The following is a 47,796-nucleotide window of genomic DNA, read 5'->3' on the forward strand; positions in this document are numbered from 1 at the left end:
CGCGTCGTACAGGCACGACGCGTTGGCAAGAAGCATTTTATCGACACCTATCGCTATGCCCATCAAGTGCCGTTGCGCAACACGGACGATGCCGTGTTAGCCAACTGGCTGGAACTGATCACCACCGATGCCCGTGGCGCCATTGTCTTCAAGAACGCCTGTGCCACCTCGCATGGCATCACCGACCACAACGTCGCCGCTCTGGCTTCCGCCGGCCGAGCGCGTTGGAGAATCGAGAACGAGAACAACAACATCCTCAAGACCAAGGGCTACCATTTCGACCACAACTTCGGTCACGGCAAACAGTTCCTGGCTAACCTGTTCGCCACCCCGATCCTCTTGGCCTTCTTGCTCCATACCGCCTTGGACTGGATGGACTCCCGTTATGCCAAGGTGCGTGCCCTCGTGCCCTCACGCCGCACCTTCTTCGAACACCAGCGCGCCTGGCTACAGTACCTGCCCTTCGATGACTGGGATCACCTCATGCGCTTCATGCTGCAGCGCCTCGCTCCCAACGCCCCAGACACCGGCTGACTTACCCCATCCAACAGTCCTGACTTCGACCATACCCTGCTACAGGATTTGAATTGAGAACTGCTGGAGCGCCAGCATCATCTGATCGCAAGCAACGGCAGAAGGCTATACTGCACGCCCACGCGCAGTTGGCGGGGACAGCGCTGTTCTGTTCGCCTCCCGCCGAGCGAGCTCGCCGATGTCCTTCAACCACGCGATGCATTCGAGTCACCATGGCAGATGATCAGGGCGTCCCGCCAGGCGCGCCGACACCGCACACGCCAATGATGCAGCAGTACCTGCGGATCAAGGCGCAACATCCGGATATCCTGCTTTTTTACCGGATGGGTGATTTCTACGAGCTGTTCTTCGCCGACGCCGAAAAGGCGGCGCGCCTGCTCGACATCACGCTGACGACGCGTGGTCAATCGGCCGGGCAGCCGATCAGGATGGCCGGCGTGCCCTATCACGCGGTCGAGCAGTACCTGGCCAAGCTGGTCAGACTGGGTGAGTCGGTGGCGATCTGCGAGCAGATGGGCGATCCGGCGACGAGCAAGGGCCCGGTCGAGCGCGCCGTCGTGCGCATCGTCACGCCCGGCACCCTGACCGACGCGTCGCTGCTCGACGAAAAGCGGGACACCTTGTTGCTCGCCTTGAGTACGACTCGCCAGCTCGCCGGACTGGCCTGGCTGAATCTGGCGAGCGGCGACTTCCGCCTGTGCGAAGTGGCGCCGGTGAAGCTGGCGGCGACGCTCGAGCGCATCGCGCCGGCCGAGATCATCGTGCCGGAAAGCTTGTCGCTGGCCCTGCCGCCAGATGTTGCGCTGACTCGCCGGGCCGACTGGCATTTCGATGCGGAAACGGGGGGGCGCGAATTGCGCGCGCACTTCGGAACGACTTCGCTCGGCGGTTTCGGCGCTGACGGACTACGGCCGGCGATCGCCGCCGCCGGCGCGCTGCTGCGTTATGCGCAGGCGACGCAGGTGCGCGCCCTGCCGCATGTCCGCGCGCTGATCGTCGAACGCGACGCGACTTTCCTCGGGCTCGATACGGCCACCCGGCGCAACCTCGAACTGACCGAAACGCTGCGCGGACAGCCGGCGCCAACGCTGTGCAGCCTGCTCGACAACTGCGTCACTTCGCCCGGATCGCGCCTGCTGCGACACGCCCTGCATCACCCCTTGCGCGATCCGAGCATTCCTGCCGCGCGACACGCGGCGGTCGCCATGTTGCTCGACGACGGCGGGCGGACGCTGCGTGGACTGCGCCAGACGCTGCGCGGTTTCGCCGACATCGAACGGATCGCCGGCCGCATCGCGCTGTTTGGCGCCCGCCCGCGCGATCTCGCGGCGCTGCGCGACAGCCTGCGGCGTCTCGACGAGCTGCGCGCGCCGCTGGCCGACAATGCGGCAGCGCTGCTCTGCGAGATCCACGCCGATCTGACGCCGCCGACAGCGACGATCGACTTGCTGACACGCGCGCTGCTCACCGAGCCGGCAGCGCTGATTCGTGAAGGCGGCGTCATCGCGCCGGGCTACGACGGCGAACTCGACGAGCTGCGCTCGCTGAACGACAACTGCGGCGCGTTTCTGCTCGAACTCGAAGCACGCGAGCGCGAGCAGACCGGCATCGCCAATCTGAAGGTCGAGTACAACCGCGTGCACGGCTTCTACATCGAGGTATCGAACGCCAATGCGGCGCGCGTTCCCGAGCATTACCGGCGACGGCAGACGCTGAAGAACGTCGAGCGCTACCTGACGGCCGAGCTGAAGGCTTTCGAGGACAAGGCGCTGTCGGCGCAGGAACGGGCGCTGGCGCGCGAGAAGCTGCTTTACGACGAACTGTTGAACACGCTGCAGAACGATCTGCCGCAGTTGCAGCAGATCGCCACGGCTGCGGCGACGCTCGACCTGCTCGCCGGCTTTGCCGAGACCGCGCAGCAGCGCAACTATTGCCGCCCGCTCTTCTCCCCGGAACCCGGGTTGTCGATCGAAGCTGGGCGACATCCGGTGGTCGAAGACCAGTTTGCCGACGGCGAAGGTTTTATCGCCAACGATACCGAGCTCGGCGACGGCCGCCGGCTGCTCCTGATCACTGGTCCGAACATGGGCGGCAAGTCGACCTATATGCGGCAGACGGCGCTGATCGCCCTGCTCGCACATGTCGGAAGCTATGTCCCGGCGACGCGCGCGGTTCTCGGACCGCTCGACCAGATTTTTACGCGCATCGGTGCAGCCGACGATCTCGCCGGCGGGCGCTCGACGTTCATGGTCGAAATGACCGAATCAGCGACGATCCTGCATCATGCGACCGATCGCAGTCTGGTCCTGATGGACGAGGTCGGTCGCGGCACCTCGACCTTCGACGGAATGGCGCTCGCTTTCGCCATCTGCCGCCATCTGCTGGAGAAGAACCGTAGCCTGACGCTGTTCTCGACGCACTACTTCGAGTTGACGTTGCTCGCCAACGAGTATCGCGAGTTGGCCAATGTTCATCTGGACGCAGTCGAGCACGGCGAGCGCATCGTCTTTCTGCACGCGGTCGAAGCGGGCCCGGCGAATCAGAGCTACGGGATTCAGGTCGCTGCGCTGGCCGGCATCCCGCCTGCGGTCGTCAAGGCAGCGCGCCGACAGTTGCGCCAGTTCGAACAGCGCGCCTCGATCAATCCGCTGCAGCCCGATCTCTTCGCCAGCGCGCTGGCCGATGCCGAGGACCGGCGAACGCCGGATCTGCATCCGGCGCTCGAGCGTCTGCGCTGCGTCGACCCCGACCAGTTGACGCCGCGCGAGGCGCTGGCGGCGCTTTACGAGCTGCGTTCGCTGCTCGTCGGCGAATAGCCGGAGCGCACCGACGATGAAGACACTGCTCTGTGCCCTTCTCTGCCTCCTGCTGAGCGGCTTTGCCGCGGCGGAGACCTGGCGTTTTGCCGTCATCGGTGACACGCCTTACGACGACTACGAGACGAGCGAGCTGCCGCGCATGCTCGATGTCATCGCCGCCGAACATCCGAGCTTCATCGTCCATGCCGGCGACCTCAAGGCGAGCACGACGGTCTGCAGCGACGAGCTTTTCCGTTCTCGGCGCGCCCTGCTCGACGCGGCGCGCGTCCCGCTGATCTACGTTCCCGGCGACAACGAATGGACCGACTGCCGATTCGGGCTGGCCGGCGGCTACGACCCGCGCGAGCGCCTGGACAAGCTGCGCGAAATCTTCTTTGCCGAAGCGCGCTCGCTCGGGCAGCCGCCAATGGCGCTCGAGCGGCAAGCCGGGAGCTACCCCGAACACCAGCGCTGGCGACTCGGTCCGGTGCTCTTTCTGACGCTCAACGTACCCGGGCCGAACAGCAACTACGGCAACGCGGTCGAGCCGAGCGCCGAGTTCCTGGCGCGCAATCCACGCCTGATCGAGTGGCTGAGCGAGGGCTTTGCGCGCGCCCGGCAGGGACGCCTGGCCGGCGTGGTCATCGTCATGCAGGCAAATCCCTCGTTTGCGCACGACGCCAAGGGGCTGGCGCACGCCGGCTATCGCCAGTTGCTCGACACGCTGCGGCGCGAAACGGTCGCCTTCCCTGGCCAGGTCCTGCTGATCCACGGCGACACGCACTGGCAGCGCATCGATCAGCCCTTGCGCAATCCGCTCAACGGCCGGCCGATAGCCAACTTCACGCGCCTGGAGACCTTCGGTTACCCGTTCCTGGGCTGGGTGAAAGTGATCATCGACAGCGAGCACGCACGCCTTTTCCGCTTCGAGGTGCGCGCCTACGGCGAACGTTCGAACGTCTGGCAGCGCTATCGCGGCGGACGCTGAACGGCAAACGCAGCGATCACCCGGCGAGCGCCCGCGCCACTTCGAGTACCAGGCGCAGCGCACCGCTGATCAGTAAGGCGACGGCGACCGAGAGTCCGGCGGAAAACACCGCCTGACGCCAACCGATCGTGCGCAGCATGACGGCAAAGCTCGACACGCAGGGAATGTAGAAGGTCAGGAAGACGAGAAAGGTGGCGATCTGCACCCAATCGAGCACGGGCTCGATCTCCATCGTCCCCAGTGCCTGGTACACCATCAGCAACGACAGTTCCTTGCGCAGCACGCCGAACAGGATCGGCACGCCGAGCAGCGCCGGCAGGCCGAGCCACCATTCGGTGATCGGCACGAGGAGCAGGTTGATCCAGCGATCGGCAGCGAAGTGGTTGAGCAAGGCGAGGACAACGCTGCCGGCAACCAGCAGCGGCGTCACGATGGTCACGATGTCGCTCGTCCGTTCCCAGGTCTTGCCCAGCAGGCCGCGCCAGTTGGGCAGCGCATACGGTGGAATCTCCTGGATCAGGCCGACGGCCAGCTTGCGGTAGCGCCGGGCAAGCAGGCGACCGAGCAGCGCGAGAACGGCAAAGGTCAACGCGAAGATCGCGAAGACGCCGGCAGCCCCGAGGTACTTGCCGCCCATGGCGAGAATGATTGCCGAACGCGCCGAACAGGGAACGAAAGCGAGCAGCAACGTCGCCACCAGCCGGTCCTTGCCCTGCGTCGTTGCCGCGACGAGCGAGATGGCCGGTACGTTGCAACCCAGGCCAACGAGAAACGAAGCGGCAACGCTGCCGTGCAGGCCGATGCTGTGAAAGGCGCGGTCGACGACGAAGGCCACCCGATGCATGATGCCCGATTCTTCCAGCACGACAAGGAGCAGGACGAGCGGCAGCATGTACGGGATGGCGATCCCGATCAAGCCGATCAGGCCATCGATCACCGCGCGCGCAATCACCCCGAAGGTTGACTCGGGCTGCCACTGCTGTGCCCATTCCATCAGCGGCGCAGCGGTCCACGAATCGAGCGTCTTGCTCACCTCGAAAACCATCACCAGAACCAGCGCAAACACCCCCAGGCTGCCGAGCAGACCCCAGCGGGGATGCAGAAAAACGCCATCGAGCAGGCGCTGCCAGCGCCCGCTGTTGGCCGCACCGCCGAACTGCGTCACGTTCTCGAACAACACGGCAGCGCGGTGGTGGCGATCGGCGTGCAGTTCTTCCGCCAGCGAACGCGGCAAGTAACGCTCGGCTTCGGCACGTGCGGCAAGCACTTCGGGCAGTAGATGCGGCACGTGACTGACCAGTTCGTCGACAAAGTAGTCGTCGCTGGCGGCCAGGTGCATCAGGAGAAAGGAAGCAGGAACACAAAACGCCGCGTCGACTTCCGGCCGTGCGAGCACCGCACGCAGCGCGTCGAGGCGCTCGGCAATCGGCGCACTGGGCGACTGTGGGCGCGGCGCGTGGCCGCCGCGCGCGGCGTTCAGCGCGGCAGCGAACAGCTCGGCGACGCCCAAGCCCATGTGCGCAGCCGTGGCCACGACGGGCACCCCGAGCAGCTCGGAGAGCGCGCGCGCATTGATGTAGAGGCCCTTCCGGCGCGCTTCGTCAACCCGGTTCAGGGCAATCACCAGCGGCCGGCCGAGTAGACTCAGTTCGAGCGTCAGTTCGAGATCGCGCTGCAAGGCGGTGGCATCGACCACCTGGATCAGGACATCGGGCGCATTGAAGGCGGCACCCGGCTGGGCGGCTTCATGCGCCGCAATCGGCGGCCAACGGTCGCCCCAGAGCAGGTATTTGACGACGACGCTGTCGTGCGGACTGAGCGAGCAGAGTGACTCGACGGCCGGCAGATCGACCAACGAGATTTCTTCAAGGCCGAGCTTGACGACGCATTCGTCGTAGCGATCGCCGTCGCGCAGCAGCCTTTCCTGCTGCGGAGCGGCACTGGAGGCCGCCCGGAAGATACTGCTCTTGCCGGTCAGCATACGCCCGACCAGCGCCACGCGCGGCCGTCGTTCGCCGCGCAGCAGCACTCCCGGCAAGGCAATCGTCGATACGCTTGTGCTCAGTGGATGGCCTCACCCAACGCCGACCGGCATCCGACGCCGGCACGCGAGAGCAGCGCGCGCCAGCGCCAGCCACATCTGACGTGTACGCAAGGCCGGTGCAGGCAGCGCCGCGCCACCCGTCGTGCGGCACGGCAGAGCGGCCCCCGAGGCCGGCGCATCCCGCACCAGCCGCTCACTCGTCGTCGTCGAACTCGTCGTCGTGAATATGGCCGTGCCGAATCTCCTCGGCTGTCGCCGGCCGGACGTTGGTCACCGTGCAGGTGAAGACGAGCGCCATCCCGGCCAGCGGATGGTTGGCATCGAGAATCACCGTATCGTCGGCAATCTCGGTGACACGGTAAACGAGCACATCCTCGTCGTCCTCGTCCTCGTCGGCAAAACCCTCGAACTGCATGCCGACCTGCAAGTCACGCGGGAATTTGTCGCGCGGCTCGACCTGCACCAGCGTCGCATCATATTCGCCGAAGGCATCGTCCGGCTGCATGCTGACCGTCACCGATTCGCCTATCCGCTTCCCCTGCACAGCCTCTTCGATCAGCGGAAAAATGTCGTCGTAACCTCCGTGCAGGTAGATCAGCGGTTCCTGTCCGGCATCGACGAGTTCACCCGCGAGATCGGTCACGCTGTAATCCAGCGTGACGACGGTATTTCTGGCAACTTGCATGTTCATGAACTGAATTCCTTTACCGCGCGCAACATTTCAAGCGCGTGGCCCTTGGCCGTCACGCCGTACAGCGCTAAACGGATGATACCCTTCTTATCAATAAAAAAAGTCGATCGCTGGATGCCATATCTGGGCATACCGTTGACCTCCTTCGCCTGCCAGACATCGTATTCCCGGCATACCTGACCTTCAACATCGGACAGCAGCGAGACCGAAATACCGTGCTTGTCCCTGAACTCGGCGTGCTTCAGGCAATCGTCTCGGCTGACACCCAGCACCCGACAATCGAAGCGCGCAAACTCATCCTCATGGTCCGAAAAGTCGGTTGCCTGCAAGGTACAGCACGGCGCGTCATCTCTCGGGTAAAAGAAGAGAATCACATTGGCCTTACCTTGAAACGCGGCAATATCGATGAGTTCCATGTCCGCATCCGGAAGGACGAACATCGGAGCTGCCTGTCCTGCTTTCAGCATGTGGAGACCTCGAAGACCCTGACCGCCCGCATGCGAGCGGGTCAGGCGGATTCTAACCAAGCTTCCGGCGCGTGACTACAAGAAACAATTTCTGCGCGCGCGCTAGAATGCGTCCGACGGGCAGTCTTGCTTGCCCTGCAGCGTCCGCACCCAGCCACGCGATCGGCTGCTCGGGCGCCCATTCAGTCCCGCCACGGCACACTTGGAGAGCCCATGACCATCTTCCCCCTCAGCCGGCACTCAGTGCCGCTCACCGCCCTTCTTTTCGCCACCTCGCTGCTCGCGGCACCGCCGGATGGCGCGACGACGATCGAGCTCTCGGCCGAGGCAAGCGCCACGGCCGCCAACGATCTGGCGCGCGCGACGGTCTTTGCCGAAGCGAGCGGCAGCGCGCCAGGCGAACTTGCCCGACGTGTCAACGGCCTGCTCGCCGACGCGCTGAAGACGGCGCGCGCTTACCCCAGCGTGCGCACGCAAAGCGGCATGACGCATACCTATCCGGTGCACGGCAAAGCGAGCCGGATCGAGGGCTGGCGGATGCGTTCCGACCTGGCGCTCGAATCGGGCGATACTGCAGCCCTTTCCGAGCTGCTCGGCAAACTCCAGGCGACGATGGGAGTCGCCAGCTTGAGCATGTTGCCCGCTCCGGAAACGCGCAAGAAAGCCGAAAGCCAGGCGATGGTCGATGCCATCGCGGCTTTTCAGGAGCGCGCCGGGGTGGTCGCAGCCGCTCTAGGAAGCAAACACCGGATCAAAAGCCTGACGATCAACAGCAGCGGTCGTCCGCCGATCGCACCGATCATGCGCTCAGCGGTAATGATGGCGGCCGAGGCTGCGCCGATGCCGATCGAGGCCGGCGAAACGCAGATCACGGCGACGGTCAGCGGGCAGATCGAACTGCTCGCGCGCTAGCCTCACTTTGCTTCGCCGCGCGCAAGCGCCCACCGCAACCGCATCGGCAAGCAGCCCGAGCGACACGACACGCCGGCAGTACCCGCTCGCCCATTGCCTACGGCCGGCCGCGCTTTTCGCTCGCCGTCGCCGCCCGCACCTTGTCTGTCGCGCCAACGCGCGTTGGCGCGGCCGCTGCGGCTTCCTTGCCGACGGCCGGCTTGTCCGGGATCTGCACGAAAACCTCGTCCTGCTTGACCATCCCCAGTTCGAAACGCGCCCGCTCCTCGATCGCGTCAAAGCCCTGTTTGAGATCGCGCACTTCGGCAACGAGACCCGCATTGCGCGTCTCCAGCCGCTTGTTGGTCTCTTTCTGCTGCTGCAACTGGCGGTCGACCTCGCGCACGCGCAGCAAGCCGCCCTTGCCTAGCCAGAGCGGGTGCTGCAGCAGCGCAATCAGAACCAGCAAGGCAACGGCAAGCCAGCGCACGGCGGAATCAGGCTGCCCGAGTCAAGCGGCGAGGAGGCGCCATCGACCGGTTCTCGCCAGTCAGCGCGACAGATTGTAGAACGCCTCGCGTCCAGGGTAACCCGCGGTATCGCCGAGATCCTCCTCGATGCGCAGCAACTGGTTGTACTTGGCGATGCGGTCCGACCGCGAGAGCGAGCCGGTCTTGATCTGCAAGGCGTTCATGCCGACCGCGATATCGGCAATGGTACTGTCTTCCGTTTCACCGGAGCGATGCGAGATCACCGCAGCGTAGGCCGCACGCTTGGCCATTTCGATGGCGGCAAAGGTCTCCGAAAGCGTACCGATCTGATTGATCTTGATCAGTATCGAATTGCCGATACCCTGCTTGATGCCTTCTTTGAAAATGCGCGTATTGGTGACGAAAACATCGTCGCCGACGATCTGCACGGTCTTCCCGAGGCGCTTGGTGAGCAGCTTCCAGCCGTCCCAGTCGCTCTCGCTCATGCCGTCCTCGATCGACACGATAGGAAAGCGATCGGCCAGGTTGGCCAGGTAGTCGACCAACTCGTGCGAATTCAGTTGCAGGTTCTCACCGGCGAGATGATAGCGACCGTCGCGATAGAGTTCGGAAGCGGCGCAATCGAGGCCGATCAGCACGTCTTCGCCAGCCGTATAACCGGCGTGTTCGATCGAGTGCATGATCAGTTCGAGCGCCTCGGCGTGGCTTCCAAGATTGGGCGCGAAGCCGCCCTCGTCGCCGACAGCGGTCGAGAAGCCCTTTTTGTGCAAGAGCTTCTTGAGCGCCTGAAAGATCTCGGCGCCGCAGCGCAGCGCCTCTCGAAACGAGGTCTGACTGACCGGCAGGATCATGAACTCCTGAAAATCGAGGCTGTTATTGGCGTGCTGCCCACCGTTGACGATGTTCATCATCGGCACCGGCATCTGCATCGGCCCCGAGCCGCCAAAGTAGCGGTACAAGGGCAGGCCGGACTCCTCGGCAGCGGCTTTGGCGACTGCCATCGACACCGCCAGCATGGCGTTGGCGCCCAGCCGCGACTTGTTTTCGGTCGCGTCCAGATGAATCAGCGTCTGGTCGATGAACGCCTGCTCCTGCGCGTCGAGGCCGATGATCGCTTCGGAAATCTCGGTATTGACGTTCTCGACCGCCTGCAGAACGCCTTTGCCGAGGTAACGCGCAGAATCTCCGTCGCGCAGTTCGATCGCTTCACGCGATCCGGTGGACGCCCCGGAAGGTACAGCCGCACGCCCCATCACGCCGGACTCGAGCAAGACGTCACATTCGACGGTGGGGTTGCCACGCGAATCCAGAACCTCGCGGGCCACGACATCAACGACAGAGCTCATCATCTTCCCCTTGTCTTCAAAGTGTAAAAGTTCAGTCCACAGGCCAACGGACGCTCAGGCGAGTTCCACGAAACCGGCGTCCTTGACCAAGCGGTCGAGGGCAACCAGCGTGCTCAGCAGGCTTTCCATGCGCCGCAACGGCCAACTGTTCGGCCCATCGGACAGCGCCTGCTCCGGTCGCGGATGCGTCTCCATGAACAGGCCGGCAATCCCGACGGCGACTGCTGCGCGCGCCAGGACCGGGATGAACTCGCGCTGACCGCCCGACACCGAGCCCTGCCCACCGGGCAACTGTACCGAATGTGTTGCGTCGAAAACGACCGGGCAGGCCGTTTCGCGCATGATCGCCAGACTGCGCATGTCGGCAACGAGATTGTTGTAGCCGAAAGAGGCGCCACGTTCGCAAACCATGATCCGTGCCTCGCGCCCGCCAGCCGCCTGCGCCTTGGCCACGACATTGCGCATGTCGGCCGGCGCCAGGAACTGGCCCTTCTTGATATTCACCGGCCGGCCGGCAGCCGCCACCGCCTCGATGAAGTCGGTCTGGCGGCAGAGGAAGGCCGGCGTCTGGAGGACGTCGACGACCTCGGCGACCGCCGCAATGTCGTCCTCGCGGTGTACGTCGGTAAGCACCGGAACACCGATCTGGCGTCGCACCTCGGCCAAGATGCGCAGGCCCTCGTCGAGACCCGGCCCGCGCGGCGAACCACCGGAAGTCCGGTTGGCCTTATCGTAGGAAGCCTTGAAGACGTAAGGCACGGCAAGCCGGGCGCAGACCTCGTGCAGGTGGCCAGCGACTTCGATACAGAGATCGAGCGACTCAGCGGTGCACGGGCCGGCAATCAGAAATAGCGGCTGGTCAAGGCCGACGCTGAAGCCGCCCAGCCTCATGCCCGTTCCCGGTGCGCCGCCGCTGCCCGCACGAAAGAGGCGAACAGCGGGTGCGCGCGACGCGGCGACGACGTAAACTCGGGATGAAACTGGCAACCGATGAACCAGGGATGCGCATTCGGCCCCGCCTGCGGCAGTTCGACGATCTCGCACAGATCGCTGGCCAAGGCGCGGCCCGAGACGATCAGCCCGCTCTCTTCCAGGCAGCCGAGCAGCCTGTTGTTGACTTCATAGCGGTGCCGGTGACGCTCGGTGATTTGCGCCTGGCCGTAGATCGAACGTGCCAGCGAGCCCTCGCGCAGGAGGCACACCTGGCCGCCCAAGCGCATCGTCCCGCCGAGGTCGCAAGTCTCGTCTCGGCGTTCGAGGCGTCCGGAGGCGTCCTGCCATTCGGTGATCAGGCCGACCACCGGATGCGCGGTAGCGGGTTCGAACTCGCTGCTGTGCGCATCGCTCAGGCCAGCCACGTGGCGGGCAAACTCGACGACCGCAAGCTGCATTCCCAGGCAGATGCCGAGATACGGAATACGCTTTTCGCGCGCGTGACGAATGGCCTTGATCTTGCCTTCGGTACCCCGCCGGCCGAATCCGCCCGGAACGAGGATGGCGTCCATTCCGTCGAGCACGCCACAGCCGCTTCGTTCGATCTCTTCCGAGTCGATATAGCTGAGCCTGATCCTGCTGCGCGTCGCGATACCGGCGTGCACCAGCGCCTCGCTGAGCGATTTGTACGATTCGGTGAGATCGACGTACTTGCCGACAAAAGCGATGTCGAGTTCGCGCTCGGGATGTTCGAGCGCGTACACGATGTCCTTCCAGAGCGTCAGGTCGGCCGCCTTGGCGAGGATGTTCAGCTTGTGGCAGACAATCCCGTCGAGCATCTGATCGTGCAACATCGCCGGAATCTTGTAGATCGAGTCGGCGTCGCGTGCCTCGATCACCGCCTCGCGCTGCACATTGCAAAAGAGCGCCATCTTCTGCTTGTCGTCTTCCGGAATCGGCCGGTCGGTGCGACAAAGCAGGATATCGGGCTGAATGCCGATCTCGCGCAACTCCTTGACCGAATGCTGCGTCGGCTTGGTCTTCAGTTCGCCTGAGGTGGGGATGTAGGGAACCAGCGTCAGATGCAGATAACAGGCATTCGTACGCCCTTCCTGCAGGCCCATCTGGCGGATTGCTTCGAGAAACGGCAGCGACTCGATATCGCCAACCGTTCCGCCGACTTCGACAATGGCCAGATCCGCACCCTCGGCGCCGCGTCTGATCTGCGCCTTGATCTCGTCGGTAATGTGCGGAATCACCTGCACGGTCTTGCCGAGATATTCGCCGCGCCGCTCCTTCTTGATGACCGAGTCGTAAACCTGCCCAGTCGTGAAGTTGTTGCGCCGCTCCATGCGCACATTAGTAAACCGTTCGTAATGCCCCAGGTCGAGGTCGGTCTCAGCGCCGTCGTGCGTCACGAAGACTTCGCCGTGCTGGAAAGGGCTCATCGTTCCCGGATCGACGTTGATGTACGGATCGAGCTTGATATTGGTGACACGGATGCCGCGTGACTCGAGGATCGCTCCCAGCGATGCAGCCGCGATGCCCTTGCCCAGGGAGGAAACCACGCCGCCGGTGACAAATACGTACTTGGTCATGGAGATGAATGCAGCGGGAAACCAGAATTGTAGCCGAAAATTCCCGCTCGTTCCAAGCACGGGCGGCCTTGGCGACCTGTCGAAGATTGCGCCAGCCGCAAAATGGCGCAATAATTCATTGGTAAGCGGCTCACGCTCCGCCCACTGAGAGCCTGATGGCAACAATTCTGATCGTCGATGACACCCCCGAGAACTTGGCGGTTCTGAGCGGTGTGCTGAGTCCGCAGCACCGCGTGCGTGCGGTCAACTCGGGCCGGCGCGCGCTGCAGGTGGCCAACAGCCAGCCACCGCCTGACCTCATCCTGCTCGATGTGATGATGCCCGAGATGGACGGTTACAGCGTCCTCGCCGAACTGCACGCCAACCCGGCCACTGCCGATATCCCGGTTATTTTCGTCACCGCCTTGGAAAGCAGCGACGACGAGGAGCGCGGTCTGACCCTGGGTGCCGTCGATTACATCACCAAGCCGATCAGGCCGGCGATCGTCGTCGCTCGGGTGCGCACACAACTCGAGCTGAAAGCCGCGCGCGACCTGCTGCAGGACCGCAACCGCGGGCTGGAAGCCGAAGTCGCCCGGCGCATGGCGGAGAATCTGCGCATCCAGGACGTAAGCATTCATGCGCTAGCACGCCTGGCCGAGGTGCGCGACCCCGAAACCGGCAACCATCTGCGCCGCACGCAGGCCTACGTGCTCACGCTGGCCCAGCAACTGAGCACGCACCCGCGCTTTGCAGCCTTTCTGACGCCGCCGAACATCGAGGTCCTGGTCAAGTCGGCGCCGCTGCACGACATCGGCAAAGTCGGCATACCGGACAGCATTCTCCTCAAGCCCGGCAAGTTAACTGCCGATGAATGGGAGATCATGAAAACACACTGCCGCCTTGGCTATCTGGCGATCGAGCAGGCCGAACACGACGCCGACCGTCCGGTCGCCTTCCTCGCCATGGCCAAAGAGATCACTCATCATCATCACGAGCGCTGGGACGGCTCGGGCTACCCGGACGGGCTTGCCGGAGACGCCATTCCGATCTCCGCCCGTTTGATGGCGCTCGCCGACGTTTTCGACGCGCTGATCGCTCAGCGCAGCTACAAAAAGCCATTTCCGGTCGAGGATGCGCTACGCATCATCCGCGACGGGCAAGGCAGTCATTTCGATCCGGACGTAGTGGACGCTTTCTTCGCCCGGGTCGACGAGTTCCTGCGCATCGCCGCCGCCTACGTCGACCCCGAAAGCGCTCCAGCGAGCACGCTCACCCACTGACCAGCGCAAAGCCCATTCCTGACCCCTTGGGAGACCACGATGAAACCGAATCGCACGTACGGGTGGCTACTCGTCCTTCTCCTCAACCTCCTCGTTGGAACGCCGGCGACCGTCGCACAAACGCTTTCGGTAGGTGGCACCGGCTCGTCGGAACCGATCGTTCGCCTGCTTTTCGACGAGTTCCGGAAGGAGGTTCCGGGTGCGACGCTCAACCACTTGTCGCCACCGCTTGGTTCGGGTGGCGCGCTGAAGGCGCTGGCCGCCAACCGTATCGGTGTGGCGTTCATCGGTCGCCCAGTCCAGCCCGAGGAAGCCAGGCGCATCGGGCAAAGCTTCCTGCTGGCGGAAACGCCGTTTGTCGTTGCCTCGCGTGACGCACGACAAAAGGACGGCTTCACGCTCGACCAACTGGCACGCATCTACACCGGTGAGCTGACCACCTGGCGTGATGGTTCGCCAGTACGGCTGATTCTGCGGCCCAGGTTCGAAAGCGATTCGGCGCAGCTCAAGAGTATGTCGCCGGCGATGGAGAAAGCGGTGGACGCGGCAGCCCAACGGCCCGGAATGGTCACCGCCGACAATGACCTCGAAGCGCTCAAACTGATCAACGAAACGCCGGGCTCGCTCGGTTCGACGACCCTCGGCCTGCTCACCAGCGGCAATTCGCGCGCCGTTCCCCTGCCGATCAACGGCGTCGCACCGAGCCTGGCGACGCTGAAGAACGGCTCGTATCCGTGGCGCAAGCCGCTGATTGTCGCTCTGCCGCAACAGCCGGACGCGCTCGCCGAGCGCTTCGCCGCCTTCCTGCGCAGCAGCAAGGCGCGCAACGTCCTGCAACGCCACGACTACCTGCCAGCGACTCAATGAAGGCTGCAGCGCACCAGCCGCTGGTAACGCTGCTCACCCGCCTGACCGGCGTGTTGGCGCTCGCCGTCGCGCTGCTGCCCAACGTCGCCTACCTGCTGCACGTACGCGCCAGCGCCATCCGCCAGGTCGACGAGGCGCTACGCGTTCAAGCGCGTGTCCTCGAAGAGTTCATCGCCGTGCAGCCCGAGCAGTGGGACCTCGTTTCCGACCGCATGCATAGCCTGCTCGAGCGCCACCTGGCGGCCGAAACGCGCTATCAGGTCTTCAACGCTGCCGGCGAACTGCTGATCGAATCGGCCCAGCTCGCCGCCCCGACGATCAGCCGCAGCCACCCGCTGCACGCCTTTGGCGATCCGGTCGGCCACCTCACTTTCGAAAAGCGGATCAGCGGCGAATTGCTCGGCGTCCTGCCGCTGTTCGTCGGCAGCCTGTTGTTGGCCGGGCTGATCTGGTTTCCCCTGCGCCGGCTGCCGCTGCGCGCGCTGGCGCGCGCCGACGAGGCATTGCGCGCACGCGACCAGTATCAACGTGCGCTGCTCGACAACTTCCCGTTTCTCGTCTGGCTGAAGGATACCGAAGGTCGCTTCCTGGCGGTCAACGCACGCTTTGCCGATGCCTTCGACAAGCCTTCGGTCGACTGGTTGCTCGGCAAGACCGACGAGGATGTCGTGCCGCCCGAACTTGCCCGGGCGTACCGCGCGTCCGAACTGGCCGTTCTTGCCGGCGGTCAACCACAGCGAACCGAGGAACTGATCGAGATCGGGGGCGAACGGCGCTGGTTCGAAACGTACCGCTCACCGGTCACACTATCGGGAAGGATAGCGGGAACCGTTGGTTACGCGGTCGACATCACCGAGCGCCAGCGCGCCGCTGCCGAACTCGAGCAACACCGCCACCACTTGGAGGAACTCGTCGCCGAACGGACGATCGAGCTGGCCGACGCCAAGGAGGCCGCCGAAGCCGCCAGCCGCGCGAAGAGCACCTTCCTGGCCAACATGAGCCACGAGATTCGAACGCCGATGAACGCGATCATCGGCCTCACTCACCTGCTACAGGTCGAGGTCACCCATCCCAAGCAGCGCGCCCACTTGGCCAAGGTCAGCGATGCCGCACAACACTTGCTCGGCATCATCAACGACATCCTCGATTTCTCGAAGATCGAGGTGGGCCGGGTGTGCATAGACGAAAGCGACTTCTCGCTGCGCCGCGTCATCGACCATACGCTGAGCATGCTCAGCGAGCGCAGCAGGGCGAAAGGTCTGCAGCTCGACACCGAGATCGATCCGGCGATTCCGCCGCGGCTGCGCGGCGATCCCCTGCGCCTGGGTCAGATCCTGCTCAATTTTGCTGCCAACGCGATCAAGTTCTCGGAGCGCGGACGGATCACGATCCGCGCTCGGCTGATCGAGCAGCGCGCAACGACGTATGTCGTCCGCCTGGAAGTCGAAGACCAGGGAATCGGCCTGACTCCAGCGCAGCAGGAACGTCTGTTCCAGGCTTTCTCGCAGGCCGACGAATCGACCACACGCAAGTTCGGCGGAACCGGTCTCGGCCTGGCCATCTCCAAACGATTGGCCGCGATGATGGGCGGCGAGATTGGCGTCGACAGCAAACCCGATGTCGGCAGCACCTTCTGGATAACCGCCACCCTCGGCCGCGCGCTGGATGCCGATCAGGACGTGGCGCTGGCGGCTCCCGCCCCGGAGCAAGAAGCATCGGCAGCCGACCAGTTGCTTGCGCGCGAGTGCGGAGGCATGCGCGTGCTGCTCGTCGAGGACGATCCAGTGAATCAGGAAGTGGCCGGCGAGCTGCTGCGTGCCGTCGGTCTGCAGGTCGACGTCGTCGGTGACGGCCACCAGGCGCTATTGCGCCTGTGCACCTCCGAACAGCTGATCGGCAACGACTACGCGCTGATCCTGATGGATATGCAGATGCCGGTGATGGATGGCATCGAAGCGACCGAACTGATTCGCCAGTTGCCCGGTCGAGAAACGTTGCCGATCGTGGCGATGACGGCAAATGCCTTCGCCGAGGATCGGCAGCGCTGCCTCGCGGCAGGAATGGACGACCATCTCGCTAAACCGGTAAATCCAAAGAAGCTGTACGAAGCCCTGCTGCGCTGGCTGCCAGCCTCGACCAGCAGTACACCAACGCTGCGTCAAGACGCCGCGCACAGCGTCGGCGAAAAACCGCGCGCATCGGCGCGCCTGCCAGTCATCGCCGGGCTGAACAGCGAAATCGGGCAGCAAACCGTCGGAGGTGACCCGGAGTTCTACTTGCGCCTGCTGCACATGTTCGCCGAGAACCATGGCAGCGATGCGAGCCAGATGCGCAGCCTGCTCGCCGCCGGCGACTTCACCGGGGCTCGGCGCATGGCGCACAGCCTGAAGGGGGTCGCCGCGACGATCGCCGCCGAAAAACTCCTCGCCACCTCGTTCGCCGCGGAAACGGTGCTACACGACGGCGCTCCGAGCGAACAGATGGAAGCAGCGATCCATGCGCTGGAAGCCGAGTTGTTGCCGCTGGTTTCGGCGATCGGCCAGTTCGACGGCAAGCAGGCAGAAACCGCCCCGATCGGAATCGATGGCGAAGACCAGCAAAACGTACGCCGACTCATCGAGGAACTCGACCGTCTGCTTGCCGAAGACGATACCCGGGCGATCGATCTGTGGTGCGATTCGGCGGCCAATCTCGCCCCAACGATCGGACCGCTCGCCAACCGGCTCGCCGACGAGATCAGCAACTTCACCTTCGACAAGGCCTTGTTGACGCTGCGCGAAGCGTTGGCCGGGCGTCCTGCACTGCCCGCGGGAACAGCCGAAGCCGGGTGAGCGAGGTCGCGCGCCGACCGACTCGTCACGCACCCGTCACACACTTGCCCGGCAAGCCGCCCGGCACATCGGTTCGCAGCGTTGCAGTGCACCATCGGATCGGCGTTTGCTTTAGAATCGCGCCCTCGACCCGCAGCCGGCAACCGTGCCAGAGAAGATACGATGAGTCTGCAGAGCAAACCCAACACCGACGATGTGCGCATCCGGGAAATCAAGGAGCTCGTCCCGCCAGCACACGTCTTTCGCGAGTTCCCGGTGGGCGTGCGCGCTGCCCAGACCACCTACAACGCGCGTCAGAGCATTCATCGAATTCTGCACGGTGCGGACAACCGCCTGCTCGTGATCCTTGGCCCCTGCTCGATCCACGATGTCGATTCGGCGCTCGAATACGCCAGACGACTGACCAAGGAAGCGCCCCGCTTCGCCGACGATCTCTTGTTGGTAATGCGCGTCTATTTCGAAAAGCCGCGCACGACGGTCGGCTGGAAGGGCCTGATCAACGACCCGCGGCTGGACAACAGCTTTCGCATCAACGAAGGGCTGCGCCTGGCTCGTGGCTTGCTGCTCGAGATCAACGACCTCGGCCTGCCCTGCGCGACCGAATTCCTCGATACCATCACGCCGCAGTATACGGCCGACCTGATCGCCTGGGGAGCCATCGGCGCACGCACGACCGAATCACAAGTCCATCGCGAACTGGCCTCCGGGCTGTCGTGCCCGGTCGGCTTCAAGAATGGCACCGACGGCAACATCCGCATCGCCATCGACGCCATTCGCGCCGCCCAATCGCCGCACCATTTTCTCTCGGTGACCAAGGCAGGCCATTCGGCAATCGTTTCGACCGCCGGCAACGAGGACTGCCACGTCATCCTGCGTGGTGGCGATCGGCCGAATTGCGACGCAGCCTCGGTCGACGCCGCCTGCCGGCAAATCGCCAGCGCCAACCTGGCCGCACGCCTGATGATCGACTTCTCGCACGCCAACAGCAACAAGCGCTACCAACAGCAGGTGGAGGTGGGGAAGGAGGTGGCCGCACAAATGGCGGCGGGTGACGAGCGAATCATCGGCGTGATGATCGAGTCACACCTGGTCGAGGGCCGTCAGGACTTGATTCCCGGGCAAACACTCGAATTCGGCAAGAGCATCACCGATGCCTGCCTGGGCTGGGACGACTCCGTGATGGTTCTGGAAACGCTGGCGCGCGCCGTGCGTGCGCGCCGCCTGGTCGGCGCAGCGCAATAGGCAGCGGACAACGCACACCACGCGCCTCACACCACGCGAGAGACGGCAACCAAGGCGAACAAAAGCGGAGCCAAGGAAAGGCGCAGCGCCTGCTTCTTCGCAGCCTTACATCGCCGCGGCTAACTGCGTGGTGCCTGTACGGCCAGGAGAACCCCAGGGCCGAGAAGCCCCGCAGCGCGGGCATCCAGGCGGGAGCGCGCTGGCCCGCCACCCGGGCCGTTGCGCTACCACGCCCTCCGCCCCTCCTCCTACCTTAGCTTTATCTCTTTGTAGATGACGTGCTTGCGCGCCTTTGGGTCATACTTCTTGATTTCCATCTTGCCCGGCATCGTCTTCTTGTTCTTGGTCGTCGTGTAGAAATGGCCGGTCCCTGCCGTAGACTCGAGCTTGATCTTGTCGCGCATGCCTGCTCTCCTGATCAGATCTCGCCGCGCGCGCGCAACTCGGCGAGCACGACGTCAATGCCATTCTTGTCAATCGTTCGCAATCCCGCATTCGACACCCGCAGGCGGACCCAGCGGTTCTCGCTCTCAATCCAGAAGCGTCGATACTGCAGATTGGGCAGGAAGCGGCGCTTCGTTCTATTGTTGGCGTGGGAAACATTGTTCCCTACCATCGGGCCTTTGCCCGTCACTTGGCAAACACGCGCCATGATTGTCGCTCCAGTTATCGTTGGGAGTAAAACCCGGCATTTTAGCCGATGGACTTACCCGTTTTCAAGACTTTTGGCGATCACGAACCGGAGGTCCGTACCCCTTGGCGCGACCAGTCGGCCAGCCGGCCACGTTTCTAAACCTGTCGAGCAGGCGAACAGCCCATCGGGAACGCCAACGGCTGGCGCTCAAAGGAGTCCGCGTTCGGCAAAGGAGAGCGGGGTCGCGTGAGCCGCGACGATGAAATGGTCGAGCACCCGTACGTCGACAAGCGCCAACGTCTGCTTGAGTTCGGCCGTCAGCAGTTCGTCGGCGCGCGACTGTTCGGCGACGCCCGACGGGTGGTTGTGCGCCAGCACGACGGCGGCTGCGTTATGCCGCAGCGCGCGCTTGACGACCTCGCGCGGGTAGACGCTGGTCTGTGTCAGCGAGCCACGAAAGAGCTCTTCGGTCGCAATCAGGCGATTCTGTGCGTCCAGCCAGAGCGCCATGAACACCTCGTGCTCCAGGCCGGCCAGATGCAGGCGCAGGTAGTCGCGCACAGCGCCGGGCGTCGCCAGTGTCGCGCTCCGCTTGAGTTCCTCGCCCAGGGCACGCCTAGCCATCTCGAGCACAGCCTGTAGCTGCGCGTACTTGGCCGGTCCCATTCCGGGCACCGCCGAGAACTCCTCCCGGCTGGCAGCGAACAGACGGTTCAGGCTGCCGAAGCGGCTGATCAGTTCGCGTCCAAGATCAACCGCCGTTTTTCCCCGGCTGCCAACACGCAGGAAAATCGCCAGCAGCTCGGCGTCGGACAGCGCCCCTGCCCCCTGCGCCAGCAGGCGTTCGCGTGGTCGTTCGTCTTCCGGCCAGTCAGTAATCGCCATAACGCTTCCTCGCCTCCCCTTGCCCGTGCCAACATTGTAATCCGGCGCGCCGATCTCCAGAGAAAACCACTACCTACGCAGCAAGCTTGACTGTGATTGGAGCGACGCCTAAGATTCCGAGGTTTTTGTCCCCGGGTGCCGTGTCGTGAGAATGGAGCAGTTCTATGGTCTGATCGGACCCGACATGAGTGCGGTCGACGCGGTCATTCGCGAGAGCCTGTACTCCGATGTCGCGCTCGTCCGACAGGTTGCCGAATACATCGTGCAAGGTGGCGGCAAGCGATTGCGCCCTGCCCTCGTCCTGCTCGCGGCAGGGGCGCTCGGCTATGACAAGGGAACGTTTCATCACCAACTGGCTGCCGTCATCGAGTTCATCCACACGGCCACGCTCCTGCACGACGATGTCGTCGACGGCTCGGAATTGCGGCGCGGCCGCGAGACGGCAAACGCTCTGTTCGGCAATGCAGCCAGCGTCCTGGTCGGCGACTTCCTTTATTCGCGCGCCTTTCAAATGATGGTTGCGGTGAACGACATGCGCGTCATGCGGGTGTTGTCGAACGCGACCAACGTCATCGCCGAAGGCGAAGTGCTGCAACTGATGAACTGCCACGACGCCAACCTCGACGAAGCCGCCTACCTGAAGGTCATTCGCTACAAGACGGCAAAGCTGTTCGAGGCGGCGGCCCAGCTCGGTGCGATCATCGGTGGCGGATGCCCACAGGCCGAAGCCGGAATGGCGGCCTACGGCCTGCATCTGGGAACGGCATTCCAGTTGATCGACGACGTTCTCGACTACTCCGGAGCTGAAGACGAGACCGGCAAGCATCTGGGCGACGACCTGGCCGAGGGCAAGCCAACGCTACCGTTGATCTTCGTCCTGCGCAATGGAAGCGAGGCCCAGGCGGCGGCCGTCCGACGCGCGATCGAGAGCGGCGGGCGTGACGATTTTCCGCAGGTTCTGGCCGCCATTCGCGCCAGCGGGGCGCTGGAGTACACGCGACGCCGGGCAGAAACCGAAGCACAACTTGCCAGTGCCGCACTCGCCCCGGTGACCGCTTCTCAATACAAGGATTCCTTGCTAGAATTAGCCCTCTTCGCGGTCGCCAGGAACTACTAGCGATTCGTGTCAAGGACACCGGCGTCGAGTGCGCCCATGTCGAGTGACCCTGTTCTCGGCTGTGGCAGTGTGGTCGGCAATGGTGTCAGGCGTGTTTCTTGTTTCGGTCGGGGCGTAGCTCAGCCTGGTAGAGTACTGCGTTCGGGACGCAGGAGTCGGAGGTTCGAATCCTCTCGCCCCGACCACCATTTCATCGTGCCATCCGGCGCTGCAGGGCAGGTATGCCGCCAAGCTCCGCGTAGACTGTCGGCGCCTGCAGGAAGCTCGATCGGGGCTGTCTGCTCGGGAGCTCCTGTGTTATTCGCTGGTGTCGCGCAGGCATAATCCGACGATGGGCAAATACCTGCTGCTTTTCGCCTTCTTGTGTGTTGTCTGGTGGATTTGGCGGAAGAGTCAAGCGACCAAGCGCGCCCTGCAACGGCGAGCAAGCATCCGAGAGGTCGAGCCGATGGTTGCCTGCGCCCACTGTGGCGTCAACCACCCAATCAGTGAAAGCCTGCGAGCCGACGGTCGATATTATTGCTGCCTGGCTCATCAACGCGAGGCGGAGCCGACCGGGCAGTGATGCGGCGAACTGAAGATGGCGGAGCTTAGCGCCGAGCAGTTTTCGGAGTCGCGCTGGACCTCGCTGCGCTACTTCAATCTCTATCGCTTCGCCGTTTCAGCGATTCTGTTCATCTCAGCGCTGCGTTACCCGTCGGCGTTCACGCTGCTCACACCGGACCAGGGTCTGCAACCTCTGATCCTGGCCGCTGCTTACCTTCTGGCGACCACCCTGGCCGTCGTCCTGGCGTACCGCCACCGGCAACGCTCCAACCTGCAATTGTCCGCCAGCGTCCTCACCGACATCGCCGTGATGACGCTGCTCATCCACATCGGTGGCGGTCTCGGCAGCGGGCTCGGGTCGATGCTGCTGGTCACTCTGGCCGGAGCGGGTCTGGTTGGCGAGGGTCGCCTGGTCCTCTTCTATGCCGCGGTGGCGTCGTTGGCGGTGCTCATCGAGCAGTCGTTTCGGGCGCTGCTCGGCGATTTCGATACGGCAGCCTTCTTCCACGCCGGCGTCTTCAGCGCCGGCTTCTTCGCGATTGCTATCTTGGCTCGCCTGCTGGCCAGCCGGGTGATTGCCAACGAGGAACTCGCCCGCCAGCGCGGGCTGGCGCTGAACAACCAGATGCTGATCAGCCAACGGGTGCTCGAGGAGATGCAGGACGGCGTTCTCGTGCTCAGCCGCGCCGGGCAGATCAAGCAGAGCAATCCGCAGGCCGCCAAGTTGCTCGCGCTCGATCGCAGCGAGCAGCGCCTACTCGTCGAATGCTCGCCCGGCCTGCTCCAGGGCTTCATCGACTGGTGTCGCAACCCGTATGACGAAGCACTGCCAGTCACCGTGCCGGCGACCGGGATGGACATTCAGGCGAGGTTCATCCGAACCGCCAGCACGGAGAGCGACGTGCTGGTCATTCTGGAGGATATGGGCCGCCTGCGCGATCAGGCACAGCAGCTCAAGCTGGCCGCGCTTGGGCGCCTGACGGCGAATATCGCGCACGAGATCCGCAACCCGCTTTCGGCGATTACCCACGCTGGGGAATTGTTGCGTGAGGAAAGACGTGGCGAGATCTACGAACGCTTGCTGCGCATCGTTCTCGACAATGCCCGGCGGCTCGAACGGATCGTGCGCGATGTACTCGATCTGGGGCGACGCGATCGCACCTACCGCGAGTCGATCGTGCTGCGCGATGTGCTGCCGGGTTTTCTGGAGGAATACCTGGAGCAAGAGGCCGCGGCGCCCGAAATCGTTCAGATCAAGATCGCTGGCGAAGGTACGCTCTGTTTCGATCGCTCGCACTTGCATCGGGTTCTCTGGAATCTGCTCGGCAACGCCTTGCGCCATTGCCGACGTCTGCCCGGCAGCGTCTGTCTTGCGGTCAGCGACGGCCCACTCCCCGGAACGGTAGAAATCCACATCAGCGACGACGGCGAGGGGGTCAGCGAAAATCTGCGCGAACAGATCTTTGAGCCATTTTTTACCACCCATCACCGCGGCACTGGCCTGGGGCTGTACATTGCGCGCGAGCTGTGCGAGGCGAATGAGGCGAGGCTCGAGCTGATCGACTGCGGACCTGGGGCAAGTTTTCGCATCACGGGGAGGTCTGTCGGATGTCAATAGGTCGAACTGAGCGCCGGCCGCGCGGCGAACTGGCGCGGGTTCTGGTGGTGGATGATGAAGAGGACATTCGTGAGCTGCTCGACCTGACCGTGGCGCGCATGGGGCTCTCGGCCGACTGCGCAGGGAGCGTCAACGAAGCGAAACGACTCCTCGAACAACAGCGCTACAAGCTGTGCATCACCGACATGCGTCTGCCCGATGGTGACGGCCTGGAAATCGTTCGCCTGATCAGCGAGCGTTATGGCCAAACGCCGGTTGCCGTCCTGACCGCGCATGGTAGCGCGCAGAACGCCGTTGCCGCGCTCAAGGCAGGCGCTTTCGACTACGTCGCCAAGCCGATGGCGCTCGACCAGCTACGCAGCCTGATCAGGTCGGCACTCAGCCTTCCTTCACGCAACTGGGCGGGCGAGGCGTCCCACACTGGCGGCCATGCGGTCGAGCAACTGATCGGCCAGTCAGCCGCTATCGAACACGTACGCCAGATGATCGAGCGGCTGGCGCGCAGCCAGGCGCCGGTATACATTTCCGGCGAATCCGGTACCGGGAAGGAACTCGCCGCACGCCTGATCCACGATCGCAGTGCCCGCCAGACAGGCCCCTTCATTCCGGTCAACTGCGGCGCGATTCCTGAAACCTTGATGGAAAGCGAGTTCTTCGGGTACCGCAAGGGAGCCTTCACCGGCGCCGAGAGCGACCGCGACGGCTTCTTTCAGGCGGCCAAGGCGGGCACGCTGTTCCTCGATGAGGTAGCCGATCTGCCCCTGCCGATGCAGGTCAAACTTCTCCGCGCGATCCAGGAAAAGAGGGTACGCAAGGTCGGGAGTGCGGTCGAAGAGGCGGTGGACGTGCGCATCATTTCGGCCACCCACCGAACGCTGAAGGACTGTGTCGACGCCGGAAGCTTCCGCCAGGACCTCTACTACCGACTGAACGTCATCGAACTTCGCATGCCCCCCTTGCGCGAACGACAGGAAGACATCGCGCCGCTGGTCGATGCGCTACTGCGTCGCATCTGCGCCGGCAAACCCCCGCGCATGGACGTGCGCGCCATGCAGGCGCTGCAGGCCTACAGCTTTGCCGGCAATGTGCGCGAGCTGGAAAACATTCTCGAACGCGCAGTCGCCTTGTGCACCAACGATACCGTACTGGTCGACGATCTCGGACTGGTTTCGGAAATTGCCATCGGGAGCAGCCTCGGGCGAACCAGCGAAACGCTCGACGACTATATCAATCGGCTCGAAAGGCAGGCCATCCTCGACGCCTTGAGCAAGACCAATTTCAATCGCACGGCGGCCGCCCGCCTGCTCGGAGTCAGCTTCCGCTCGCTGCGCTATCGCATCGACCGGCTCGGCATCGAAGAATGAGGCGGCGCGAGCGGCGAGCGGCGATCGACGATGTCGGCTGGCTACGCGGCGCGCAGCAGCTTGCTTCGCCAAACTGTGACCTCCGCCCGCCCGACGCGCGCGTGTCGCTCGTCGTCATCCACGCGATCAGCCTGCCACCGGGGGAGTTTGGTGGCGACGCGATCGAGCGCTTGTTTACCAATCGGCTCGACGCCAACGCCCACCCGTATTACGCAGAAATCAGCCAGTTGCGTGTTTCGGCACACTTCCTGATTCGCCGCACCGGTAGTCTGACCCAGTTCGTCCCCTGCCGGCAGCGCGCCTGGCACGCCGGCGTCTCCACCTGGCAGGGCCATCAGCGCTGCAACGATTTTTCGCTTGGAATCGAACTCGAGGGCTGCGATACCCTGCCCTTCACCGCCACCCAGTACGCCTGCCTGCTTGGCCTCATCGGCACTTTGCGCGAGCATTTCCCAATCGATGCCGTGGTCGGCCACAGCGATATCGCGCCCGGCAGAAAGACCGACCCCGGTCCGCATTTCGACTGGCATGCGCTGGCTGCGCTCGGCCGCCTGCCGGGTATGCTCGCCGGCTAGCAAGCGTCCTCAGCCGACAAACTGCCGGATGCGCTCGATCGCTTCGCGCAAGCGCTCGACGCGTGTGGTATAGGCAAAGCGCAGGTGATGCTGCGGGGCATGCTGTCCGAAATCGCGGCCAGGGGTGACGGCGACGCCGGTTGCTTCCAGAAGCTCGCGCGCCAAGCGATCGCTGTTCTCGGCAAGACTTCGGCAGTCGGCATAAACGTAGAACGCGCCCGCCGGCTTGGCTGCGACGCGGAAACCGAGGTCTTCCAGCGCCGGAACGAGAAAATCGCGCCGGCGCTGGAATTCCTGCCGGCGCGTTTCGAGAATGTCGAGCGTGGCGGGCGCGAACGCGGCGAGCGCTGCATGCTGAGCCGGACTTGACGGGGAAATGAAGAGGTTCTGCGCCAGCTTCTCGATGTCGCGCAGAAAGCGCTCGGGAACGACCAGCCAGCCGAGCCGCCAACCAGTCATGTTGAAGAACTTGGAAAAGCTCTGCACGACGAAAATGTCGTCGCCATACTTCAGCGCGGTCTCGGCGCTGCCTCCGTAAGTCAGTCCGTGATAGATCTCGTCGACGATGAGTTGCCCCTGGCGTTCGCGAACGAAGCCTGCCAGATCGGCGAGTTCATCGCCGCTAAGCATCGTGCCGGTTGGATTGGCCGGTGACGCGAGCAAGGCGCCGGCCGTGCGGGCGCTCCAATATGCGGCCAGCGCCGAGGTGTGCGGCTGGAAGTTGTCTTCCGGGCCAACCGGGATGCCTACCGGAACGCCTTCGAAAGCCCGGACGAAATGACGATTGCACGGGTAACCGGGATCGCTGACCAGCCATTCGCTGCCCGGCTCGGCGAGACAGGCAAGCGCCAGGAGCAGCGCCCCGGAAGCGCCGGCAGTCACCACGATGCGCTCAGCCGGCAAATCGAGATCGTAACGCGTGGCACAGAAAGCGGCAATGGCGCGACGCAGCTCGGGCAGGCCAAGCGCCGGCGTGTAGAAGACGCGGCCGCTGGCAATGTGTGCCTGCGCGGCCGCAATGATCGGTTCGGGTGTCGGGAAGTCGGGTTCGCCGACTTCGAGGTGAATGACATCGCGGCCCTCGGCTTCGAGCGCCTTGGCGCGGGTCAGGAGCTCCATCACATGGAAGGGTGCGATGTCGGCCAGGCGGCTGGCGGGAAAGGTCGGCATGTCGTCGAGCGGGTCTGAAAGTCGGGCGGAAAACCTGGGACAAAGCCGCAGGCTGAAGAAAAAAGGCCGCCCGCAGGCGGCCTTCTCGTTTACCAGATGGTCGTCATCAGGCCGCCTGGAAGCGCTGTTCGAGTTCGTCCCGGATGGCGGAGAGCTTGGCCGGCAGCTTGCCGCCCATCTTGCCGAACCAGTCCTTGACGCCTTCGAGTTCGCTCACCCAGGCCTGCTTGTCGAGGCTGGTGACACCGGCGAATTCATCCTTCGAGAAGTTGGCACCGCTCCAGTCCATGTCCTCATAATTCGGCATCCAGCCGAGCGTGGTTTCACGCGCCGACACCCGACCCTCGCAGCGGTCGATGATCCACTTCAGGACGCGCGCGTTGTCGCCGAAACCAGGCCAGGCAAACTCGCCCTTCTCGTTCATCCGGAACCAGTTGACCATGAAGATGAGCGGGGGTTTGTCGACTGCCTTGCCCATCTTCAGCCAGTGGCTGTAGTAGTCGGCCATGTTGTAGCCGCAGAACGGCAACATGGCGAAGGGGTCGCGCCGGACGACGCCCTGCTGACCAAATGCCGCTGCGGTCGTTTCGGAACCAAGCGTGGCGGCAGCGTAGACGCCGTAATCCCAGTCACGCGTCTGGCAAACCAGCGGCACCGTCGAGGCGCGTCGGCCACCAAAGAGGAAGGCCGAAATCGGCACGCCTTCGGTGCTCTCCCAGTTCTCGTCGATGCACGGGCACTGCGCCGCCGGAGCCGTAAAGCGGGAGTTCGGGTGCGCCGCTTTCGTCCCCTTCTCCTTGGCGATCTCGGGCGTCCAGTCGTTGCCCTGCCAGTCGATGGCGTGCGCCGGAGGCGGACCCATGCCTTCCCACCACACGTCGCCGTCATCGGTCAGCGCGACGTTGGTGAAGATGGTGTTCTCGGACAACGAAGCCATGGCGTTGAAGTTGGTCTTTTCGTTCGTCCCCGGGGCAACGCCGAAGAAGCCGGCTTCCGGGTTGATCGCGTAGAGGCGGGTAACGCCATCCTTGTCCTTGCGCGGCTTGATCCACGCGATGTCGTCACCGATCGTCGTCACTTTCCAGCCGCTCAGGCTGGCCGGCGGAACGAGCATCGCGAAGTTGGTCTTGCCGCAGGCCGACGGAAATGCCGCAGCGACGTAGCGCTTCTCGCCTGCCGGCGACTCGACGCCAAGGATCAGCATGTGTTCGGCCATCCATCCGTCGTCGCGCGCCATGTTCGAGGCAATGCGCAGCGCCAGGCACTTCTTGCCGAGCAGCGCGTTGCCGCCGTAGCCCGAGCCGTAGGACCAGATCTCGCGCGTCTCGGGGTAATGAACGATGTACTTGGTCGTCGGATTGCACGGCCAGCGCGGATCCTTCTGACCAGGCTCCTTCGGCGCACCGATCGTGTGCACACAGGGAACGAAGGCACCGTCGGTACCGAGAACCGGGAACACCGCCTTGCCCATCCGGGTCATGATGCGCATGTTGACGACGACATACGCACTGTCGCTGATCTCGACGCCAATCTGCGCAATCGGCGAACCGATCGGGCCCATCGAGAACGGGATGACATACATCGTGCGCCCCTTCATGCAGCCCTTGAACAGGCCGCCGAGGATTTCGCGCATCTTTTTCGGATCTTCCCAGTTGTTGGTCGGACCGGCATCTTCCTGCTTTTCCGAGCAGATGTACGTGCGGTCTTCGACGCGTGCAACGTCGGAGGGATCCGAGAAGGCGAGGTACGAGTTCTTGCGCTTCTGTGGGTTGAGCCGAATGAAGGTTCCGGCTTCGACGAGTTCGTTGCACAGACGATCGTATTCCTCCTGCGAACCGTCGGCCCAGACCACGCTGGCGGGCTCGGTGAGCGCTGCGATCTGGGCAACCCATTGCTTCAGGCCTTCATGTTTGACGTAATCGGGGGCATTGATGGAAACGGTCTGGTTCATGGTGGTCACTCTCGAGGTAAGTTGAAACGCAGTGTTATCGTAGCGCGGCAGGCGCAATGCCTGGCCGAGAAGGCGGGGAGACGAAGGGGTCGGTCCAGCCCAGTCGGGGGCGACGCGGCGGTCGCGGCTGGCGAGAAACAAGCCCGGTGCAACTGGTTGAAATCAGCATGCTAGGCGGCGGTGCTACAAGGATGACGGAGTTTGTGTAATTATGCCACAGGTTCAGGCTGCGCTGCTCATCGTGCGAGCGCTTCGCGCCGCGTGAACAGGCGACCCGAGCGCGCCACGCAGGCCCGCCGATCATCCAGAACAAGCCCGCAGCAGCCACCGCTGCCGACCAGGTAATCCGTCAGGAGGGTAAGGTATGAGCCAGGAAAAGGAACAGTTGCGCAAGGCAGCGCTTTTCTATCACTGCAACCCGAAACCGGGCAAGCTGTGCGTACAGCCGACCAAGCAGCTCACCAACCAGTACGATCTTTCGATGGCCTACTCGCCCGGAGTGGCTGCCGCATGTGAAGAGATTGTGGCCAGCCCGACGACCGTCAGCGCGCTGACCGCGCGGGCCAATCTGGTCGGCGTGATCACCAACGGAACCGCGGTACTCGGCCTGGGGCCAATCGGACCGCTGGCCGCCAAGCCGGTGATGGAAGGCAAGGCCGTCCTGTTCAAGAAGTTTGCCAACATCGATGTCTTCGATCTGGAGATCGACGAACGCGATCCTGACCGTCTGGTGGAAATCATCGCTTCGCTCGAACCGACCTTCGGCGGCATCAACCTGGAGGACATCAAGGCGCCGGAGTGCTTCCACATCGAACGCAAGCTGCGCGAACGGATGAAGATCCCGGTTTTCCACGACGATCAGCACGGAACAGCCATCGTTGTTGGCGCGGCGGTCCTCAATGGCCTGCACCTGCAGGACAAGGATCTGACCCAGGTCAAGGTGGTCACCTCAGGGGCCGGCGCCGCCGCACTCGCCTGCCTCGATCTACTGGTGATGCTCGGCATTCCGGTCGACAACATCTGGGTGACCGACATCCATGGCCTGGTCTACGTCGGGCGCGTCGAAGAGATGGACGAGATCAAGGCGCGCTACGCCAAGGACACCGAGGCGCGAACGCTCGGCGAAGTGATCGACGGCGCCGACGTATTCCTCGGCCTGTCAGCGGGCGGCGTGCTGAAACAGGAGATGGTCGCCCGGATGGCAGCAAAGCCGCTGATCATGGCGCTCGCCAACCCCAATCCGGAGATCAAGCCGGAGGACGTGCGCGCGGTGCGCAGCGACGCGATCATCGCCACCGGCCGCTCGGATTACCCGAACCAGGTCAACAACGTGCTGTGTTTTCCGTTCATCTTTCGCGGCGCGCTCGACGTGGGCGCCAGCACGATCAGCGAAGCGATGAAACTGGCCGCCGTCAAGGCGATCGCCGAACTGGCGCGGGTCGAACAATCGGAAGTTGCCGCCCGGGCGTACGGCGAGCAGGTCAGCAGCTTCGGGCCGGACTACCTGATCCCGAATCCCTTCGATCCGCGGCTGATCGGCAAGATCGCGCCGGCAGTCGCCGCTGCGGCGATGGCCTCCGGCGTCGCCACACGCCCGCTGAAGGACATCGAGGCGTATCGCGAGAGCCTCGACGAGTTCGTCTACCACTTCGGGCTGATCATGAAACCGGTCTTCTCGCAAGCCAAGCAGGCGCCGCGCCGTGTCGTCTTCGCCGAGGGAACCGACGAGCGCGTGCTGCGCGCAGTGCAGGTCATCGTTGATGAGGGAATCGCGCGGCCGATCCTGATCGGCCACCCGGGTGACATCGCCGGCAAACTCGAGGCGCTGAACCTGCGCGTACGCCCCGGCGCCGATTTCGAGATCGTCCACGCGGACGAAAAGCCGTTCTTCGACGAGCACTTCGACCTCTACTGGCGCGAGTACCGCCGCCTGATGGAGCGTAAGGGCGTGTCGAGCGACTTCGCCCGGCGCGAAGTTCGCCGCCGCGCATCGCTCTTCGGCGCCATGATGGTGCGCATGGGAGACGCCGACGGACTGGTCTGCGGGACCTTTGGTCAGCATGCCGTGCATCGCACCTATGTCGAGAACGTCATCGGCCTGGCGCCCGGGGTCCGGAATCTGTATGCCATGAGCCTGGTCCTGCTACCCGACCGGACGCTGTTCATCGCCGACACCTACATCAACTATGAGCCGTCGGCCGAGCAGTTGGTCGACATGACGCTGCTTGCCGCCGACACGGTGCGCCGTTTCGGCCTCGCTCCACGCGTTGCTCTGCTGTCCCACTCCTCGTTCGGCTCCGAGAACACACCGACCGCCAACCGCATGCGCGAAGCCCTGCGCCTGCTCCGGGAGCGCGCCCCGCGCCTGGAAGTGGAAGGCGAGATGCACGGCGATGCGGCGCTCGACGAGCAGATTCGGCAGCGCGTCTTTCCCGGCGATGCGCGCTTGAAGGGTCACGCCAACCTGCTGATCATGCCGACGCTCGATGCGGCGAATATTTCGTTCAACCTGCTCAAGGTCGCGGCCGGCGATAACGTGACCATCGGACCGATTCTGCTCGGCGCCGCGCAACCGGTACACATCCTGACCTCGACGGCCACCGTACGGCGAATCGTCAACATGACCGCGCTGACCGTCGTGGACAAGCTGATGAGCGAACGCTAAGGATGTTTGCTGCAGCGCCCACCGTTCGCCGCTTGGCCGCCGCCAGCGCGCACCCGCAAGCGCATCGGCCGCTGCCCGGACACGAGTAGGCGCGCGCGCCATGCCAAACGAGCGTACGGCGCTGGTTCTGGGCGGTGGCGGGGCTCGCGCGGCTTACCAGGTTGGCGTCCTGCAGGCCATCCGCGATCTGCTCGGGCCGCGCCATCCGAACCCGTTTCCGATCGTCTGCGGCGCGTCGGCGGGCGCCGTCAATGCGGCGACACTCGCGTGCTACTCGGCCAACTTCAGTGTCGCAGTGGATGCACTGGCTGATGTCTGGCGCAACATGCACGCTGACCAGATCTATCGCGCCGACGCGCTCGGCATCGGCAGTACCGCGCTCAAGTGGCTGGCTGCGCTGCTCCTGGGTTGGGCGCTCAAACGCAGCCCGCGCTCGCTGCTCGACAATCAGCCCCTGCGTCGCCTGCTCGAGGAACGCCTGGATTTCACCCGCATCGCACGCAGCATCGATCGCGGCACACTCTATGCCGCCAGCATTACCGCCTCCGGCTATGTCTCTGGACACAGCGTGAGCTTCTTCCAGGCCCATCCAGAGGTACAGACTTGGCGGCGGGCACAGCGGGCCGGATGTCGAACCGAACTGACGGTCGATCACCTGCTCGCCTCCAGCGCCATTCCGTTCATCTTTCCCGCTGTTCACCTCAACCGCGAGTATTTCGGCGATGGCTCGATGCGCCAACTGGCGCCCGTCTCGCCGGCGATCCACCTCGGCGCAAGGAAGGTTCTGATCATCGGCGTCGCGCAGACGGTCGACTCGCTGCCGCGCCAGAGTTCGCGTCGCTACCCGACGCCAGCGCAGATCATCGGCCATGTGCTTTCTTCGATCTTCCTCGATGGGCTGGCCATCGATGCCGAACGAATCGAGCGTGTCAATCGCACGCTTGCCCTGATCCCGCACGAACGGAACAGCGAGTCGGCGCTCGGGCTACGACCATTGCGCTCGCTGATCATTTCGCCGTCGGAACGGCTGGATTACCTCGCCGCGCGCAATGCGCACGCGCTGCCCTGGCCGGTGCGCACGCTGCTCCACAGCCTGGGCGCGATGAACCGGCGCGGAGGAGCGCTGACCAGCTATCTGCTTTTCGAAAAAGCCTACACCGAGACCCTGATCGCGCTCGGTTACAAGGACGCAATGGACCGTGTAGACGACCTGAAGGCCTTTTTCGACGCGTAAGGAATGCTCCTCAGGTTGAACCTCATAAACGATGGATATCCTGTTATTTCTAATTGGGATCTTGTAGCTCATCCGAGGACTGGTGTAGAATGGAGTAGGATATGAATTGAGCAGGAGGTTAACTATGCGCAGCGTGCTGCGGGCAGCCGTTTTTTTGGCCGTGTTGCTGAGTGCCACGGTGCTCTCGATCGACTTCGCGCAGGCGGCCGGCAAGCCCAAGGGCAAAGCCGAAGCAGCCGCCAAGCAGGCGGCACCAGCCGTAAACAAGGGCAAGGCGCCAGCCTCTCGACAAGCCCGCGCAGCCGAACCTGCCGCCCGCAAGAGTCTGACCAAGGCGGGCAGCACCAAACCCGCGCCCAGTGCCGGCAAGCCCCAGACTACCGCGACCCGAAACGCTGCGCGCCAATTGGCCGCGCCAACATCGCGCACGAGCTCGCGCCACGCGAGCCAGTTGGCAGCAGCGCCGGCGAAAGCGCCCGGTCGCAGCCTGGCGCAAGCCGCGAAGAAGGTGCAGCCGGGGCCAGCCAGCCACCGCCTTGCGCTGGCCGAGCCGAAGAAGAGCGTCCGGCATGCCCTGGCGAGCCCTCCCGATCTCTGGCAGGAGCCGAGCCAGCTTGCCGTCCATTCCGGCTCTGCGCTGGTCGTCGCGCAAGACAGCAGCGAGGCGCTCTACGAAAAGAATTCACAGGCCGTCCTGCCGATCGCGTCGATCACGAAAGTGATGACCGCGATGGTCGTCCTCGACAGCATGCCCAGTCTGCAGGCGCCAATCACGATCACCGAAGAAGATGTTGACTATCTGCGCGGCAGCCGCTCACGCCTGCATGTGGGTACCGTGCTCACACGTGAAACGGCCTTGCTGCTTGCTCTGATGTCGTCGGAAAACCGTGCCGCCAACGCGCTCGGCCGCAACTACCCGGGCGGCCTTGCCGCCTTCGTTGCCGCGATGAATCGCAAGGCTGCCGCACTCGGAATGAGCAGCACGCGCTTTGAGGATCCGACCGGCCTGAGCAGCAACAACGTGTCCACCGCACGCGACTTGGCGCGGATGGTCGCCGCAGCACATCGCTACCCGCTGATTCGCGAATTCTCGACGACGACCGGTGCGCGCGCTGAGGTCAACGGTCGGGAAATCGAGTTTCACAATACCAACCAGTTGGTCAGCAGTCCGACCTGGGAGATCGGTCTGTCGAAAACCGGCTACATCCAGGAAGCTGGAAAGTGTCTGGTGATGCAGGCGCGCGTCGCGGAAAAGCCAGTGGTCATTGTCCTGCTCGACGCGGCCGGCAAGCAGACGCGCATCGGCGATGCGAACAGGATCAAGCGCTGGATGGAGAGCGCTTCGGCCAGCGGGAGGTCACCGACGCGCGTGTGATAGTCACCCCGTGCATCACCCCAAGCCACGCTTTGCCGTGGCTTTTTTTTGCGCACATGGGACGCGTTGCCCGGCGAGCACCGCCAGACACCGCGATAGAAGCGCGCCGCGCTACCCTTCCCGCTCGGCAGCGCCCCTGGGCGCTCTGCGTCTATATACGCTTCAGCTATAAACAAATAGACAAGGATACTTTGCAGTTCTATTCCCATTGGCTATAGTGACGCGCTTCCCGAATCGCTCGAGACTAGACGCATGTGGATAAGATTCGCCAATCGTTTTCGCCGGCTATCGGCCGCGCTGACCTGCGCCTTCCTGGCCCTGACGGCGTCTGCGCAAAGCAACCTGCTCAACGTCTCGTACGACGTTGCGCGCGACTTCTACAAGGACTATAACCCGCTGTTCCAGAAGCACTGGAAGGCCCAGACCGGCGAGACCATCGAGCTCAGGCAGTCGCACGCGGGGTCGAGCAAACAGGTGCGGGCGGTGGCTGACGGGCTTGAAGCCGATGTGGTGACGATGAATCAGGCCTCGGACGTGGACTTTCTTGCCGAAAAGGGTCTGGTTGCCCGCGATTACGCCAAGCGCTTTCCGACCAACGCATCGCCCTACACTTCGACCATGGTCTTCATCGTCCGCCAGGGCAATCCGAAGGCGCTGAAAGACTGGCCGGACGTCGTCAAGCCCGGGGTACAGGTGATTCTTCCGCACCCGAAGAACACCGGCAACGGGCGCTACACGTATTTGGCCGCGTGGGGTTATGCGCTCAAACAGCCGGGCGGCAGCGAGCGGACGGCACAGGACTTCGTTTCCCGGCTGCTCAAGAACGCGCCACTCTTTGCTGCCGGCGGACGCGACGCAACGACGACCTTCATGCAGCGCAAGATCGGCGATGTGCTGATCTCCTTCGAAAGCGAGGCCGAGTTGATCGCCCGTGAGTTCGGCAAAGGTGAGTTCGAGGTCGTCTACCCGTCCTGGTCGATACTCACCGAGTTTCCCGTCGCCATCGTCGACAAGGTCGTCGACAAGAAGGGAACGCGCAAGCAGGCTCAGGCTTACCTCGACTTTCTCTGGTCACCGGCCGGCCAGGAGAACGCCGCACAAAACTACTTGCGACCCCGCGACACAGCCTTGCTCAAGAAGTATGCCCAGCAGTTTCCGCCGATCAGGACCTTCACTGTTGATGATACCTTTGGTGGCTGGGCGCGCGCCTTTCCGACGCATTTCAAGGATGGCGGCACTTTCGACCAGATCTACCAGCTCAAGTAGACCACCTGCCAGCGCGCGCTGCCGCCTGCTCGCTCGCCGGCGGCGCCGATTTCGCGAACGATACCTACGATGCCTTCCACCCGCTCGCACCCCGCACGCGTCCTGCCTGGTTTTTCGCTGTCGCTCGGCTGCGCGCTGGTATACCTGTCGCTCCTCGTTCTATTGCCGCTCTCCGGCCTTGGCTTCAAGGCCAGTCACCTGAGTTTTTACGAGTTCTGGGAGATGGCCACGGGCGAGCGGGCGCTCGCTTCGTACCGAATCACCTTTGGCGCCTCGCTGCTCGCCGCTCTGATCAACGCGGTGTTCGGCCTGATCGTCGCCTGGGTTCTGGTTCGTTACTCGTTTCCTGGCAAGCGGCTGATCGATGCGCTGGTCGATCTGCCTTTTGCGCTACCCACAGCGGTCGCCGGGATCACGCTCGCCACGCTCTATTCGAGCAATGGCTGGATCGGCCGGTACGCCGAGTCGTTCGGCGTCAAGGTTGCCTTCACGCCACTCGGCATCGTCGTGGCGCTGACCTTCATCGGCCTGCCCTTCGTCGTGCGCACACTGCAACCGGTGATCGAGGACATCGAGCCGGAAGTCGAGGAAGCCGCCGCATCGCTTGGCGCATCGCGCTTGCAGACCTTTGTCCGGGTCGTCTTTCCGGGCCTCTTTCCCGCCTTGCTGACCGGCTTCACACTCGCCTTCTCGCGCTCGATTGGTGAGTACGGATCGGTTATCTTCATCGCCGGCAACATGCCCCTGATCTCGGAGATTACCCCGCTGCTGATCATCTCGAAGCTTGAACAGTACGATGTCGTTGGCGCAACCGCGCTCGCCGTCGTCATGCTCCTGATCTCCTTTGCCCTGCTGCTCGCCGTCAATACGCTGCAGTGGTGGGCGGCCAACCGCCATCACGGGAACACCCGCCCGAGCACCGGAGGCAAGCCATGACGACCACCGGAATCCGGCGCGCAAACAGCGAACCCGGCTGGTTGCGCTACCTTCTGCTGACGCTTGCCCTGGGCTTCCTCTTCTTCTTCCTGGCGCTCCCCTTGCTAGCCGTGTTCGTCGAAGCGCTGGCTGCCGGCTGGCCAGCTTATCGCGACGCGCTTTCCGACCCCGAGGCGCGCTCGGCGATCGGCCTGACCCTGCTCGTCGCGCTGTGCGTTTTGCCCGGCAACATCCTCTTTGGTATCGCCGCCGCCTGGGCCATCGCCAAGTTCGATTTCCGTGGCAAGAGCCTCCTGATCACCTTGATCGACCTGCCGTTTGCGGTTTCGCCGGTGGTCGTCGGACTCGTCTTTCTTCTGATCTTTGGTGCTCAGGGCATCTTCGGACCTTGGCTGGCCGCGCACGAGATCAAGATCGTCTTCGCCCTGCCGGCGATCATCATCGTCACGATGTTCATCACCTTTCCTTTCGTCGCACGCGAACTGATCCCGCTGATGCAGGCGCAGGGCAAGGACGAGGAGGAAGCCGCCATATCCCTCGGCGCCAGCGGTTGGCAGATGTTTCGCCGGGTCACCTTGCCCAACATCAAGTGGGGCCTGCTTTACGGCGTAATCCTGGCGAATGCGCGTGCCATGGGTGAATTCGGCGCGGTCTCGGTGGTTTCCGGGCACATCCGAGGTGAAACCAACACCTTGCCTTTGCACGTGGAGATTCTCTACAACGAATACAACGCAGTCGGTGCCTTCGCGGCCGCGTCGGTGCTCGCCCTGCTGGCGCTCGTCACGCTTGCCGCGAAGAGCATCGTCGAGTGGCGGATTCGCCGTGAGACACAGATGCTGGCCACCAGCCTGACTCCCGAGCGACCATGAAGGCAAGTGCCGAGACCAGCGTGGCCGCCGCCAGGCACGAGGCTATCTATCCATATGGGAAGCCATGAGCATTGAAATACGTTCGCTCGGAAAGCGCTTCGGCAACTTCGTAGCGCTCCAGGACATCAACCTCGACATTCCAGGTGGCGAGCTCGTCGCCCTGCTCGGTCCCTCGGGTTGCGGCAAGACGACACTGCTACGCATCATCGCCGGAATGGAGTCGGCCGATACAGGCCAGGTTCTGTTTGCCGGTGAGGAGGCAACCCACCTGCACGCGCGCGAACGCAACGTGGGATTCGTCTTCCAGCACTATGCGCTTTTCCGCCACATGTCGGTCTTCGAGAACGTCGCCTTCGGCCTGCGCGTCAAGGCACGCAAGCTGCGCCCGGTGGAAAGCGAAATCCGCCGGCGGGTCGATGCACTGCTCAAGCTGGTCCAGCTCGACTGGCTCGCCGACCGCTACCCCTCGCAGCTCTCGGGCGGACAACGACAGCGAATCGCCCTTGCCCGCGCCCTCGCCGTCGAGCCGAAAGTCCTCCTGCTCGACGAGCCGTTCGGCGCACTCGATACCAAGGTGCGCAAGGAATTGCGCCGCTGGCTGCGCCGGCTGCACGATGAAATGCACATTTCCAGCGTCTTCGTCACGCATGACCAGGAGGAGGCGCTCGAGGTCGCCGACCGGGTGGTCGTCATGAACCACGGGCGTATCGAACAGATCGGCTCGCCCGACGAAGTGTATTCCAACCCCGCATCACCTTTCGTCTACCAATTCCTGGGCAATGTCAATGTCTTCCACAGCCGGCTGCACGGCGCCTGGGCTGATGTCGAACGGAGCGTTCCCGAACGCGCAACGTCGAGCGAGGCAATGGCCTTCGTCCGCCCGCACGACATCGAAATCGAGCATCGGCCGGTCAGCGGAAGCCTGCAGGCAACGGTGCAGGAAGTGCACGCAATCGGCCCGCTCGTACGAGTCGAACTGGCGCATGGCAGCGAGCTCATCGAGGTCGAGCTGACGCGCGACCGCGCCGCTGCGCTGACCCTGGCAAAGGGCCAACAGGTCTGGCTGAAACCACGCCAGATTAAGGTCTTTGCGGCACCCTCTGGATCCCTGGAAGAGGGCGGTTCCGGAATCTGAGCGCCACTGCGCGCGGCGCCGCGCCACACGCGAAACCTGCGTCGCCAGGCTCTTTGTCTGGTACGATGCGCCCCGATGGACGAGCGTCTTTCCATTAAATTCGTTAGTTTTCTCGTGCGAGCGGTGGCGCTGTACGCGCTCTCACTCGTCCTCCTGATCGCCAGCGTAAAGGCGCAGACCAGCGAGCCGTCGATGGTCGCCATTGCTTTCCCGGCGACCAGCGAGGAGGCCCTCGCGCGCGCATCGCTGCGCGCCATCTTTGGCATGCTCCTGCAGAAATGGCCAGGGGATACACCGGTCAAGGTTTTTGTCCTCAGGGATGATGCTCCCGACCACGCGACATTCAGCAAGACGGTCCTGCAGGTGTTTCCGCACCAACTGCGCATGGCGTGGGATCGTCAGGTCTTTTCCGGGCAGGGCCAATACCCTGAGCAGGTCGCTTCTGCCCAGGAAATGCTGGTGCGCGTGGCGTCTACCCCAGGAGCAATTGGTTACGTCAAAGCGAGCGAGGTTAACCAGAATGTACGTGTTCTCAAGGTTCGCTAGGCCTGCGCTGCGCATCGCTCTGCTCGTCGCGTCCTTCTTCTCGACGCTGACCGCAGATGCTTTCGACCTGGCCGGGGGCGACCTCAAGGTACACGGCTTCGTTTCGCAAGGTCTGGTGCACACGACCGACAACAATTTTCTTGGCGAGAGCGATGGCCAAGTCAGCCACGACTTCCGCGAAATCGGTGTCAACGCGTCGTGGCGGCTGGTTCCCGACATCCAGCTATCGGCAGAGTTGCTTTCGCACCGCGCCGGGGGAACCGACGACGGCAGCGTGCGCCTCGATTACGGCCTGGTCGACTGGACTGCCTTGTCCAGCGAGCATGGGCGGGCCGGCCTCCGCCTTGGCCGCCTGAAGACCGCGTATGGACTGTATAACAAGACCCGAGATGTGGCTTTTACCCGGCCGAGTATCATCCTTCCGCAGTCGATCTATTTCGAGCGGACGCGCAATCTGACCGTTTCGGCGGACGGCGTCGAACTGTACGCCGAGCGCTACGGCGAGACAGGGAGCCTGACCGCCAGTTTCGCCCTGGGTGAACCGAAGACACAAACGGAAGCGGCCAAAGTAGCGCTGTTTCTCTCGAGTCCGCCGGGCGAGCTCGAAGCCCGACTGGCACCTGACCTGCAGTTGCTCTACGAAGGCGCCGGCAACCGCTACCGCTTGGCGTTCACCGCCTTGCAACTTGATCTCAGCTACCGACCGGGCACGGTAGATCGTTTGCGCGCCGGCCGATTCAAGCTGACGCCGTTGATCTTCTCCGGGCAATACAATGCCGAGCGCTGGAGTCTGACCGGCGAATACGCGATCCGGCGCACGTCGGTGAGCGGTTTCGGACCCTACTTTCCCGATAGCCACGCGGTCGGCCAGAGCTACTATCTGCAGGCGAGCTACCGGTTCGCTCCGCAGTGGGAGGTACTTCTGCGCTACGACGCGTTCTACGCCGACATGCATGACCGGGACGGCAAGGCGTTCGCTGCAGCAACCCGACAACCGGCGTTCTCACGCTTCGCGCGCGACTGGACAACCGGCATCCGCTTCGATGTGACACCGGAGTTCATGCTGCGCGCCGAATATCATCGCGTAAATGGAACCGGTTTTCTCGCCGCGCAGGATAACCCCGACGTGCATACCCTGCGTCGCCGCTGGGACATGGTGATGTTCCTGGCATCGTTTCGCTTTTAGACGCGTGCCTGCCTGATGGCTGTCGATCGCTACCGCCCACCCGCCCGCAGCGGTCTCAGGTTCCTCAGTCTGAAGTGGAAAGTGCTGCTGATGCTGGGCGGAGTTCTGCTCTCGGTGAACAGCGCGTTGTCCTGGCTGCACTTCCAGGATTTGACCAGCCGTTTCGAACTGCAGAGAGCGGCGACGCGCGAGCGCCTGATGGCGCAGGCATTCGCCCTGCGCAGCGAGTTCGGCCAGCGCCTGCAGGCGCTGGCCGGCATGCTCGCGGCACTCGACGACCTGCGCTCGGGACTGACCCAGAACGAAGGGAGCAACCTGCTCGTGTTGCAACATTTCGATAGCTATTGGTCGGCCCTGCAACTGGATTTCGGCATCGACTCGATGCAGGTTTATGCACGCAGTGGCCAGCCCTTGGCAGACTGGCGAAATTCGTCGTTCGCCGAAGTAGACCTTGATGCCCACGTGCGAACGGTCATCGCGCACGAACGAGCGATGCACTGGACACGCTGCGGAAGTCTCTGTACGCAATTCGCCGCAGCACCGATTCTCGCTCAGGGCCGGGTAGCAGGCGCCGTCGTTCTCGGCAGTTCGCTGGCCGATGTGGTCGTCTCGTTCAACCGCCTGTCGGGCGCCGACCTCGGCGTGCTCACCCGGATGTCGCAAACGACCGACAAGAATGCGCTGCCCAGACTCGGCCTGCGGGTCGTGGGGCTGAGTCGCGCCGAACGCAATCTGCCGCTACTCGAAGAACTTGCCACGCTGCCGACGGTGCCCGCCGGGGGCAGCTCCTGGCGCCTCGTCGCGCACGACAGCAGCCAGTTCGATGTGTCGTTCCTCTCGCTCGACGCTCCCGATGTGGCGCCATCGCCCGCCCTGCTGGTGATCATCGACGACGTTACCGACGCGCTGGCGAACATTCGCAAGTCGGTCTGGAACCGCCTGCAGGGTGAGTTCCTGGCGTCTGTCCTCGCCCTGCTCCTGCTCGCCCTGCTGGTCAACGCACCGCTGCAGCGAATGACACGCGCCGTACGCGCGATCCCCCTGCTCGGTCGCAGCGCCTTCGCCGAAGCGCGCGCGCGCATCATCCCGCGCGGTCGCCGTTTCGTCGATGACGAGATCGACAGCCTGGACGAAGCCGCGATCGCCCTTTCCTATCGTCTGGAAACACTCGAACGTGAGGTCGAGGCCCACTCGGCCGACATGCAGGGCATGCTGCAACGTATCTCGATCGAGCGCGACTTCAGCCGCAGCCTGCTCGACACAGCACAGGTGATCATTCTCACCCAGCATGCCGATGGCCGCATCGTCACCCTGAATCGCTACGGGCGCTTGCTCTCGGGCTGGCAAGAGGATGATCTTCCCGGCAAGCGTTTCTTCGAGCTGGTCTGCCCGGAAGGATCGGCCGGAACGGTCATCCACCAGGCGCTGCAACGCATCGCCGCCGGTGATCGTCAACACGTGCAGCTCGAGTCGATTCTGATCGGAACGAACGGCCGATCGTACGAAATCACCTGGAATCACTCGCGCCTGTCGGGCCGCCCCGGCGAACCCGTGATGATTCTCTCGGTCGGCATCGATCACACCGAGCGCAAGCGCGCCGAGCTGCACGTCAGCTACCTCGCCGAGCACGATCCGCTGACCGGACTTGCCAACCGCCAACACTTCCAACACGAACTCGATCAGGCTCTGGTCAACGCACGGCTCACCGGGCTGGACGGTGCGCTGCTCTACCTCGACCTGGATGGCTTCAAGTACGTGAACGACCTCAGCGGTCACCAGGCCGGCGACTCGCTGCTGCGCATCGTGGCCACTGAAGTCAGCCATGTGGCACGCGCCAGCGACCTGCTGGGCCGACTTGGCGGCGACGAACTAGGGGTTCTTCTGCACGAATGCGATCGCGAAGGTGCCGTCCAGGTCGCCGAGAAGATCAATCAACGCCTGGCGGAGATCAGATTTGCCGGCCTTGGCGCCAAGCACCGCGTATCCGCCAGCATAGGCATCGTCGTATTTTCCGGCGCCCGCATGGACGTCAAGCAACTGCTCGCCAACGCCGACATTGCGATGTACCAGGCGAAGTCGAAGGGGGGTGCCGGCTGGCACCTCTACTCGGAAGGCGAAGGCGTGCAGGAAAAGATGCAGAGCCGCCTATACTGGGAAGAGGCGATCAACCGCGCCTTGAGCGAAAACCGTCTGATCGTCCATTATCAGCCGATACTCGACATTCACGCCCGGCAAGTCAGCCACTACGAAGCGCTGGTCCGTATTCAGGGAAGCGACGGCTCGCTGATACTCCCTGGCGCCTTCATGGAAGTGGCCGAGAACAGCGGCCTGATTCGCGAGATCGACCGCCAGGTGATCCGGCTGGTCGGACGACGGATGCACGCCTTGTCCGCTGTCGGCCGGCACTTCAAGTTCTCGATCAATCTCTCCGGCCTCAGCATCAACGATCCCCGCCTCCTCGCGTTCATCCGCGACGAGTTCACCCGCAACCCGCTGCTGCTTGCCAACGTCGTCTTCGAAATTACCGAAACGGCCGCCGTTTCCGACTTCCCGGCGGCCCGCAGCTTCATTCACGCGGTGCGCGAACTGGGTTGTGCATTCTCCCTCGACGACTTCGGGGTCGGCTTCTCATCGTTCAACTATATCAAACAGTTGCCAATCGACTATGTGAAGATCGACGGGTCCTTCGTACGCACGCTGGTGGACAGCCCGGACGACCAGGTGTTCGTGCGCGCGCTGGCCGAAGTGGCGCGGGGCTTCGGCAAGAAGACGGTTGCCGAGTTCGTCGAAGATGAGCGCACGCTGAACATGTTGCGCACTTTCGGCGTCGATTACGCTCAAGGCTACCACATCGGCAAACCCCGGCCGAACGTCGACTGAGCGCCGGCTCAGGCCTTGACCCGCAGCAGGCGCGCCTTCTCGCGCTGCCAGTCACGTTCCTTCTCCGACTCACGCTTGTCGTACTGCTTCTTGCCCTTGGCCAAGCCGATTTCGAGTTTGACGCGCCCGCGCTGGAAGTGCAGATTCAGTGGCACCAGCGTGTACCCGGCACGTTCCACCTGCCCGATCAGCCGGTTGATCTGTCTCTGATGCAAGAGCAGCTTGCGCGTCCGCAAGGGCTCCGGCCTGACGTGCGACGAGGCGGCGAGCAAGGGAGTAACGTGCATGCCAAAGAGAAACACTTCGCCGTCACGCAGCACAACGTAGGCTTCCTTGACGCTTGCTCGCCCACCACGAATCGCCTTGACCTCCCACCCCTCGAGCACCAGCCCGGCTTCAATCTTCTCCTCTATGAAATAGTCATGAAAAGCCTTCTTGTTGGCAACGATGGTCATGGTCCGGTTTCTCTGAAAAGCACTCCGCGAGAATGCTAGAATGGCCCATTCTACAGGAAACACGAGGCTCGGCTAAGGATGGCCACGGTCAAGAAATCGGTGTTGATCGAACGTTCATCGCAGGAAATGTTCGACCTGGTCGACCGCGTCGAAGACTATCCAGAGTTTCTGCCCTGGTGCAGCCAGACGCTCTGCCAGTACCGCGATGCCAGCAAGACGGTAGCGACGGTGCATATCAACTATCGCAACGTCAAGTCTCACTTCACGACGGCAAACGACAAGGAGTCTCCGTTGTGGATGAGAATCACGCTGGTCGACGGGCCGTTTCGCCGGCTCGACGGCTTATGGCGTTTCACCACGCTCGCCGCACACGCCTGCAAGATCGACTTCCAGTTGTCGTACGAGTTTTCCAGCCGAATGCTGGAAAAGGCGATCGGACCGGTTTTCAGCCAGATCGCAAACACCTTCATCGATGCGTTCGTCAAGCGTGCCAACCAGATGCAGAGAGCACCGCATGTCTGAAGCGATCAACATCCAGCTCATCTATGCCCTGCCCGCACGACAACAACTGATCGCCCTGAAGGTGCCGGCCGGAACCTCGGTTCGTCAGGCGATCGAACTCTCCGGATTGCTCGACAAACATCCGGAAATCGATCTGACAAAAAACAAGGTCGGCATCTTTGCCAAGCTGACCAAACTCGACGCCGTCCTGCGCGACCACGACCGGATCGAGATCTACCGACCTCTGCTGGCTGACCCGAAAGAGATCCGCAAGCAACGCGCCGCCGCCGGCAAGGTGATGAAAAAAGGCGCCGGCGACGCGGAAACCGTTTAGCGCACCTCAGCGCACCGGATTTGCCCGGCAGTTGGTTTGCACAGCCTGCCGGGTACGCTCGATTTCCGCTGCGCGTTGCGTGTCGTCCAGATAGTAGCGCTCGCCGGCACTGTTGCGCAGAGCAACACGCTCGCCGGACTCGAGCACCTGCAACGCGCGTCGCGCGGTGACACAGGCCTCCTGGCGATCGTTCGCAGCGCGCTGCTCGGCCTCGCTCTTCTCGGCCTGTTCGCGCGCGTCCTTCTGCCGCTTGCGGAAGTCCATCTCGCGATCGGCCAGCGACGGAGCGTTTGCTGCCGCCGCCTCAGGCGTCTCCGCACTATACTTCTTCTGCTGCTGCGCCGAACTGCTCGGAGGCGGCCGATCGGAGATCACTGTCTTCTTGTTGGCGTCCTGCCACTGGTAGATCTGCGCCTGCGCGACAGCAGTCGCAACCATCAGGGCAACACCGAAGGTAAAGCGCTTGATCAGCTTCATCATCGTCGATTCGTCAAAGGTGGGCAGGCTGTATAATACTTTTTTGTGACCTCGGATTATAGGCGATGCGTTTCATACCCAAGGCGCTCACGTTCGATGACGTGCTCCTCGTCCCCGCCCACTCTGCCATCATGCCGCGTGAAGTGGCTCTGCGGACGCGCCTGACGCGCAATATCAGCCTCAATCTTCCGCTGGTATCGGCCGCGATGGACACGGTCACCGAGAGCCGCCTGGCCATCGCGCTGGCCCAGGAGGGCGGCATCGGCATCGTACACAAGAACCTCAACCCAAAGCTGCAGGCAGCCGAAGTCGCCAAGGTCAAACGCTTCGAGTCGGGCGTGCTCAAGGACCCGATCACCGTATCGCCCAACATGTCGGTGCGCGACGTGCTCGGACTCACCCGCCAGCACAAAATTTCGGGGTTCCCGGTGCTCGATGGCCAGATCGTCGTCGGTATCGTCACCAACCGCGACCTTCGCTTCGAAACCAATCTCGATCAGCCGGTACGCAACATCATGACGCCGCGCGAGCGCCTGGTGACCGTGCAGGAGGGAGCGACCGTCGAAGAAGGAAAGGCGCTGATCCACAAGCATCGGCTCGAACGTGTGCTCGTCGTCAATGATGCCTTCGAGTTGCGCGGCTTGATCACCGTCAAGGACATCATCAAGACGACCGAGCACCCGGAAGCGAGCAAGGATGCGGCCGGCCGGCTGCGCGTCGGCGCGGCGGTAGGCGTCGGCCCGGGAACTGAGGAGCGCATCGAGCTTCTTGCCGAAGCCGGTGTCGACGTGCTGGTCGTCGACACTGCGCACGGGCATTCGCAAGCCGTCCTCGAGCGCGTCGCCTGGATCAAGAAGAACTTCACGGTGGAAGTCATAGGCGGCAACATCGCCACCGGCGAAGCTGCGCGCGCGATGATCGATCACGGTGCCGATGCCGTCAAGGTTGGCATCGGTCCGGGTTCGATCTGCACCACGCGCATCGTCGCCGGCGTCGGCGTACCACAGATCACCGCCATCCAGATGGTGCGCGAGGCCCTCGCCGACAGCGGCGTGCCGATGGTGGCCGACGGAGGCATACGCTATTCCGGCGACATTTCCAAGGCGATCGCTGCGGGTGGCGACACCGTCATGCTCGGCGGCCTGCTTGCCGGCACTGAAGAGGCGCCCGGCGAGGTGGAACTCTTCCAGGGCCGTTCGTACAAGTCGTACCGCGGCATGGGTTCGATCGGCGCCATGGCAGCAGGAGCGGCCGACCGCTACTTTCAGGACGGCACCGCCAACCTGGACAAGCTGGTGCCGGAAGGAATCGAGGGACGCGTCCCGTACAAGGGCTCCGTCCTCGCCGTGATTCATCAGTTGATGGGTGGCTTGCGTTCGTCGATGGGCTATCTCGGTTGCCGCACGATCGACGAGATGCATGCAAGAGCGACCTTCGTCGAAATCACCGCAGCGGGTGTCCGTGAGTCGCACGTACACGACGTACAGATCACCAAGGAAGCACCCAATTACCATATAGACTAAGGTGTTGACCGACGGGTCGGCTGCCGGCCAATGCTTGCCACCGTTTATCGAGGTCTCGCCATGTCGCACACGAAGATTCTGATCCTTGACTTTGGCTCACAGGTCGCACAGCTTATCGCCCGGCGAGTACGTGAGCAGCAGGTTTACTGCGAGCTCCACCCCTACGACGTACCCGACGAGTTCATTCGGGATTTCAAACCACGCGGCATCATCCTTTCCGGCGGGCCGAACTCGGTCTACGAGGCCGGCGACTTTCGCGCACCACAAGCCGTTTTCGAACTTGGCGTACCCGTCCTCGGCATCTGCTACGGCATGCAGACGATGGCGGTGCAGCTCGGCGGAGAAGTCGACAGCTCAGCGCAGCGCGAATTCGGATTTGCGGTGATGCGGGCGCATGGACATTCGCGCCTGCTGAAAGGAATCGAAGATCAGCGGACGAAGAATGGCCACGGCCTGCTCGAAGTCTGGATGAGTCACGGCGACAAGGTCAGCCGCTTGCCGCCGGGCTTCACCGTCATCGGCAGCAACGAGTCATCACCCATCGCAGCAATGGCCGACGAGACCCGTGGGTATTATGGCGTGCAGTTCCATCCCGAAGTGACGCATACGATCAAAGGAAAAGAGATCATCGGACGCTTCGTGCACGAAATCTGTGGCTGCGCACACGACTGGAACATGCCCGACTACATTCCCGAAGCGATCGCCGCTGTGCGTCGTCAGGTCGGCGACGACGAGGTGATCCTGGGCCTGTCGGGCGGTGTCGATTCGGCAGTCGCCGCGGCGCTGATCCATCGAGCGATCGGTGAACAGCTCACGTGTGTCTTCGTAGACAACGGCCTGCTGCGCCTGAATGAGGCCGAGCAGGTGATGGCGACCTTTTCCCGCGACCTCGGCGTCAAGCTGATCCATGTCGATGCGACTGATCGCTTCATGCACCGTCTGCAGGGAATCAGCGACCCCGAGGAGAAGCGGCGGGCAATCGGCCATGAGTTCGTCGAAGTCTTCCGTAGCCAGGCGGACAAACTCAAGAACGCCAAGTGGCTGGCCCAGGGAACGATCTATCCCGATGTGATCGAGTCTGCCGGGGCGAAAAGCAAGAAAGCGCATACGATCAAGAGCCATCACAATGTCGGCGGCCTGCCCGAAACGCTCGATCTCTTTCTACTCGAACCCTTGCGTGAGCTGTTCAAGGACGAAGTGCGCGAACTCGGTATCGCGCTTGGCCTGCCACACGACCTTGTTTACCGCCACCCCTTCCCCGGCCCGGGTCTCGGCGTACGAATTCTCGGCGAAGTGAAGCCAGAATTTGCCGACCTGCTCCGACGCGCCGACGCCATCTTCATCGACGAACTGCGGGCGGCCGGCTGGTACGACAAGACCAGCCAAGCCTTCGCCGTCTTTCTACCCGTAAGATCGGTCGGCGTCATGGGCGATGGGCGAAGCTACGAATATGTCGTCGCACTACGCGCGGTCGATACGCAGGACTTCATGACCGCCGACTGGGCCGAGCTGCCGCACAGCCTGCTCGGACGGGTTTCCAACCGGATCATCAACGAGGTGCGCGGGATCAA

The 47,796-nt window shown here is 63.4% G+C and carries 40 protein-coding genes, 1 tRNA gene and 1 pseudogene; 28 read left to right on the forward strand and 14 right to left on the reverse strand.

The features are described 5' to 3' along the window. The 3 genes and pseudogenes from Q1L59_RS00025 to Q1L59_RS00035 form a co-directional block, all read left to right on the forward strand. Positions 1 to 534 (forward strand): annotated as a pseudogene (locus Q1L59_RS00025) (ISNCY family transposase); the annotation flags it as partial. Between the two features lie 212 nt (positions 535 to 746). Beyond that, positions 747 to 3,350, forward strand: a complete 2,604-nt coding sequence (mutS, locus tag Q1L59_RS00030) for a DNA mismatch repair protein MutS (protein ID WP_300327253.1) — start codon at positions 747 to 749, stop codon at positions 3,348 to 3,350. 16 nt (positions 3,351 to 3,366) lie between these two features. After that, positions 3,367 to 4,320: a metallophosphoesterase family protein gene (locus Q1L59_RS00035; protein ID WP_300327254.1), complete on the forward strand. Its 954-nt coding sequence runs from the start codon at positions 3,367 to 3,369 to the stop codon at positions 4,318 to 4,320. Between the two features lie 16 nt (positions 4,321 to 4,336). Here the strand turns inward: Q1L59_RS00035 and Q1L59_RS00040 are convergent, their stop codons facing one another. The 3 genes from Q1L59_RS00040 to Q1L59_RS00050 form a co-directional block, all read right to left on the reverse strand. Continuing rightward, positions 4,337 to 6,349: a ferrous iron transporter B gene (locus tag Q1L59_RS00040; RefSeq protein WP_300327290.1), complete on the reverse strand. Its 2,013-nt coding sequence runs from the start codon at positions 6,347 to 6,349 to the stop codon at positions 4,337 to 4,339. A 208-nt stretch (positions 6,350 to 6,557) separates the two neighbouring features. Next, positions 6,558 to 7,049 carry a peptidylprolyl isomerase gene (locus Q1L59_RS00045; protein WP_300327291.1) on the reverse strand — a complete coding sequence of 164 codons (492 nt, stop codon included), beginning with the start codon at positions 7,047 to 7,049 and terminating at the stop codon, positions 6,558 to 6,560. A gap of 2 nt (positions 7,050 to 7,051) precedes the next feature. Next, positions 7,052 to 7,522, reverse strand: a complete 471-nt coding sequence (locus tag Q1L59_RS00050; protein WP_300327255.1) for a peroxiredoxin — start codon at positions 7,520 to 7,522, stop codon at positions 7,052 to 7,054. A gap of 213 nt (positions 7,523 to 7,735) precedes the next feature. Between Q1L59_RS00050 and Q1L59_RS00055 the strand changes: the two genes are divergently transcribed. Next, entirely contained in the window at positions 7,736 to 8,434 is a 699-nt protein-coding gene (locus Q1L59_RS00055; protein WP_300327256.1) for an SIMPL domain-containing protein, read from the forward strand. A gap of 97 nt (positions 8,435 to 8,531) precedes the next feature. Here the strand turns inward: Q1L59_RS00055 and ftsB are convergent, their stop codons facing one another. Genes ftsB through Q1L59_RS00075 form a run of 4 tightly spaced genes read right to left on the reverse strand, consistent with a single transcriptional unit; the run spans position 8,532 to position 12,781 of the window. After that, on the reverse strand, positions 8,532 to 8,903 hold the full coding sequence (gene ftsB / locus Q1L59_RS00060; protein WP_300327257.1) for a cell division protein FtsB: 372 nt from the start codon (positions 8,901 to 8,903) through the stop codon (positions 8,532 to 8,534). Positions 8,904 to 8,963: 60 nt separating this feature from the next. Continuing rightward, on the reverse strand, positions 8,964 to 10,250 hold the full coding sequence (eno, locus tag Q1L59_RS00065) for a phosphopyruvate hydratase (RefSeq protein WP_300327258.1): 1,287 nt from the start codon (positions 10,248 to 10,250) through the stop codon (positions 8,964 to 8,966). Positions 10,251 to 10,304: 54 nt separating this feature from the next. Next, positions 10,305 to 11,141 carry a 3-deoxy-8-phosphooctulonate synthase gene (gene kdsA / locus Q1L59_RS00070; RefSeq protein WP_300327259.1) on the reverse strand — a complete coding sequence of 279 codons (837 nt, stop codon included), beginning with the start codon at positions 11,139 to 11,141 and terminating at the stop codon, positions 10,305 to 10,307. Next, positions 11,138 to 12,781, reverse strand: a complete 1,644-nt coding sequence (locus Q1L59_RS00075) for a CTP synthase (protein WP_300327260.1) — start codon at positions 12,779 to 12,781, stop codon at positions 11,138 to 11,140. Before Q1L59_RS00075 ends, kdsA begins: the two co-directional genes overlap by 4 nt. A 155-nt stretch (positions 12,782 to 12,936) precedes the next feature. Between Q1L59_RS00075 and Q1L59_RS00080 the strand changes: the two genes are divergently transcribed. From Q1L59_RS00080 to aroG, 4 genes are all read left to right on the forward strand, one after another. Next, the gene (locus Q1L59_RS00080) at positions 12,937 to 14,043 is read left to right on the forward strand and encodes a two-component system response regulator (RefSeq protein WP_300327261.1); all 1,107 of its coding nucleotides are present in this window, start codon (positions 12,937 to 12,939) and stop codon (positions 14,041 to 14,043) included. 39 nt (positions 14,044 to 14,082) lie between these two features. Next, a complete protein-coding gene (locus tag Q1L59_RS00085; RefSeq protein WP_300327262.1) occupies positions 14,083 to 14,910 on the forward strand; it encodes a substrate-binding domain-containing protein in 828 nt (275 codons plus the stop codon). Beyond that, the gene (locus Q1L59_RS00090) at positions 14,907 to 17,741 is read left to right on the forward strand and encodes an ATP-binding protein (protein ID WP_300327263.1); all 2,835 of its coding nucleotides are present in this window, start codon (positions 14,907 to 14,909) and stop codon (positions 17,739 to 17,741) included. The genes Q1L59_RS00085 and Q1L59_RS00090 overlap by 4 nt, the downstream gene beginning before the upstream one ends. Positions 17,742 to 17,903: 162 nt before the next feature. Then, positions 17,904 to 18,983, forward strand: a complete 1,080-nt coding sequence (gene aroG, locus Q1L59_RS00095) for a 3-deoxy-7-phosphoheptulonate synthase AroG (protein ID WP_300327264.1) — start codon at positions 17,904 to 17,906, stop codon at positions 18,981 to 18,983. 248 nt (positions 18,984 to 19,231) lie between these two features. Here the strand turns inward: aroG and rpmG are convergent, their stop codons facing one another. The 3 genes from rpmG to radC all read right to left on the reverse strand — a co-directional run bounded on the left by rpmG (position 19,232) and on the right by radC (position 20,502). Then, positions 19,232 to 19,387 (reverse strand): 50S ribosomal protein L33, encoded by a 156-nt coding sequence (rpmG, locus tag Q1L59_RS00100; protein ID WP_015767232.1) that lies wholly within the window; start codon positions 19,385 to 19,387, stop codon positions 19,232 to 19,234. A 14-nt stretch (positions 19,388 to 19,401) separates the two neighbouring features. After that, on the reverse strand, positions 19,402 to 19,635 hold the full coding sequence (gene rpmB / locus Q1L59_RS00105) for a 50S ribosomal protein L28 (RefSeq protein ID WP_300327265.1): 234 nt from the start codon (positions 19,633 to 19,635) through the stop codon (positions 19,402 to 19,404). Positions 19,636 to 19,824: 189 nt separating this feature from the next. Further along, the gene (radC, locus tag Q1L59_RS00110) at positions 19,825 to 20,502 is read right to left on the reverse strand and encodes a DNA repair protein RadC (RefSeq protein ID WP_300327266.1); all 678 of its coding nucleotides are present in this window, start codon (positions 20,500 to 20,502) and stop codon (positions 19,825 to 19,827) included. A 145-nt stretch (positions 20,503 to 20,647) separates the two neighbouring features. Here radC and Q1L59_RS00115 point away from each other — a divergent pair, with 145 nt between their 5' ends. The 6 genes from Q1L59_RS00115 to ampD all read left to right on the forward strand — a co-directional run bounded on the left by Q1L59_RS00115 (position 20,648) and on the right by ampD (position 25,722). Beyond that, positions 20,648 to 21,619, forward strand: a complete 972-nt coding sequence (locus Q1L59_RS00115) for a polyprenyl synthetase family protein (protein ID WP_300327267.1) — start codon at positions 20,648 to 20,650, stop codon at positions 21,617 to 21,619. Between the two features lie 108 nt (positions 21,620 to 21,727). Beyond that, a tRNA-Pro gene (locus Q1L59_RS00120) sits at positions 21,728 to 21,804 on the forward strand. Positions 21,805 to 21,950: 146 nt separating this feature from the next. Further along, positions 21,951 to 22,184, forward strand: coding sequence for a PP0621 family protein (locus tag Q1L59_RS00125; protein WP_300327268.1), 234 nt, complete (start codon positions 21,951 to 21,953; stop codon positions 22,182 to 22,184). Positions 22,185 to 22,199: 15 nt separating this feature from the next. After that, positions 22,200 to 23,783, forward strand: a complete 1,584-nt coding sequence (locus tag Q1L59_RS00130) for an ATP-binding protein (protein WP_300327269.1) — start codon at positions 22,200 to 22,202, stop codon at positions 23,781 to 23,783. Continuing rightward, positions 23,774 to 25,147, forward strand: coding sequence for a sigma-54 dependent transcriptional regulator (locus Q1L59_RS00135; RefSeq protein WP_300327270.1), 1,374 nt, complete (start codon positions 23,774 to 23,776; stop codon positions 25,145 to 25,147). The genes Q1L59_RS00130 and Q1L59_RS00135 overlap by 10 nt, the downstream gene beginning before the upstream one ends. Further along, positions 25,144 to 25,722, forward strand: a complete 579-nt coding sequence (gene ampD, locus Q1L59_RS00140) for a 1,6-anhydro-N-acetylmuramyl-L-alanine amidase AmpD (protein WP_300327271.1) — start codon at positions 25,144 to 25,146, stop codon at positions 25,720 to 25,722. Before Q1L59_RS00135 ends, ampD begins: the two co-directional genes overlap by 4 nt. 9 nt (positions 25,723 to 25,731) lie before the next feature. Here the strand turns inward: ampD and Q1L59_RS00145 are convergent, their stop codons facing one another. Beyond that, a complete protein-coding gene (locus tag Q1L59_RS00145) occupies positions 25,732 to 26,892 on the reverse strand; it encodes a pyridoxal phosphate-dependent aminotransferase (RefSeq protein WP_300327272.1) in 1,161 nt (386 codons plus the stop codon). Between the two features lie 106 nt (positions 26,893 to 26,998). Next, positions 26,999 to 28,843 carry a phosphoenolpyruvate carboxykinase (GTP) gene (locus tag Q1L59_RS00150; protein ID WP_300327273.1) on the reverse strand — a complete coding sequence of 615 codons (1,845 nt, stop codon included), beginning with the start codon at positions 28,841 to 28,843 and terminating at the stop codon, positions 26,999 to 27,001. A gap of 364 nt (positions 28,844 to 29,207) precedes the next feature. Between Q1L59_RS00150 and Q1L59_RS00155 the strand changes: the two genes are divergently transcribed. The 10 genes from Q1L59_RS00155 (at position 29,208) to Q1L59_RS00200 (ending at position 42,935) form a co-directional block, all read left to right on the forward strand. Then, positions 29,208 to 31,508 (forward strand): NADP-dependent malic enzyme, encoded by a 2,301-nt coding sequence (locus tag Q1L59_RS00155; RefSeq protein ID WP_300327274.1) that lies wholly within the window; start codon positions 29,208 to 29,210, stop codon positions 31,506 to 31,508. A gap of 100 nt (positions 31,509 to 31,608) precedes the next feature. Continuing rightward, a complete protein-coding gene (locus Q1L59_RS00160; protein WP_300327275.1) occupies positions 31,609 to 32,742 on the forward strand; it encodes a patatin-like phospholipase family protein in 1,134 nt (377 codons plus the stop codon). 124 nt (positions 32,743 to 32,866) lie between these two features. Continuing rightward, a complete protein-coding gene (gene pbpG / locus Q1L59_RS00165; RefSeq protein WP_300327276.1) occupies positions 32,867 to 34,117 on the forward strand; it encodes a D-alanyl-D-alanine endopeptidase in 1,251 nt (416 codons plus the stop codon). 252 nt (positions 34,118 to 34,369) lie between these two features. Continuing rightward, entirely contained in the window at positions 34,370 to 35,383 is a 1,014-nt protein-coding gene (locus Q1L59_RS00170) for a sulfate ABC transporter substrate-binding protein (protein ID WP_300327277.1), read from the forward strand. Positions 35,384 to 35,452: 69 nt separating this feature from the next. Next, positions 35,453 to 36,319, forward strand: coding sequence for a sulfate ABC transporter permease subunit CysT (gene cysT / locus Q1L59_RS00175; protein WP_300327278.1), 867 nt, complete (start codon positions 35,453 to 35,455; stop codon positions 36,317 to 36,319). Then, complete coding sequence (cysW, locus tag Q1L59_RS00180; RefSeq protein ID WP_300327279.1) at positions 36,316 to 37,188, forward strand: sulfate ABC transporter permease subunit CysW; 873 nt, start codon at positions 36,316 to 36,318, stop codon at positions 37,186 to 37,188. The genes cysT and cysW overlap by 4 nt, the downstream gene beginning before the upstream one ends. 64 nt (positions 37,189 to 37,252) lie before the next feature. Continuing rightward, a complete protein-coding gene (locus Q1L59_RS00185; protein ID WP_300327280.1) occupies positions 37,253 to 38,323 on the forward strand; it encodes a sulfate ABC transporter ATP-binding protein in 1,071 nt (356 codons plus the stop codon). A gap of 75 nt (positions 38,324 to 38,398) precedes the next feature. Continuing rightward, positions 38,399 to 38,869, forward strand: a complete 471-nt coding sequence (locus tag Q1L59_RS00190; protein WP_300327281.1) for a substrate-binding domain-containing protein — start codon at positions 38,399 to 38,401, stop codon at positions 38,867 to 38,869. Further along, complete coding sequence (locus Q1L59_RS00195) at positions 38,844 to 40,055, forward strand: hypothetical protein (protein WP_300327282.1); 1,212 nt, start codon at positions 38,844 to 38,846, stop codon at positions 40,053 to 40,055. Before Q1L59_RS00190 ends, Q1L59_RS00195 begins: the two co-directional genes overlap by 26 nt. A 90-nt stretch (positions 40,056 to 40,145) precedes the next feature. Continuing rightward, positions 40,146 to 42,935, forward strand: a complete 2,790-nt coding sequence (locus Q1L59_RS00200; protein ID WP_300327283.1) for an EAL domain-containing protein — start codon at positions 40,146 to 40,148, stop codon at positions 42,933 to 42,935. A gap of 8 nt (positions 42,936 to 42,943) precedes the next feature. Here the strand turns inward: Q1L59_RS00200 and smpB are convergent, their stop codons facing one another. Continuing rightward, the gene (gene smpB / locus Q1L59_RS00205; protein ID WP_300327284.1) at positions 42,944 to 43,390 is read right to left on the reverse strand and encodes an SsrA-binding protein SmpB; all 447 of its coding nucleotides are present in this window, start codon (positions 43,388 to 43,390) and stop codon (positions 42,944 to 42,946) included. A 78-nt stretch (positions 43,391 to 43,468) separates the two neighbouring features. Here smpB and Q1L59_RS00210 point away from each other — a divergent pair, with 78 nt between their 5' ends. Together Q1L59_RS00210 and Q1L59_RS00215 are read left to right on the forward strand one after the other, a co-directional pair. Beyond that, positions 43,469 to 43,912, forward strand: a complete 444-nt coding sequence (locus tag Q1L59_RS00210; RefSeq protein ID WP_300327285.1) for a type II toxin-antitoxin system RatA family toxin — start codon at positions 43,469 to 43,471, stop codon at positions 43,910 to 43,912. Beyond that, positions 43,905 to 44,225, forward strand: coding sequence for an RnfH family protein (locus Q1L59_RS00215; protein ID WP_300327286.1), 321 nt, complete (start codon positions 43,905 to 43,907; stop codon positions 44,223 to 44,225). The genes Q1L59_RS00210 and Q1L59_RS00215 overlap by 8 nt, the downstream gene beginning before the upstream one ends. Positions 44,226 to 44,231: 6 nt before the next feature. On the opposite strand, the gene Q1L59_RS00220 is transcribed toward Q1L59_RS00215, so the two are convergent. Continuing rightward, positions 44,232 to 44,705 (reverse strand): DUF4124 domain-containing protein, encoded by a 474-nt coding sequence (locus Q1L59_RS00220; protein WP_300327287.1) that lies wholly within the window; start codon positions 44,703 to 44,705, stop codon positions 44,232 to 44,234. A 62-nt stretch (positions 44,706 to 44,767) separates the two neighbouring features. Here Q1L59_RS00220 and guaB point away from each other — a divergent pair, with 62 nt between their 5' ends. Further along, on the forward strand, positions 44,768 to 46,225 hold the full coding sequence (gene guaB / locus Q1L59_RS00225) for an IMP dehydrogenase (RefSeq protein ID WP_300327288.1): 1,458 nt from the start codon (positions 44,768 to 44,770) through the stop codon (positions 46,223 to 46,225). Positions 46,226 to 46,285: 60 nt separating this feature from the next. After that, positions 46,286 to 47,796, forward strand: a 1,511-nt coding sequence (gene guaA, locus Q1L59_RS00230) for a glutamine-hydrolyzing GMP synthase (protein ID WP_300327289.1), incomplete at its 3' end; no start/stop codon positions are given.

Origin of the sequence: Accumulibacter sp. (assembly GCF_029255125.1) — a bacterium.
Taxonomy (GTDB): Bacteria; Pseudomonadota; Gammaproteobacteria; order Burkholderiales; family Rhodocyclaceae; genus Accumulibacter.

Bases quoted from the DNA above. Each gene is read 5' to 3' on its own strand.
- Q1L59_RS00045 (WP_300327291.1), bottom strand. From the start codon at position 7,049: ATGCAAGTTGCCAGAAATACCGTCGTCACGCTGGATTACAGCGTGACC.
- eno (WP_300327258.1), bottom strand. From the start codon at position 10,250: ATGAGCTCTGTCGTTGATGTCGTGGCCCGCGAGGTTCTGGATTCGCGT.
- Q1L59_RS00215 (WP_300327286.1), top strand. From the start codon at position 43,905: ATGTCTGAAGCGATCAACATCCAGCTCATCTATGCCCTGCCCGCACGA.
- Q1L59_RS00170 (WP_300327277.1), top strand. From the start codon at position 34,370: ATGTGGATAAGATTCGCCAATCGTTTTCGCCGGCTATCGGCCGCGCTG.
- Q1L59_RS00150 (WP_300327273.1), bottom strand. From the start codon at position 28,843: ATGAACCAGACCGTTTCCATCAATGCCCCCGATTACGTCAAACATGAA.
- radC (WP_300327266.1), bottom strand. From the start codon at position 20,502: ATGGCGATTACTGACTGGCCGGAAGACGAACGACCACGCGAACGCCTG.
- Q1L59_RS00075 (WP_300327260.1), bottom strand. From the start codon at position 12,781: ATGACCAAGTACGTATTTGTCACCGGCGGCGTGGTTTCCTCCCTGGGC.
- Q1L59_RS00190 (WP_300327281.1), top strand. From the start codon at position 38,399: ATGGACGAGCGTCTTTCCATTAAATTCGTTAGTTTTCTCGTGCGAGCG.
- rpmG (WP_015767232.1), bottom strand. From the start codon at position 19,387: ATGCGCGACAAGATCAAGCTCGAGTCTACGGCAGGGACCGGCCATTTC.
- Q1L59_RS00125 (WP_300327268.1), top strand. From the start codon at position 21,951: ATGGGCAAATACCTGCTGCTTTTCGCCTTCTTGTGTGTTGTCTGGTGG.
- Q1L59_RS00085 (WP_300327262.1), top strand. From the start codon at position 14,083: ATGAAACCGAATCGCACGTACGGGTGGCTACTCGTCCTTCTCCTCAAC.
- cysT (WP_300327278.1), top strand. From the start codon at position 35,453: ATGCCTTCCACCCGCTCGCACCCCGCACGCGTCCTGCCTGGTTTTTCG.
- Q1L59_RS00155 (WP_300327274.1), top strand. From the start codon at position 29,208: ATGAGCCAGGAAAAGGAACAGTTGCGCAAGGCAGCGCTTTTCTATCAC.
- Q1L59_RS00035 (WP_300327254.1), top strand. From the start codon at position 3,367: ATGAAGACACTGCTCTGTGCCCTTCTCTGCCTCCTGCTGAGCGGCTTT.
- cysW (WP_300327279.1), top strand. From the start codon at position 36,316: ATGACGACCACCGGAATCCGGCGCGCAAACAGCGAACCCGGCTGGTTG.
- mutS (WP_300327253.1), top strand. From the start codon at position 747: ATGGCAGATGATCAGGGCGTCCCGCCAGGCGCGCCGACACCGCACACG.
- Q1L59_RS00220 (WP_300327287.1), bottom strand. From the start codon at position 44,705: ATGATGAAGCTGATCAAGCGCTTTACCTTCGGTGTTGCCCTGATGGTT.
- aroG (WP_300327264.1), top strand. From the start codon at position 17,904: ATGAGTCTGCAGAGCAAACCCAACACCGACGATGTGCGCATCCGGGAA.
- Q1L59_RS00055 (WP_300327256.1), top strand. From the start codon at position 7,736: ATGACCATCTTCCCCCTCAGCCGGCACTCAGTGCCGCTCACCGCCCTT.
- Q1L59_RS00160 (WP_300327275.1), top strand. From the start codon at position 31,609: ATGCCAAACGAGCGTACGGCGCTGGTTCTGGGCGGTGGCGGGGCTCGC.
- pbpG (WP_300327276.1), top strand. From the start codon at position 32,867: ATGCGCAGCGTGCTGCGGGCAGCCGTTTTTTTGGCCGTGTTGCTGAGT.
- rpmB (WP_300327265.1), bottom strand. From the start codon at position 19,635: ATGGCGCGTGTTTGCCAAGTGACGGGCAAAGGCCCGATGGTAGGGAAC.
- Q1L59_RS00145 (WP_300327272.1), bottom strand. From the start codon at position 26,892: ATGCCGACCTTTCCCGCCAGCCGCCTGGCCGACATCGCACCCTTCCAT.
- Q1L59_RS00195 (WP_300327282.1), top strand. From the start codon at position 38,844: ATGTACGTGTTCTCAAGGTTCGCTAGGCCTGCGCTGCGCATCGCTCTG.
- Q1L59_RS00080 (WP_300327261.1), top strand. From the start codon at position 12,937: ATGGCAACAATTCTGATCGTCGATGACACCCCCGAGAACTTGGCGGTT.
- kdsA (WP_300327259.1), bottom strand. From the start codon at position 11,141: ATGAGGCTGGGCGGCTTCAGCGTCGGCCTTGACCAGCCGCTATTTCTG.
- Q1L59_RS00185 (WP_300327280.1), top strand. From the start codon at position 37,253: ATGAGCATTGAAATACGTTCGCTCGGAAAGCGCTTCGGCAACTTCGTA.
- guaB (WP_300327288.1), top strand. From the start codon at position 44,768: ATGCGTTTCATACCCAAGGCGCTCACGTTCGATGACGTGCTCCTCGTC.
- Q1L59_RS00135 (WP_300327270.1), top strand. From the start codon at position 23,774: ATGTCAATAGGTCGAACTGAGCGCCGGCCGCGCGGCGAACTGGCGCGG.
- Q1L59_RS00050 (WP_300327255.1), bottom strand. From the start codon at position 7,522: ATGCTGAAAGCAGGACAGGCAGCTCCGATGTTCGTCCTTCCGGATGCG.
- Q1L59_RS00210 (WP_300327285.1), top strand. From the start codon at position 43,469: ATGGCCACGGTCAAGAAATCGGTGTTGATCGAACGTTCATCGCAGGAA.
- Q1L59_RS00130 (WP_300327269.1), top strand. From the start codon at position 22,200: ATGGCGGAGCTTAGCGCCGAGCAGTTTTCGGAGTCGCGCTGGACCTCG.
- Q1L59_RS00200 (WP_300327283.1), top strand. From the start codon at position 40,146: ATGCTGGGCGGAGTTCTGCTCTCGGTGAACAGCGCGTTGTCCTGGCTG.
- ampD (WP_300327271.1), top strand. From the start codon at position 25,144: ATGAGGCGGCGCGAGCGGCGAGCGGCGATCGACGATGTCGGCTGGCTA.
- Q1L59_RS00090 (WP_300327263.1), top strand. From the start codon at position 14,907: ATGAAGGCTGCAGCGCACCAGCCGCTGGTAACGCTGCTCACCCGCCTG.
- smpB (WP_300327284.1), bottom strand. From the start codon at position 43,390: ATGACCATCGTTGCCAACAAGAAGGCTTTTCATGACTATTTCATAGAG.